This window comes from Pseudomonas sp. 44 R 15 (assembly GCF_900004965.1).
Lineage (GTDB): Bacteria > Pseudomonadota > Gammaproteobacteria > Pseudomonadales > Pseudomonadaceae > Aquipseudomonas > Aquipseudomonas orientalis_A.
This window is the reverse complement of record NZ_CVTU01000089.1, coordinates 1-52,319: the sequence shown is the minus strand read 5'-3', so window position 1 is coordinate 52,319 and position 52,319 is coordinate 1. Positions and strand designations below refer to the sequence as shown.

The 52,319-nt window shown below is 61.4% G+C and carries 41 protein-coding genes and 1 pseudogene; 25 read left to right on the top strand and 17 right to left on the bottom strand.

Annotated elements, in window-relative coordinates; genetic code table 11:
• Positions 1 to 328 precede the first annotated feature (328 nt).
• The 4 genes from BFP93_RS12160 to BFP93_RS29240 form a co-directional block, all read right to left on the bottom strand.
• Complete coding sequence (locus BFP93_RS12160) at positions 329 to 2,680, bottom strand: TonB-dependent receptor (RefSeq protein WP_065893310.1); 2,352 nt, start codon at positions 2,678 to 2,680, stop codon at positions 329 to 331.
• A gap of 1 nt (position 2,681) precedes the next feature.
• The gene (locus BFP93_RS12155; RefSeq protein ID WP_083205658.1) at positions 2,682 to 5,084 is read right to left on the bottom strand and encodes a hybrid sensor histidine kinase/response regulator; all 2,403 of its coding nucleotides are present in this window, start codon (positions 5,082 to 5,084) and stop codon (positions 2,682 to 2,684) included.
• Positions 5,084 to 5,887 carry a response regulator transcription factor gene (locus BFP93_RS12150; RefSeq protein WP_065893309.1) on the bottom strand — a complete coding sequence of 268 codons (804 nt, stop codon included), beginning with the start codon at positions 5,885 to 5,887 and terminating at the stop codon, positions 5,084 to 5,086. Before BFP93_RS12150 ends, BFP93_RS12155 begins: the two co-directional genes overlap by 1 nt.
• A gap of 137 nt (positions 5,888 to 6,024) precedes the next feature.
• A complete protein-coding gene (locus tag BFP93_RS29240) occupies positions 6,025 to 6,147 on the bottom strand; it encodes a hypothetical protein (protein WP_256095207.1) in 123 nt (40 codons plus the stop codon).
• Positions 6,148 to 6,246: 99 nt separating this feature from the next.
• Here BFP93_RS29240 and BFP93_RS28400 point away from each other — a divergent pair.
• From BFP93_RS28400 to BFP93_RS12120, 7 genes and pseudogenes are all read left to right on the top strand, one after another.
• Positions 6,247 to 6,576: pseudogene (locus tag BFP93_RS28400) on the top strand (SDR family NAD(P)-dependent oxidoreductase); the annotation flags it as partial.
• 230 nt (positions 6,577 to 6,806) lie between these two features.
• Positions 6,807 to 8,429, top strand: a complete 1,623-nt coding sequence (locus BFP93_RS12140; RefSeq protein WP_065893307.1) for a methyl-accepting chemotaxis protein — start codon at positions 6,807 to 6,809, stop codon at positions 8,427 to 8,429.
• A 61-nt stretch (positions 8,430 to 8,490) separates the two neighbouring features.
• Positions 8,491 to 8,640, top strand: coding sequence for a hypothetical protein (locus BFP93_RS28880; RefSeq protein WP_158254517.1), 150 nt, complete (start codon positions 8,491 to 8,493; stop codon positions 8,638 to 8,640).
• A 239-nt stretch (positions 8,641 to 8,879) separates the two neighbouring features.
• Entirely contained in the window at positions 8,880 to 9,392 is a 513-nt protein-coding gene (fae, locus tag BFP93_RS12135; protein ID WP_017845677.1) for a formaldehyde-activating enzyme, read from the top strand.
• Positions 9,393 to 9,402: 10 nt separating this feature from the next.
• Positions 9,403 to 10,437: an aldo/keto reductase gene (locus BFP93_RS12130; RefSeq protein WP_065893306.1), complete on the top strand. Its 1,035-nt coding sequence runs from the start codon at positions 9,403 to 9,405 to the stop codon at positions 10,435 to 10,437.
• Positions 10,434 to 11,867 (top strand): NAD-dependent succinate-semialdehyde dehydrogenase, encoded by a 1,434-nt coding sequence (locus BFP93_RS12125; protein ID WP_065893305.1) that lies wholly within the window; start codon positions 10,434 to 10,436, stop codon positions 11,865 to 11,867. Before BFP93_RS12130 ends, BFP93_RS12125 begins: the two co-directional genes overlap by 4 nt.
• A gap of 100 nt (positions 11,868 to 11,967) precedes the next feature.
• Entirely contained in the window at positions 11,968 to 13,332 is a 1,365-nt protein-coding gene (locus tag BFP93_RS12120) for an MFS transporter (protein WP_065893304.1), read from the top strand.
• Positions 13,333 to 13,393: 61 nt separating this feature from the next.
• Here BFP93_RS12120 and BFP93_RS12115 read toward each other — a convergent pair whose 3' ends face one another.
• From BFP93_RS12115 to BFP93_RS12080, 8 genes are all read right to left on the bottom strand, one after another.
• Positions 13,394 to 14,269 carry a LysR substrate-binding domain-containing protein gene (locus BFP93_RS12115; protein WP_065893303.1) on the bottom strand — a complete coding sequence of 292 codons (876 nt, stop codon included), beginning with the start codon at positions 14,267 to 14,269 and terminating at the stop codon, positions 13,394 to 13,396.
• 326 nt (positions 14,270 to 14,595) lie between these two features.
• Positions 14,596 to 15,702, bottom strand: coding sequence for a hypothetical protein (locus tag BFP93_RS12110; protein ID WP_256095206.1), 1,107 nt, complete (start codon positions 15,700 to 15,702; stop codon positions 14,596 to 14,598).
• Positions 15,703 to 15,863: 161 nt separating this feature from the next.
• Positions 15,864 to 17,510: a dipeptide ABC transporter ATP-binding protein gene (locus tag BFP93_RS12105; RefSeq protein ID WP_065893301.1), complete on the bottom strand. Its 1,647-nt coding sequence runs from the start codon at positions 17,508 to 17,510 to the stop codon at positions 15,864 to 15,866.
• A 2-nt stretch (positions 17,511 to 17,512) separates the two neighbouring features.
• Positions 17,513 to 18,349 carry an ABC transporter permease gene (locus BFP93_RS12100; protein WP_065893300.1) on the bottom strand — a complete coding sequence of 279 codons (837 nt, stop codon included), beginning with the start codon at positions 18,347 to 18,349 and terminating at the stop codon, positions 17,513 to 17,515.
• The gene (locus BFP93_RS12095) at positions 18,346 to 19,299 is read right to left on the bottom strand and encodes an ABC transporter permease (RefSeq protein ID WP_065893299.1); all 954 of its coding nucleotides are present in this window, start codon (positions 19,297 to 19,299) and stop codon (positions 18,346 to 18,348) included. Before BFP93_RS12095 ends, BFP93_RS12100 begins: the two co-directional genes overlap by 4 nt.
• A 74-nt stretch (positions 19,300 to 19,373) precedes the next feature.
• Positions 19,374 to 21,008, bottom strand: a complete 1,635-nt coding sequence (locus BFP93_RS12090; protein WP_065893298.1) for an ABC transporter substrate-binding protein — start codon at positions 21,006 to 21,008, stop codon at positions 19,374 to 19,376.
• Positions 21,009 to 21,466: 458 nt separating this feature from the next.
• Complete coding sequence (locus tag BFP93_RS12085; protein ID WP_065893297.1) at positions 21,467 to 22,696, bottom strand: M24 family metallopeptidase; 1,230 nt, start codon at positions 22,694 to 22,696, stop codon at positions 21,467 to 21,469.
• A 55-nt stretch (positions 22,697 to 22,751) separates the two neighbouring features.
• Positions 22,752 to 23,633, bottom strand: coding sequence for a HalD/BesD family halogenase (locus BFP93_RS12080; RefSeq protein ID WP_065893296.1), 882 nt, complete (start codon positions 23,631 to 23,633; stop codon positions 22,752 to 22,754).
• A gap of 149 nt (positions 23,634 to 23,782) precedes the next feature.
• Between BFP93_RS12080 and BFP93_RS12075 the strand changes: the two genes are divergently transcribed.
• Positions 23,783 to 24,664, top strand: a complete 882-nt coding sequence (locus BFP93_RS12075) for a LysR family transcriptional regulator (protein WP_256095205.1) — start codon at positions 23,783 to 23,785, stop codon at positions 24,662 to 24,664.
• Here the strand turns inward: BFP93_RS12075 and BFP93_RS12070 are convergent.
• Positions 24,602 to 25,837 carry an MFS transporter gene (locus BFP93_RS12070; protein WP_065893294.1) on the bottom strand — a complete coding sequence of 412 codons (1,236 nt, stop codon included), beginning with the start codon at positions 25,835 to 25,837 and terminating at the stop codon, positions 24,602 to 24,604. The two genes, BFP93_RS12075 and BFP93_RS12070, sit on opposite strands and share 63 nt — an antisense overlap.
• Before the next feature lie 343 nt (positions 25,838 to 26,180).
• On the opposite strand from BFP93_RS12070, the gene BFP93_RS12065 reads away from it, so the two are divergent.
• The 9 genes from BFP93_RS12065 to BFP93_RS12025 all read left to right on the top strand — a co-directional run bounded on the left by BFP93_RS12065 (position 26,181) and on the right by BFP93_RS12025 (position 37,573).
• On the top strand, positions 26,181 to 27,113 hold the full coding sequence (locus tag BFP93_RS12065; protein ID WP_065893293.1) for a LysR substrate-binding domain-containing protein: 933 nt from the start codon (positions 26,181 to 26,183) through the stop codon (positions 27,111 to 27,113).
• Positions 27,114 to 27,258: 145 nt separating this feature from the next.
• The gene (gene aldA / locus BFP93_RS12060) at positions 27,259 to 28,683 is read left to right on the top strand and encodes an aldehyde dehydrogenase (protein ID WP_065893337.1); all 1,425 of its coding nucleotides are present in this window, start codon (positions 27,259 to 27,261) and stop codon (positions 28,681 to 28,683) included.
• Positions 28,684 to 28,766: 83 nt separating this feature from the next.
• A complete protein-coding gene (locus tag BFP93_RS12055; RefSeq protein ID WP_065893292.1) occupies positions 28,767 to 30,086 on the top strand; it encodes an MFS transporter in 1,320 nt (439 codons plus the stop codon).
• Position 30,087: 1 nt separating this feature from the next.
• Positions 30,088 to 31,305: a mandelate racemase/muconate lactonizing enzyme family protein gene (locus BFP93_RS12050; protein WP_065893291.1), complete on the top strand. Its 1,218-nt coding sequence runs from the start codon at positions 30,088 to 30,090 to the stop codon at positions 31,303 to 31,305.
• 68 nt (positions 31,306 to 31,373) lie between these two features.
• Positions 31,374 to 32,981, top strand: a complete 1,608-nt coding sequence (locus BFP93_RS12045; RefSeq protein ID WP_065893290.1) for a GMC family oxidoreductase — start codon at positions 31,374 to 31,376, stop codon at positions 32,979 to 32,981.
• Between the two features lie 208 nt (positions 32,982 to 33,189).
• Positions 33,190 to 34,452, top strand: coding sequence for a serine hydrolase domain-containing protein (locus BFP93_RS12040; RefSeq protein WP_065893289.1), 1,263 nt, complete (start codon positions 33,190 to 33,192; stop codon positions 34,450 to 34,452).
• A gap of 117 nt (positions 34,453 to 34,569) precedes the next feature.
• Positions 34,570 to 35,907 carry a hypothetical protein gene (locus BFP93_RS12035; RefSeq protein WP_065893288.1) on the top strand — a complete coding sequence of 446 codons (1,338 nt, stop codon included), beginning with the start codon at positions 34,570 to 34,572 and terminating at the stop codon, positions 35,905 to 35,907.
• Between the two features lie 40 nt (positions 35,908 to 35,947).
• Positions 35,948 to 37,051 carry a polyamine ABC transporter substrate-binding protein gene (locus tag BFP93_RS12030; protein WP_065893287.1) on the top strand — a complete coding sequence of 368 codons (1,104 nt, stop codon included), beginning with the start codon at positions 35,948 to 35,950 and terminating at the stop codon, positions 37,049 to 37,051.
• Between the two features lie 42 nt (positions 37,052 to 37,093).
• Positions 37,094 to 37,573, top strand: a complete 480-nt coding sequence (locus BFP93_RS12025; RefSeq protein ID WP_017139047.1) for a DUF3237 domain-containing protein — start codon at positions 37,094 to 37,096, stop codon at positions 37,571 to 37,573.
• A gap of 19 nt (positions 37,574 to 37,592) precedes the next feature.
• Here BFP93_RS12025 and BFP93_RS12020 read toward each other — a convergent pair whose 3' ends face one another.
• On the bottom strand, positions 37,593 to 38,204 hold the full coding sequence (locus BFP93_RS12020; RefSeq protein WP_065893286.1) for a TetR/AcrR family transcriptional regulator: 612 nt from the start codon (positions 38,202 to 38,204) through the stop codon (positions 37,593 to 37,595).
• 99 nt (positions 38,205 to 38,303) lie between these two features.
• Positions 38,304 to 40,058 carry a sigma-54-dependent Fis family transcriptional regulator gene (locus BFP93_RS12015; protein ID WP_065893285.1) on the bottom strand — a complete coding sequence of 585 codons (1,755 nt, stop codon included), beginning with the start codon at positions 40,056 to 40,058 and terminating at the stop codon, positions 38,304 to 38,306.
• Positions 40,059 to 40,328: 270 nt separating this feature from the next.
• Here BFP93_RS12015 and BFP93_RS12010 point away from each other — a divergent pair, with 270 nt between their 5' ends.
• The 3 genes from BFP93_RS12010 to BFP93_RS12000 all read left to right on the top strand — a co-directional run bounded on the left by BFP93_RS12010 (position 40,329) and on the right by BFP93_RS12000 (position 43,674).
• Positions 40,329 to 41,804 (top strand): benzaldehyde dehydrogenase, encoded by a 1,476-nt coding sequence (locus BFP93_RS12010; RefSeq protein ID WP_065893284.1) that lies wholly within the window; start codon positions 40,329 to 40,331, stop codon positions 41,802 to 41,804.
• Positions 41,805 to 41,877: 73 nt separating this feature from the next.
• The gene (locus BFP93_RS12005; RefSeq protein ID WP_065893283.1) at positions 41,878 to 42,645 is read left to right on the top strand and encodes a coniferyl-alcohol dehydrogenase; all 768 of its coding nucleotides are present in this window, start codon (positions 41,878 to 41,880) and stop codon (positions 42,643 to 42,645) included.
• A gap of 81 nt (positions 42,646 to 42,726) precedes the next feature.
• Positions 42,727 to 43,674 (top strand): SphA family protein, encoded by a 948-nt coding sequence (locus BFP93_RS12000; RefSeq protein WP_065893282.1) that lies wholly within the window; start codon positions 42,727 to 42,729, stop codon positions 43,672 to 43,674.
• Here BFP93_RS12000 and mhpT read toward each other — a convergent pair.
• Positions 43,652 to 44,860: a 3-(3-hydroxy-phenyl)propionate transporter MhpT gene (mhpT, locus tag BFP93_RS11995; RefSeq protein ID WP_065893281.1), complete on the bottom strand. Its 1,209-nt coding sequence runs from the start codon at positions 44,858 to 44,860 to the stop codon at positions 43,652 to 43,654. The two genes, BFP93_RS12000 and mhpT, sit on opposite strands and share 23 nt — an antisense overlap.
• A gap of 309 nt (positions 44,861 to 45,169) precedes the next feature.
• Between mhpT and BFP93_RS11990 the strand changes: the two genes are divergently transcribed.
• Positions 45,170 to 46,495 (top strand): OprD family porin, encoded by a 1,326-nt coding sequence (locus BFP93_RS11990; protein ID WP_065893280.1) that lies wholly within the window; start codon positions 45,170 to 45,172, stop codon positions 46,493 to 46,495.
• A gap of 5 nt (positions 46,496 to 46,500) precedes the next feature.
• Here the strand turns inward: BFP93_RS11990 and BFP93_RS11985 are convergent, their stop codons facing one another.
• Positions 46,501 to 46,989 (bottom strand): MarR family winged helix-turn-helix transcriptional regulator, encoded by a 489-nt coding sequence (locus BFP93_RS11985; RefSeq protein WP_065893279.1) that lies wholly within the window; start codon positions 46,987 to 46,989, stop codon positions 46,501 to 46,503.
• A 213-nt stretch (positions 46,990 to 47,202) separates the two neighbouring features.
• On the opposite strand from BFP93_RS11985, the gene BFP93_RS11980 reads away from it, so the two are divergent.
• From BFP93_RS11980 to BFP93_RS11965, 4 genes are all read left to right on the top strand, one after another.
• Complete coding sequence (locus BFP93_RS11980) at positions 47,203 to 48,033, top strand: p-hydroxycinnamoyl CoA hydratase/lyase (RefSeq protein WP_010567568.1); 831 nt, start codon at positions 47,203 to 47,205, stop codon at positions 48,031 to 48,033.
• Positions 48,034 to 48,109: 76 nt separating this feature from the next.
• Entirely contained in the window at positions 48,110 to 49,558 is a 1,449-nt protein-coding gene (locus BFP93_RS11975) for an aldehyde dehydrogenase (protein ID WP_065893278.1), read from the top strand.
• A 62-nt stretch (positions 49,559 to 49,620) separates the two neighbouring features.
• Positions 49,621 to 51,495 carry a feruloyl-CoA synthase gene (locus BFP93_RS11970; protein ID WP_065893277.1) on the top strand — a complete coding sequence of 625 codons (1,875 nt, stop codon included), beginning with the start codon at positions 49,621 to 49,623 and terminating at the stop codon, positions 51,493 to 51,495.
• Positions 51,492 to 52,319 (top strand): thiolase family protein (locus tag BFP93_RS11965; RefSeq protein WP_065893276.1); only part of this gene is annotated, 828 nt, incomplete at its 3' end. The genes BFP93_RS11970 and BFP93_RS11965, both read left to right, overlap by 4 nt.

Genomic DNA, 52,319 nt, shown 5'->3' with positions numbered 1-52,319 from the left:
TGGCCCAGTGCGGCTAACCCGGCGTCCTGCCGGGTTGCCCACGGATTCAAGCCTGCGTTCGGCCAGCGTGGTTTAACGGGGCGCCTAAGATCAAAAGCAAAAGCGCCGCGGCCTTAGAGCCGACCGGTATCTTGTGTCGATCCCGGTGCAAATGTGGGAGGGGGCTTGCCCCCGATGGCGGCCTCTGGGCCGACCAGGATGGCGGGGGCATATCCGCTCCTGCGTTCAGCCAGCATGGTTTGACGGGGCGCCGGAGAGCAAGATCAAGAGCGCCTCGCTTCGCATCGTGGTTACGTTTGGCGCTGCAGCGTTGTGTAGATGCCTATGGTCAGTAGCGCAGCCTGACGGTGGTGCCAAGCGTGCGTTCGCTGCCGGTCATGACGCCGTAGTCACCGGCGCCGAGCAATGAGTACACGGCGCTGATGTACTGGCGGTCTAAGACGTTGCGCACCCAGCCTTCCACTTCCCAGGCACGGTCCTGGCTGCGCAACCCAAGGCGCAGGTTGGTCAGGCCGTAGCCGGGTTGATAGCTGCCTTCGCCGCCCTCGAGGGTGCCGTAGTAGCCGGTCCTGAAGCTGTAGTCGATAGCGCTGTAGGCTTGCAGTCCATACGCAAGCGAGTGGACGTGGTCGAGGCCGGCGCTGAAGCTCCATTGCGGCGCGTTGTAGAGACGATCGCCGCTGAGGTCGCAGTTCCACTGGCCCGAGGCCGGGGGACAGGGGGCGTTGGGGAAGCTGCGGTAGCGCGCATCGCTCCAGGCCAGGCCCAGGCGGGCGGTGAGTGGGGTGGCGAGTTGCCAGGAGGAATCCAGTTCGATGCCGCGCAGGCGGACTTTGCCGACGTTGATCAGGTTGTCGCGCAGCGGTGGCGCGAACGGCGAGGTCGGCGGGCTGTAGGTGAGCGCCTGGTAGTTGTCGACGTCGGTCTGGTAGACGGCAAGGTCGAGCATCGCGCGCTCTTCCCAGAAGCGCGTCTTCACGCCCAGTTCCAGCGAGGTGGCGCGCTCCGGCTCGAACGTGGGGGCGGCGAACGGGCCGACCACGTCGAAGTTGATCCCGCCGGCCTTGTAGCCCCGCGACCCACTGACATAGCCCATCACCGCATCGTTGAAGCGGTAGCTGGCGCTGAGCAGGCTGGAGAGGCTGTGTTCTTCAATCGAGTCTTCGCGGTAATAACCACCGCCGAGTGCGATGCCATGCAGCAATTGCCCGCCCGCCTGGAAAGCCGGAGGCAATCCATTCAGCGGAGCGAGGTGGCTGACGTCGCGCAAGATCCAGCCGTCCTTGCGTTCCTGGCTGTAGCGCAGGCCGCCGGTGAGTTCCAGCCGATCTATCGGACGCCAGGACACCTGACCGAAAACGGCGCGGCTGTCGCCTTTCTGTTCGCCATCGGAGCGTTGCCGGGCGCCTTCCAGCAGCATGGCCGGGACCTGGTCTGGCGCGGTGAAGGTGATGCCATAGTTTTTTTTCAGCGACGCCAGTTGGTCGCCGACGAACCATGGCGCGGCGTCCTTGCCGAATTCGACGTCGATCCTGCGGTCGAGCCGCTGACGCAGGAAATACAGCCCGGCGACATAATCGATGGACGGGCCGGCCGTGCCGGACACACGCCATTCCTGGCTGAACTGCCGGTGACCCAGCGCGGTTTCGGACTCGGCCACCGACAGCGCCGTGCTGTCGCCGTCGCGGGTCGCGCGGTAATCCCAGTCGCGGTAGGCGGTGATGCTGGTAAAACGCGTGACCGCGTCCAGGTCCCGGTTCAATTCCAATGAGACACCGTTCTGCACGGTCTGCGGACGGCCCGGTGCGTCGACGCGTGTCTCGCGTTGGTAAGGGGAGGGTTCTGCCAGCGCATAGCCAAGGAACCTGGCGCGCTGGCGCGTCTGGGCGCTGTAGTGGTTGGCCAACAGCACATTGCCGGCCTCCTTTTGCTCGGTATGGTCGGCGATCAGGCGCGCGCTGAACTCCGGGTTCGGCGTCCACAGCAATTGCCCGCGCAGGCCCTGGCTGTCGGTGTCGCCGAGGCGCGTGCCATCCTGCAGGTTGCGCACTGAGCCATCAGCCGAACGGTTGAACACGTTGAGTCGCCCGGCCAGTACGTCATCCTGCAGCGGCCCGGAAACCACGCCGCGGTATTCGCGCAAACCGTGCTCGCCCTGGCTGGCTTCAAGGCTGGCTTCAGGTTCAAAGGTGGGTGGGCGGGTAATGATGCTCAGCGCGCCGGCGCTGGTGTTCTTGCCGAACAAGGTGCCTTGCGGCCCGCGCAGGACTTCGATGCGCTCGATGTCCATCAACTCGGTGAAGGCCATGCCCTGGCGCGCCTGGTAAACACCATCGACGTAGGTGCCGACGCTGCCTTCCAGGCCATCGTTGTAGGGGGTGGCGCCCAAGCCGCGCAGTCCTAACCCGGCGAAGCGGGCGTCATGACCGGACACCACCAGGCCAGGTACTCGCTGCTGGATGTCCTGAAGCCGATGCAGGCCGGCCTCGTCCAGTTGATCACCATAGAGCACGCTGATTGGCATCGGTACGTCTTGCACCGCTTCCTCGCGGCGCCTGGCGGTGACGGTTGATTCATCCAGCGTGAGCAGGCCGGGTGCTTCTGGTGCGGCATGTGCCGGCGCCCAGGGCAGTGCCACAACACAGCCGAGCCAGAGCAGCCGATAACCCGGATCCGGCATGCTAAACCTCCCTGGCCATCTCGCGACGCACCGTGTCCGGGCAGGCCAGCGCCTTGACCCAGGCCAGCAATTCTCGGCTGTCGGCGGGCTTGAGCAGTACCGCGTCGAACGCCAGGGCATCCGGATAATCCTGCGGCCTGCGTGGCGGGACCGCCGAATACAGCATCACGGGCAGAGGCCCGCAGTGATTGCGCACCTGCCGCAGCAGCTCCCAGCCGTCCATGCCGGGCATCATCTGGTCGCTGATCAGCAGATCGACCGTTTGTGCAGCCAGGCAAGCCAGGGCGGCTTCGCCGTCCGCCGCCAGGCTCACGTCAAACCCATAGCCGGCCAGCAGGTCGTACAGCCATTCGCTGTTCTGCAAGGCGTCATCCACCAGCAGAATATGTTTGCCCCGGCCGTCGAGCGGCGCGGCGTTATTGTCGACGATGCCCAGTTCCAGATCCTGTTCCCCGGCGCAGTTGAGTCGCAGACTAAAACTGAAGTGGCTGCCGCCCCGTTCACTGGCCTGTGGTTCGAGCCGGCTGTCCATGCGCGCGAGCAACTGCGTGACAATCGACAAGCCCAGCCCGCTGCCGTCATAGCGCTGTGCATTGCGGCCGCGGCGGAACGGTTGCAGCAGGTGTTCGAACTCATGTGGGTCGATGCCGATACCGGTGTCGATCACGCTGAAGCGCAGCGCCACGCTCTCAGCCGTCGCGCCCGGGTCAGCGCTGACTTCAAAACGGATCTGGCCGTTGCGTGTGAACTTTGCCGCGTTCGCCAGCAGGTTCATGAGGATTTGCCGAAGACGTGTGAAGTCAGCCTCGACCAGTGGCGGCAGGTCATCGGCCAGCCGCGCTTCGAAGGTGTTGCCCTGGCGCGCGGCGAGAAAGCCGGCCTCATCAATGATCTCCTTGAGGAAGCCGTACAGGTAACCCGGCGCGAGGGTCAGTTCCATGTGCTCCAGCTCGCCACGGGAAAATTCGAGCATCTCATCGATCAGTTCCAGTTGCTGGCGCGCATTGCGTTCGATCGTGGCTGGATAATCGCGATTCGGCCCGGCGTGCAGCAGGCGCGCATAGTCGATGATGCGTACCAGCGGCGAGCGCAGGTCGTGACTGATCCGTGCCATCAAGGCGCTGCGCGCCGCCAGGGATTCGCGCAACTGCGCGGTGCGCAGCGCCACCGTGGTTTCCAGGCGTTCGTGCTCGGCCTGGCGTTGTTGTTCAAGGCTGGACAGCGCGTGCCTTTCACGGTCGCGGCTGCGCACGACTTCCATGATCAGGGTGCACACCAGCAACGCCACGCCCGCCAACGTGGACGATAAGCTGTATTTGCTGGCCGGCGACTGCCAGGGCAACTGTTCCTGCGGGAAGAACATCCGCATCAGCAATTGGCCCAGCAAGAGCCCCGGCACCAGCCAGGCCATCCAGCTGTAACCCAGGCGTCGGCGCCAGGCCATGCATAACGTGGCGAGCAGCACGACATAAAAGCTGATCAGCGACCATTGGACCAGTTGTGCGCCCTGGACCGGATCGACATTCAGCCACCAGAGTCGGCCCAGAATGCAGCCCGACAGGGGCAACCCATAGCTCCAGCCAATGGCTTTGGGCAGGCGCGATACCTGCAGCAGCACGCGCATGTAGGCCACAAACAGGATGAACGAGATTACGCTGGCGCAGGTCAGCCACTCGCGCGTCCAGCCCAGCGCAGCGGGCCAGTAGACCAGGTAGCCGTTGAGGATGCCGGTCAGCAGGATGTAGCTGAGCACCGCGCCCGCATTCACGGTCAGCAACCGGGAGCGCAGGATCCAGCCGACGATCAGGCCGAACGGCACGACCAGCAGGACGATGCCAAGGGTGAGTCCGTCGCTCAGGTAGGTCTGTTGCTGACTGCGCAGCAGCGCCGGTTCCGACCACAGTTGCGGCTCCAGCAGCAGTTGGAAATGGCTGGTCACGCGGATGAGCACCGTGACGTGTTCCCCGGCGGCCAGCGAGATCGGGAACGCGGGCTGACGCGTGGGGGGCTGCGGCCAATCGGCCAAGGGATGGGCGCTGCCGGCACGTGCATCGCTCCAGTGTCCATCGGCGCGCTGGTAGACGCGAATGTCCTCCAGGCGCGGCGCCCCGACCACCAGCAGGCGCGAACATGTCACGTCGCTCGCGTTGGTGAGCTGCACGCGCAACCAGAACGCCGAGCGGCTATAGCCTTGGGTCGGCCAGCCTGGGCGTGGGGTGGCGAAACGCGCTTCGGGCAGTCGAGCAACATCGTCCACGCCCAAGCGGGCCTGGGTATCCTCGAACACATGCAGCGTGGGCATCAGGTCCAGGTGCTCGGCCCGGCACATATCCACGGGGGCGGCGCGCAGCAGGCCCGCGAACAGCAATGCCATTGTCAGCAACAGGCACTGTAGAAATCGCATCAGGTCTGCTCGTTGCCCAGGGAGTGCTGGCGGAACTGGCTGGGCGTCATGCCGATGCGCTGGCGGAATGCGGTGGTGAAGTTGCACGCATTGCGAAAGCCCACCAGTTCGGCGACGTCCTGCACGCTCATGGCGCTTTCGCAGAGCAGTGCCTGGCCCCGACGCAGCCTTGCATCGCGAATGTAGGCGAACACGGTCAGCCCCAGGTGCTCACGGAAAATCGCCGAGAGGCGTTTTTCATGGGTGCCGACTTTTTGTGCCAGGCAGGGCAGGGAGGGTATGTCGTCCAGTTGATGTTCAATCACTCGCATGGCCGCCCTCAACACGATTTCATCGCCTTGCGGTGCTGGCTCGGCCAGGCTGGCCTGAACGGGTGGCGGCGCTCGCCAGGTCAATTGCAGATGAATCCGGATGCGCGCCAGCACTTCCTCGGGAGCGTAGGATTTGGGGATGTAGTCCACCGCGCCCACAGCCAGCCCTTCGAGGCGTTCCAGTGAGGTATTTGCCGATGACAGGAACAGGATCGGCGTATGCCGGGTGGCCGGCGCTTCGCGTAACAGCCTGCACAGGCTGAAGCCGTCCATGTGTGGCATGTGAACATCCAGCACGATCAGGTCCGGACGCAGGGCAAGTGCCCGTTGATAGCCCTGATGGGCATCGCTGGCAACCGAGACGCGCCAGGACTGGGTCTTGAGCAGAATGAGCGTGGCACGGATATCTTCAGGGGCGTCGTCGATCAGCAGAATATGCGGCACCGCGTCCTTCGCAGTCGCTGCCTGCCTTTCGTGGTGGCCATTGTTCATTCGCCAGGTTCTCTTATCTGTTTTGTTGCCGCGACATCGTCAGCGAACCCGGGGGGATTCGTCGGCAGGCCTTCGCTCGGGGGTTGTCTGCCTGCCGGATTGCCGCACTTTAGAGCGTTTTGCAACGATAAGTCACGTCACGCCTTCTTGTGGAAATGCAGCTCTTCAGCCACGGCGATGAACTGGCGCAGCAGGCGGGTTTCGATCATTTCCTCTGTTCCTTCATTGAACTGATCAGCAGGCTTACATGGACTCGACATTAACTTGATATTAATCAGGCATCGACTTTGGCTGCCGTTAGTATTAAACAGGTCCGACAGACATTGTTAGGGTGAAGGGCACTCCAGAGGAAATAGCCAATGAACTTTACCGGAAGAACTGCGATTGTAACGGGCGCCGGTCGGGGGCTCGGCTTTAGTTATGCGCGCCGGTTAGCCACCTTGGGCGCCAACGTCGTGATCAGTGATGTCGGGGCCGATAAGCTGGGCGCAGGGGGCGATGGTTCGATTGTCATGCACGCGGTGCAAACCCTCAATGCGTTGAGCATGGAAGGTGCACCCGTGGGCATCCTGGTCAACACGGTATCGCCGGTGGCCAAAACGCGTATGTGCGGCCCCGTCGATCTGGCCCGCGTCAAAGCCGCCAGTGCCGAGCAGGTTGCCCAACGTTGGAACGAAATCAAGGAGTGTTGAGTATTTCTGCTCAGCAAGCGGTGACTTTTCCGAGGTCGAGTTCTCTGCTCTTTGGTGATGGGATCTTTCGACGTACGTTTTCGTACAACACGTGCTAAAGAAAGAAAAAGCGCGCCGATACAGTCTTTGAGGTTTGAGTAAACCAGGTGTTCTGCGGGTTTGCCTTCGTAGTGTGCATTTACACGCCTCTATACGGCCAGGGAAAGGCCCATCTCGGGACTTACACAATGCTCAACAAACTCAGCATTTCGCAAAAGCTCTATGTCAGCTTCTTCATTATTGTGTTGTTGATTGGACTGTTGGTAATAAGCGCTTACCGGGGCTTTGGGCAGGTTGAAGAGGCGACCAGGAGTAACGTTCACAGCTATGAGGTTCTCAGTGGCATTCAGGTAGCGCTTGAACAATTGATCAATATTGAAACCGGCATGCGCGGTTTTGTCATATCGTCAAAAGATGCTTTTCTGGAACCGACGATAGCGGGAGAAAAACGCTTTGGCGAAGTGTTGGCCCTACTGAAAAACCTGACGGCCGATAATGCGCAGCAACAGCAACGCCTCGCTGCATTGGGCGACACCCAGAAGCGTTGGATCGACGAAGATGTCCACCCGATCATTGCCCAGCGCCGAGATTTGACCCAGCGCAATGCACCTGACGAAGAGCTGGACCAGCGCATTGCATCGGGCGCTGACAAGACCAAGATGGACAGCATGCGCGCTGTGTTATCGCAGATTGCTGACGCCGAGAACAAACTCCTGGATACCAGAACTCAGCAAATGACCGACGCCAAGCATTTTGCGTTGCTGGTCCTGTTTTGCGGCGGCGTTGCAGCGGCGATTCTGTCCGTGATTCTGGCCACGTCTTTGGGCCGAAGCACCACCGCGCGCCTGCAACTGGCGATTGACGCCGCCACGGCGATTGCCAACGGCAGACTCGACACCGTGATCGACACAAGCAGCCATGACGAGTTGCCCAAAGCCTTTGACCGTATGCAGAACCGCCTGCGTGAAATGATTCAACAGATCAGTCAGGCCGCCAGTCAACTGGTCGTGGCTGTGCAGCAAATATCCGGTGCATCCGAGCAGCTTTCCGGCGCCATTCAAGAACAATCAACGTCGGCGTCGATGATGGCGGCCACCGTCGAAGAACTGACGGTCAGTATTCATCACGTCTCCGAAAACGCGGATGAAGCCCACAAGTTGGCGACCCGTTCAGGCCAGCAGTCGAACGACGGTGCACAGGTCATTGAAAATACCCTGTCCAGCATGATGGGGATTGCCAAGACGGTGCAGCTTTCCTCCACGCAGGTCGCGGGGTTGGGTCAACACTCGGAGCAAATTTCCTCGATCGTCAGTGTCATCCAGGGCATCGCTGATCAGACCAATCTACTGGCACTCAACGCCGCGATTGAGGCGGCCCGCGCGGGTGAGCAAGGTCGTGGGTTCGCGGTGGTAGCCGATGAGGTGCGGCTGCTGGCGCAGAACACTGGCAAGTCGACCAAGGAAATCGCGAGCATGATCGAGAAAATTCAGCTTGGCGTACGCGACACCGTTGAAAGCATGCGCAGCGGCGTTCAGGAAGTGGATCATGGCGTGGAAATGGCGGGTACTGCCGGTCACGCCATTGTCGAGATCCGCGACAGCTCGGACAAAGTCCTGAAAGTGGTCGATCAAATCTCGTTTGCCTTGCGTGAACAAACGGCTGCAAGCCAGGATGTTGCGCGTAATGTCGAGCGCTCAGCGCAGATGGCTGAGCAAAATAATATGTCCGTCCAGGAGTTGCTTAAAACCAGCGGCGGATTAAAAAGCCTTGCCACCAGCCTGCAACTTGAAGTGAGCAAGTTTCAGCTCTAGCGTTCTGGTTGTTGGAGCAAGAGGCAAATACGCCAGCCGGAAAACAGACAGGTGTGTGGACGTGACGCCATTGTCCGGCGAACACACCTGTCTGCTGCCATCACCTGAGGTGAAGGTGTCGCAACTCATCGGGCAGGCGATCTGCCCCACCAGAACGCTGGTTGGCGAACAGCTCGTCTTCCAGTTCCGCGCGGGACTTTGCTGGGTATGAGGAGAACTCATATCCCCATGACTTTTAATGGTTACAGCCCCTTCGACCCCCGATGTTAAAAAATCGCAAACACAGCTCATCAATAACAAAAAGAGCGTTTGCAATCATGACTAAGCCCCTCTGCCGCGTCCTCGCCAGCCTCGTGTTGCGCTCTTCTTACCCCGATGTTTACCACGCGATCTTCAAGACCTGCGTGCGCTTCTGATCACCCAAAATAAATCCAAAAAGAGTAATGACTCATGAAAGAACTCGACCTGTACATCGGTGAAGGTTTTGAAGGACCAGGCGTGAACGCCGCACACATCAACATTCTGATCGGCCCGCGTAACGGTCCGGCGGGGCAGGCGTTTGCCAACAGCCTGGCGTCGCCGAGCCAGGGGCATTGCCCGTTCATGGTGATCGCCCAGCCGAACATCCCGGTCAAGCCGATGACGCTTTACGTCAACAAAGCTGCGATCAGCAGCGACTTGCATGGCAACGCCACCTGGGGCGCGTCCCAGGCCGGGATCGCCAAGGCTGTGTTGGAAGCGCTGCTGGACGGCACCTTGCCGCCGGAAGCCGAAGACGAGTGGGCGATTGTCACGGCCAACTGGGTCAACCCGGCCTGCGATGACCTCGATGCGGTGTACCTGAACAACTACAACGCCTGCCGCACCGCGATCCGCGCCGCCCTGACCGGTAAACCGGAAACCGCGCAACTGGCGGATGTGGTCGCTCACATCAGCAACCCTTTCTACACCCCAAAAGCCTGAGGTCTGCGCCATGCAATACATCCGTTTGGGCAACTCCGGCCTGCAAGTCTCCCGCCTGTGCCTGGGCACCATGAACATGGGCACCCCGGACTGGAAACCGTGGATCTTCGATGAAAAGCAAAGTGAGCCGATCGTCGCCCATGCCCTCGACAACGGGGTGAACTTCATTGACCTGGCAGACTTCTATTCCGCCGGTGTCGGCGAGGAAGTGGTGGGGCGCATCGTCAAGCGCCTGGCTCGCCGCGAAGACCTGGTGATCACCACCAAGGTGGGCTACGGCACCCGCAACGGTATCAATGCCAGCGGCCATTCGCGCAAGCACATCATGGACAGCATCGACGCCTCGCTGAAGCGCCTGAACATGGATTACGTCGATGTGTTCATGCTGCATTACTTCGACCTGAATACCCCGGTCGAAGAAACCATGAGCGCCATGAATGACATCGTGCGCTCCGGCAAAGCCCGCTATATCGGTGTCTCGACCATGCTCACCGGACAACTGGCAAAAATCCTCATGGCCTGTGAGCGCAATGGTTGGGTCAAGCCGATCAACATGCAGCTGCAATTGAACTGCGCCTACCGCGAAGAAGAGCGCGAGATGATTCCGTTCTGCCGCGACCAAGGCCTCGGCGTCTCGGTGTTCAGCCCGCTGGCTCGCGGCTTGTTGACCGGCGATGTGCAATCGACCCGCAACCAGACCGACTTTTTCACCCAGCAGATGTACAGCGATGAAGCCTCGTTCGAGATCGCTCATTCGGTGCAGCGCGTGGCGCGGGCCCGTGGTGTCTCGAACGCGCAGATCGCTCAAGCCTGGGTTGCCAATCATCCGGGCGTCGATTGCATGCTGGTCGGCGCCGACACCACCGCGCAGTTCGACAGTGCCTTGGCAGCCCTGGAAACCAGGCTCGACGCCGAAGAACTGCATGAGTTGGAACGCAACTACACCCCGTGCGACGTGATCAACGATTACACCGCCGGCAAACGCATCCTGCGCTCGGCTCGCCCGGCTCTGGAACGCTTTACTCTGACCGAGGCTGTGGCATGAGCACGCTGATCCGTAACGGCAATTTTATCGACGGCCAATGGTCGAGCGGTGGTGCGACCTATCCGGTGTTGAACCCGGCCAATGGCGAAGTGATCACTGACGTGCAAAAGGCCGGCGCCGAGGAAACCAACCTCGCCATCGCCGCAGCCAACCGTGCCTTGCCGGCCTGGCGAAAATTGACCGCCAAAGAACGCAGCCAGCGCCTCAAGCGCTGGGGCGAACTGATGTTGAGCAACCAGAAAGACCTGGCCACGTTGCTCAGCCGCGAACAGGGCAAACCGCTCGCTGAAGCCATGGGTGAAGTGGTCTACGCTGCAAGTTTTCTGGAATGGTTCGCCGAAGAAGCCAAGCGCGCTTACGGCGACGTAATCCCGAGCCATAAGGCTGATGCGCGAATCATTGTGGTCAAGGAGGCCATCGGCGTGGTTGCGGCGATCACCCCTTGGAACTTCCCGCTGGCGATGGTCACGCGCAAGGTCGGTCCGGCGCTCGCGGCGGGTTGCACAATGATTCTCAAACCATCGGAAGAGACGCCTTTGTCAGCTTTCGCCTTGGCGGTGTTGGCCGAGCAGGCGGGGATTCCGGCCGGCGTGTTCAACGTCATCTCGGGTGATGCAGTGGCGATTGGCGGCGCGCTGCAAGCGAGCGGCATCGTGCGCAAACTGTCGTTCACCGGCTCGACCCGCACCGGCAAGCTGCTGATGCGCCAAGCGGCGGATACGCTGAAAAAAGTCTCGCTGGAATTGGGCGGCAACGCGCCGTTCATTGTGTTCGACGACGCCGATCTGGATGCTGCCGTCAAAGGCGCGATGGCCTCGAAATTCCGCAACACCGGGCAGACCTGCGTCTGCGTGAACCGCTTCTTTATCCAGGACGGCGTGTACGAAGCGTTCACCGGCAAACTCGCCGAAGCGGTCGCCGCGATGCGCGTCGGCAGTGCACTGGACGGTGAAACCGAGCAAGGTCCACTGATCAACGCGGCGGCGTTGGCCAAGGTTGAGTTGCACGTGAGTGACGCCTTGAAGAAGGGCGCCACGTTGTTGTGCGGCGGTCGTCGTCATGCGCTGGGCGGCACCTTCTACGAGCCGACCATCCTCTGCGACGCCAACAGCGACATGCTGATCGCTCAGGATGAAACCTTCGGCCCGGTAGCGGCGTGCTTCCGCTTCAAGGACGAAGCCGAAGTATTGCAACGGGCGAATGACACACCCTACGGATTGTCGGCGTACTTCTACAGCCGCGACATTGGCCGCGTCTGGCGCATGGCCGAAGGTTTGGAGGCCGGCATGGTCGGGATCAACGAAGGCATCATCTCCACGGAAGTCGCGCCGTTCGGCGGCATCAAGGAGTCGGGGCTGGGTCGCGAAGGCTCCAGGTACGGTCTGGAAGACTATCTGGAAATCAAATACCTGTTGATGGGCGGCCTCTGACCCCCAACCGTAATCCTTGTGGGGGCGAGCGAACTCACTCCCACAGGTTCAAGCGCTGTCGATTTCATTTCTCCGTCAATAACAACAATTGGAGACGAACATGTCCGCTCAATCGATAAAGATCGATGACCTGCCCATCGGGCGCTTTCATATCAAAATTGCCGGTCTCACGTTCGGCGCGCACTTCACCGACGGCTACATCCTCGGCCTGATCGGTATTGCTTTCACGTTGCTCAGCCCGCAGATGCAGCTCGATGCCTTCTGGCAAGGCCTGATCGGCGCTTCGGCACTGATTGGCCTGTTTCTTGGCAGCCTGTTCTTCGGCTGGATTTCCGACAAGGTCGGTCGGCAGAAAATCTTCCTGGTCAGTTTTGTCCTGATCACCATTGCTTCGGTCATGCAGTTCTACGCCGAAACGGCGATGCAGCTATTCCTCTGCAGGGTAATAATCGGCATTGGCCTGGGCGGCGACTTCAGCGTCGGCCATGCGATGCTCGCGGAGTTTTCGCCGAAAAAACACCGGGGCGTGTTGCTCGGTTCATTCAGCGTTATCTGGACGTTCGGCTACGTCGCCGCGACCTTCGTCGGCACCGCGATGCTCAGCCTGGGGGATGACGCCTGGCGCTGGATGCTGGCTTCATCGGCAATTCCGGCGGCGCTCATCCTGATCGCGCGAATCGGCACACCCGAGTCACCGCGCTGGCTGGTCAATCAGGGGCGGATCGCCGAAGCACGGGCGATTGTCAAAAAACACCTGGGTGATAATGTCGAACTCGATGAAACCCGCTCCACCGAAACCCGTTCCGGCTACGCGGTGCTGTTCAGTCGTGAATACCGTAAACGCACTGCTTTCAACTGCCTGTTCTTCGTCTGCATCGTCATGCCGTACTTCGCTATCTACACCTTCCTGCCGTCGATCCTGCAGAAGATGGGCTTGGCGGAGGGCTTTGGCACCGAGTTGATGCTCAACATGCTGCTGATCCTCGGCGCATTGATCGGCATCTGGTGCACGGTGAAGTTCTCGCGCCGAGGCTTCCTGATCAACTCGTTCATCCTCCTCGCGGTAGCCTTGTTCCTGCTGGCGGTATTGCCGGGCAGTGCGGCGTTCCTGATGGTGCTGGTGTTCGGCGTGTTCACGCTGGTGTTGTCGGCGGTGAGCAATCTGGTGGGCGTGTTCCCGGCCGAGAGCTTTCCGACCGAAGTGCGGGCCAGCGGTATTGGCCTTGCTACGGCGGTGAGTCGTTTGGGCTCGGCGGTCAGCACGTTCCTGTTACCGGTGAGCGTGGCCGGTATCGGCTTGAGTCCGACCATGGGCATATTGGCGGCTATTCTGGCGTTGGGGGCGATCATTTCCTGGGCTTGGGCGCCGGAGACCAAATCCCTGACGCTGAGCCAGGCGTGCAAGGCGCAGAGTCCGGTGGAGAGCGGGGCGCCCGTTGCGGTGAAAGTCGTCGCGCCCATCTAAAACCTACCACCAGCCCAATGTGGGAGCGGGCAAGCCCGATCCCACAGGGGACGTCGGTGTTTCATGGATTGCTGACCAACCCCAACCAGTCCGTAAACAGCCGCACTTTCGACAACCCCTGTTTATCATTCGCCACATCCAGCCAATACCCATAGGGCCCAAGCACTTCCACAGCAGTGATCGGCAACAGGCTGCCATTGGCCAGTTCCTTTTCAATCATCTGTCGGTCAATCACCGCCAGCCCACCGCCGGCCAGTGCCGTGTGGATCACCTGGTCCAGCGTGCTGAACTCCAGTCCTTGCGTAGCATCGACATCCTCGCGGCCCATCGCCGCCAACCAGTTCTCCCACACCTTCAAGCGTTTGCCATCATGCAGGATGTGCAGCAGTGGAAACTGGCGCAGATCCGGCGGCTGGCCGTTGACGAACAACTCCGGGCTGGCCACTGCCATATGCCGTTCCATCACCAGCAACTGACTGCTGCAATGGTTGGCCGCTCCGAGGCCGAAGCGGATGTGGCAGTCGATTTCCGCGAGGCTGTCGTTACCGTTCTGTTGGGTCACGCTGAGGCTGATGTCCGGGTAGCGTTGGCAGAATGCGCGCAAGTGCGACGACAACCAGCGCGTGGCCCAAGTCGGTGGCGCAACGATGCGCAGGCGTTGGCGCAGGTTGGGCACGCGCACCGCTTGCAGGGCGCGCTCGATGTGGTCGAAGGCGTCGCTCAGTTGCGGGGAGAGGGCCCGGCCGGTCTCGGTCAACGACAGGCCTTGGGGCGTGCGGATGAATAGCGTCACACCGAGATAGTCTTCAAGCTGCTTGATCTGACGGCTGACCGCGCCTTGGGTAACGTTCAACCCCAAAGCCGCCTTACTGAAACTGCGGTGCCGAGCAACTTCTTCAAAGACGCGCAGCATGTTGAGCGAGGGCAGTTGACGCATGAAAGGGTGACTCCATACCTGCCTTCGACGCGGTAGTGCGCGGGCAGGTTTATTGTTTTTGGTGAGTATTGTGTATGGCGTATCTGACTCCTGTCTGAGGGTTGGCTGCAAGTGGTGTTTGGGCAAAAGTCTTCGCGGGCAAGCCTTAATGCCGTGTAGGAGCGAGCTTGCTCGCGAAAAACGTCAACGATAACGTGTGCTTCCTGGATAAATGTGGCGCCTGTGGGTTCTTCGCGAGCAAGCTCGCTCCTACAAGGGATTGCGTGTTCCTTGCAGGAACGAGGTTTGCGCGCGAAGGCGTGCTCAAGAACGCCAAAAATCATGGATCAGAAGTAATACCCAATGTTCATGTACAGCTGATTCTCCCATTGGTTACTCCCACCAGCCGCCAGACTCTGGGTGTAGCTGCTGCCACCAATGTACGGATCATTTTTTCCGTACAACCATTCCGTCGCGATCCACAGTTTGCTGAAGGAAAACGAGGTCCCCAGAATCAATCGTTGCGACGTCTTGAACGCGTCGGCGGACTTGTCGAAGGCGCTGTAGTTGGCGTACAGCTTCACACCGCTTATCTGGTCGAACAGGTATTTGCCGGCGACGTCGTAGCTCAGGTCGGCGACGTACAAGTTGCCGCGACTGGCGACGTTGTAGGTGCCGTCGTATCCGCCGAGCGTAACCACTTCATCGCTGCCACGGTTGCGCGGCGACATCTGTTGCCGCGCCGCTTGCAATTGCACGCCCCATGGGCCGTTCTTGCCGAGGTAGTGCACGGCCACCGCGTTGCGGCGGCCATCGTTATCGGTGTCCTTGTTTTCCAGGGTCGAGGTCAGGCCGGAGAGGCCGATTTCGGATTTCCACCCGCCCAGGTCCAGGGCTTTGGCCACGCGCAGCACCACGGTATTGCGCTCCTGGTTGTCGCTGCCGTCGCCTACGTAGCTGTCGGCCCCGGACACCACGCTGGAATACGTCACCCCTTTGCTCGTGCCCTTGCCTTGCCACGCCGGGCGCAGGTAGTAGCCGGCCTGGATGTTCCAGTCGCCACTTTGCTGGATGTACTTGGCGCCGACTTGTTGCACATCTTCCAGGCCGATGACGTTGCCCAGGGTTTCGTAAAAGGTGCTGCCGAAGTAAGGCTGCAACCCGAACGGCACGGTATTCAGGCCTACCTGCACTTGTTGGTCGGGATTGAACTTGTAGCCGACCCAGGCGAACTTGGCGAACTGGATATCGCCGTAATTCTTGGTGTACTGGTAGGGATAGGAGCGACCGTAGAAGCGGTATTGGGCCTCGCCGATCCAGCTGTCAGAGTTGTACTTGGCGCTGAGGAACACCGTGTCCAGTCCGAACTTCTGGATGTCACGGTCCGGATCGTAATCCCAGCGCGCCCGGATGGCGCCGCCGAGGTCGAGGTTGTCGGTGACCTGTACTGCCATGGCCGGGGCCGCGAAGGCGCCGAGCAGCGGAATGAGGACGATGGAACGGACCGCAATCTGGGTGGTAGTGCGCACAGTGATACTCCTGATTTTTTAGTTATGGTTGGCAACAGCAGCCCACGCCGCAGCGAACGCTGCGACTTGGTAAAAGGGTTATTGACTCAGTGGGTATGCGGTCGTATCAGCCTCAGCGCAGGTTCTGTGACAGGCACCACGGGGATCGCCGAAGCGCCGGGGGCCGCGGCGAGCAAGGTCTGTGTGTAGGTGTTTTGCGGACGCAGCAACACCTGTTCGGCCGTTCCATATTCCACCACTTCGCCCTGGCGCATCACCGCGATGTAGTCACTGATCTGCGCCGCCACGCGCAGGTCGTGGGTGATGAACAAGATGCTCAGGTTGAGGCGCTGTTGCAGCTCGGCGAGCAGCTCCAGCACCTGCTTTTGCACCGAGACATCCAGCGCCGAGACGCTTTCATCGGCGATCAACACTTCCGGGCGCATCGCCAGGGCACGCGCGATGCCGATGCGCTGGCGCTGACCGCCGGAGAACTGCCGGGGTTTGCGCTTGAGGGCGTCACGCTTGAGCCCGACCTGTTCCAGCAAATCACCGGCCTCGGTCCACGCATCCCTGGCCGACAAACCGCGCAATTGCGCCGCGCGGGCGATGATGTCGCCGACCCGATGGCGTGGATTGAGCGAGCCGTACGGGTCCTGGAAAATCATCTGGATCCTTCGCCGATTGGCCGCCAGCGCGGAACCGCGCAACGCGAGAAAATCCGTGTCACCCACCCAGACGTGGCCGCTGTCGCTTTCCACCAGCCGAATCGCCGCTTTCACCAGGGTGCTTTTGCCCGAGCCTGACTCGCCGACAATCGCCAGCGTCTTGCCCCGTGGCAGTTGCAGCGAGACATCCTTGAGCGCCGGAATCAACCGGCCACCGACGTTATAGGTCTTGGTCAGGTGCTCGATGCGCAGCGCCAGCTCACCGTCGGCGCACGGCGCGTGCAGCTCTGGGTGCAGGGCCGGCACAGCGGCGATCAACTTGCGGGTGTACGGGTGTCTTGGCGAGTTGAGCACTTGATCGCGTTCACCGATTTCCACCAGCACGCCGCCCTCCATCACCGCGATGCGGTCAGCGATTTCCGCCACCACGCCGAAGTCGTGGGTGATGAACAGGATGCCGTGTTGACCACGACCGCGCAGGTCGCGGACCAGTTTCAGCACTTGGGCCTGTGTGGTCACATCCAGCGCCGTCGTCGGTTCGTCGGCAATCAGCAAATCCGGGTTCATCGCCAGCGCCATGGCTATCACCACCCGCTGGCATTGGCCGCCCGAGAGTTGATGCGGGAAGCTGTTGGCAATCCGTGGCGGGTCGGGCAATTGAGTCGAGTCGAGGAGGGCGAGCATGCGTTCGCGGCGCTCCGTGGCGGGCATCTGCGGCGCATGAATATCGAAGATTTCTTCGACCTGCTGACCAATGCGAATCGCCGGGTTCAGCGCCGCCATCGGCTCCTGGAAAATCATCGCAATGCGGTTGCCGCGCAGCGTGCGCAGGGCGTTTTCATCCATGCGGCAGATATCGTCGCCGAGGAAATCAATCACGCCTTCACTGTGTCGCAGGCCTTTGGCGTAATCGCCCATGATCGCGGCCGAGAGTACCGATTTGCCGGAGCCCGACTCGCCGATCACACAGAGAATTTCGCCTTTGCGTACGTCCAGGTTGATGCCCTTGACGGCGTGGCTACGATCGGCGCCGGCGGGCAGTTCGATGGAGAGGTTTTCCACGCTCAATACTTGTTGATGACTCATGCTCAGCTCCTTGCGCCTTTCTGGGCGTGCTCGTCCAGACCGTCCGCCAACAGGCTCAGGCCCAGCATCAGGGTGGAGATGGCAATGCACGGGAAGATCACCAAATGGGGGAAGGCGATGGCCATGCTGCGGCCTTCGTTGATCATGCCGCCCCAGTCAGGGGTCGGCGGCGGCAAGCCGAGGCCGAGGAAGCCAAGGGCGCCGATCATGATCGCGGTGTAGCCGATGCGCAGGCAGAAATCGACGATCAACGGGCCGCCGCAATTGGGCAGGATTTCCACCAGCATGATCCGCAGCGCTCCTTCGCCCTGGGTGATGGCGCTGAGCACGTAATCCCGCGAGCGTATGTCGATGGTCAGTGCGCGCATGATCCGGAAGATCGCCGGAGCGCTGGTGAAGGTCACCGCAATCAGAATGTTCAGCGCCGACGCGCCGAGGGCGATGATGATCACGATGTACAGCACCAGCACCGGGAACGACAACACAGTGTCGGCGACATAGGACAGCAGCGCATCGACCCAGCCATTGAAGTAGCCGGCGCACAGGCCCATGGCGATGCCGACGGCAAATGCGGTCAGCGTTGCCAGAATCGACCAGAACAACACGGTGCGCGTGCCCCAGATCAGCCGAGAGAGAATGTCCCGGCCGATCATGTCGGTACCGAGCAGAAAGTGCATCCCGTCGCCATCCGGCGTCATCGGCGTCAGCAGCGGGGTGAAGCTTTCCAGCGGATCATGGGGCGCCAACCACGGCGCGAACAGCGCCATCAGCACCCAGCCGCCGACCAGCAGCAAACCGAGTAGCGCCAAAGGATGTTTGAACGAACTGAGGAAGTTCATTGACCACCTCCGCCAAGACTGCGCAACGTTATGCGCGGGTTGAGCCAGGTATAGGCCAGGTCAGAGAAGATTTTGGTCGCGCCGACTACGATGCCGCTGATCATTGCGCAGGCTTCGATCAGGTAGACGTCATGGTTAAGCGACGCGGTGTAGAGCAGCGAGCCGAAGCCTTTGTAGGCGAAGAACACCTCGACCACGATCACGTTCGACAGCAGCCACGGGATGTACAGCATGATCACGGTGATGGGGGCGATCAGCACGTTGCGCAGGGCATGGCGCAACACGATACGCGAGGTCGACGCGCCTTTGAGGCGGGCGGTGCGGATGTAGGGTGCCTGCATCACTTCGACCATCGAGGCCCGCGTGATCCGCGCCAGATAACCGATGCCGAACAGGCACAGCACCATCAGTGGCAGCGCCAGTTCCACTGGGTTGAAGCCGTCGCTCATGCTGCTCACGCCCGGCAGCCAGTTAAGCCAGAACACGAAAATCGCCGAGACAAACACCGCACTGGCGAAGTCTGGAATCGAGGTGGTGACGATCGCCAGGAATGACACCAGCCGATCCACCGCCGAGCCCTGGCGAATCCCGGCCAGAATGCCCAGGGTCAACGCCACCGGCACCATCACCGCCAACGCCAGACCCGCAAGGGTCAAGGTTTGTGCGAGGTTCGGCAGCAGCAGGTCGATCACCGGCTCACGAAAGTGCACCGAAGTGCCCCAGTCGCCGCTGAGAAAATCCTTTAGCCACACCAGGTAGCGCCAGACGAAAGGTTGGTTGTAACCGTGTTCCACCAGCCATGCGGCGCGTTGGTCGGCGGCAGAGTAGGGGCCGAGGACGTTGATTGCAACGTCCTCAATGTTCAGTTCCAGGGCCAGGAACACGATCACCGACACCGACAGCAAGGTTGCCGCCAGCGCCAATAACTTGCGCAATAGAAATTCAGCCATGCTGCACGCTCCGGCTAATCAAGGGATGGCGGCCCGCCGCAACTGAGTGGGCGGACGCGTTCGGGGCGCCTGAATCAGGCGCTCAACCAGACTTGATCCATTGGGTAGAAGTCCGAGGGGTGAACCTCAAAGCCCTGGACCTTCTTGCTCGCGGCAGTGAACTTGTCGCCCCAGAACGGCTGGACCATGACGCAGGCCTCTTGCAGGATCTGCTCGACGCTTTGCATCGCTGCGGCCCGCTGTTTCGGGTCGATGACGCCCATGGCGTTGTCCAGCGCTGCGTCGAACGCCGGATCGCTGTAGTGGCTTTCATTCCAGGCCGCGCCGCTGCGGTAGGCCAGTTCCAGCGACATCACCCCAAGCGGGCGGTGTGCCCAGTAGGTGAGGCTGAACGCGGCCTTGTCCCAGATCGGCCAGTATTGCGTGGCGGGGATCACTTTGAGGTTGATGCGGATGCCGGCCTCGGCGCAGTTCTGCTGGAGGATCTGCGCGCAGTCCTGTTCGTAGCGGCCCTGGGTGTTGCCGACGATCAGGTCGATGTCGATGCCGTTCGGGTGGCCGGCTTCGGCGAGCAGTTTCTTCGCCGCCGCCACGTCCCGCGCACGTTTGGGCAGCGGGAAGTATTCCGGGTGCGACGGCGCGACGTGATGATCTTCGCCCAATGTACCCATGCCGCGATAGGCGATTTTCAGCATCTGCGCGTTGTCGGCACAGAGCACCACGGCTTTGCGAATGCGCAGGTCGTCGAACGGCTTCTGATCGCAGGCCATGCGCATGACGATGGTTTGCGCCGACTTGCAAGTGAGCAATTGCGCGCCCGGCAAACGTTTCGCCAGGTCCAGTTCGGCCACCGTCACCCGGTACAACACGTCCACTTGCCCAGCCTGCAGCGCCGCGAGATGGGTGGAAATGTCGGTGCCCATGTCGACGTAGCGCAATTCGTCGAGGTTGGCCGGTTTGCGCCAGTAATCGGCACGCTTGGCAAAGGTCGCCTGTTTGTTGACCGCGAACGACACCAGTTTGAACGGCCCTGTGCCCAGTGGGTTTTTCGCCCAGTCGTCACCGGCCTTGAAGCTGCGGTGGACGATGGCGCAGGTGAAGGCGTTGAGCATTTCCGGGATCGCCAGCATCGGTCGCTTGAGCACCAGGCGGAACTGGAAGTCACTGACTTTTTCGAACGCTGTAATGTCCTGGAACGCGGTGCGGTTGACCGACTTGGAATCGGCGGCAATCCAGCGTTCGATATTGTGCTGCACGTCCTCGACGTTAAAGGTGTCGCCGTTGCTCCACTTCACGTCCTGGCGCAGGTTGAAGGTCCAGGTTTTCAAGTCCTCGGACGGGCTCCAGCTCTCGGCCAGGTACGGGTGAGTGATGTTGTCGGCATCGACCCAGGTCAGGAATTCGAGGCTGTTGCGCAGCAGGTTCGAGGCTTCGATCCAGGTGATCAGCATCGGGTCCTGGATTTCCTGGATGGCGCAGGCAAACCGAAGGCTGCCGCCCTGGCGCGGCGTTACTGCGTCAGCGGCATGGGCCGAATTACCGAGCAGCGCGGAACCGAGGAAAGTGCTGGCGCTGGCGGCGGTGACGCCCAGCAGCGCGGCGGTGCGCAGGAATTGGCGACGATTGATTTCGCCACGTTTGACTTGGGTGCACAGGTCGTTCACCGCTGGATGCGGCAGAGTGCCGTCCAGTGTTATTAAGTCTTTCATATGCCTCTCCGATAACGTGCAAAAGTGCGTTTTTCGACTGGCCGCAAGTGGGGCGAGCGGCAGACGCAGTCGGTTCGATGAACCGAGACTGTCAGTGGCCGGCAGCGCAAAGGCGCAGGCGTGACAGGCGTGAAGCCGGCAGTAGAGCAAGGCGCAACGAGATCAGAAGGACGGAGGCTGGGTATGACATAGGGCTGCTCTTATGTTGTTTTTATTAGAGATGTCCGCAGTTTTGTCATCTGGGCAACGATCGACAAACGATAAATTCAACGCTGAAACGTTCGATAAATGCATGTTACTGACCGTAAGGAAGGCTGCCGCTTGAGCTAGACAGGCCGGACGGAGGAGCGCGCGGGTACGAAACACTGCGCGGTGGCCGCAAACGCCCCTTGTTCCGGGTGGGAACAAGGGGAAAACCGGACGATGTCGAAGGAGGTTACGGCGCCGTCCGAGGCAACTCAGCGCGGCATCAGGCGCGGATCGAACGGGTAGTCCGAGAGCAATTCGATGCCGTTTTCGTGGATGTAGATCTGCTCTTCGAGCTTGACCCCTTCGCCGCCCGCATCGTGACCGATGTAGCTTTCCACGCAGATGGTCATGCCGGCTTCGAACACCCCGTCGTAACCCAGTGCATCAATATCTTCGCGGTGCACCACGTACGGGTATTCACCGGTCATGCCAACGCCGTGGGCCAGGGCGAAATAGCGGTTGGCCTTGTAGTTATCCGGGATTCTCCAGGCCAGCTCGGCGTATTCCTTGAAGCTGCGGCCGGCCTTGAGCATCTCCACGTTGGTCTGCACTTGTTCGTAAGCCAGTTTGTAGAGCTCTTGTTGCTTGGCGGTGGCGGCTTGCTCGCCGCACAGGAAGGTCCGCGAAAAGTCCGCGTAGTAGCCGAAACGCCCGACCACGTCTGTGTCCAGCGCCACCAGGTCACCGGCTTCGATGGGCCGGGTGCTGCATTCCTGGAACCATGGATTGGTGCGCGGCCCGGAAGACAGCAGGCGGGTTTCGACGTAGTCGCCGTCGGTGGCGATCACGTGTTGGTGCAAGTGCGACCACAGTTCGTTTTCGCTGATGCCCGGCACCAGTTTGCTTTCCATCAAGCGCACGCCAGCCTCGGTGGCACGCAGGCTGGCGCGGATCATCTTCAGCTCGTTCGGCACTTTGATGCAGCGCGCGCGCTCCAGCGGTTCCTGGGCGTCGAAGATCTGGTAGCCGAGTTTTTGCAGTTCGAACGCAGCGGCTGAAGTGGCGCTTTCGATGGCGACGCGTTTGTTGCCGCCGCCGTGCTTGCGTACCAGTTCACCGATTTCGGCGGCCCATTGCGCAGTGACGTTATTCAGGAAGCTGTCGCAGAAGTAATAGGAAATGGCTTTGGCCGGGCGCACTTCATCGACAGTGTTGAGCTGTTCGGCCAGGTGCAGGCAGCCGCCGAATTCGAACACCACCACCGGGCCTTCTGCCGGGATGAAGGCATAACGTGCCGGGTTGCGCGCCGAGTACACCTGCATGTTGCGCGAACCGGTGGCGTAGCGCATGTGGGTCGGGTCGAACAGCACGCACGCGGCGTAGTCGCGTTTTTTCAGTTCGTTGCGCACCCGTTGCAAACGGTCGAGCTGGATCTGCTGGATCTCGGCGTACGTCGGTTCGCAGTCGGCGGGGTTGCGGTTAGGGCCGGACAGACTCATAGGTGTTCCTCGCAGGGCAAATACGGTTAGTTTTTTCTAGGAGTTTTTGGGTGAGTCAGTCGAGCAACTGGTCGCTGCGCACCAGGTTGCGTTCGGCTTGCAGATGGGCTTCGGACAGGCGTCCGTAAAGCTGCTTGGTGCGCTGGGCGCGGCCGATGATTCCGGGTTTTTCGGAGTAGGCGAAGATCGCGGTATTGCGTTCAGTGGCGCCCTCGACGCGGGTGACCCGGTGCACCGAAAAGCGCCCCTTGAAGATCTGCAAGTCGCCGGGGTTGAGTTGCAGTTCCTGTACGCGGCTGCGGTCGTCGCCGCGCACCACGTTGCCGACGGCGCCAAGGTTTTCCTGGGTGCGCGAGCGGATCATCGGTGCGTACTCGAACAGACCGCCAGCCTCTGGCTTCTGGGTCATCATGCTGACGATGAATTCGTTGGTGTCGAAGTGCCAGGGCTGCTCGGTGCCTTCGGGCATCACGTTGATCACCAGCCCGGCGAACGGGTCGGCGTATTCGAAAATCTCCGGTTCGTCGAGGCAGGCACCGATAAAGCGTTTCATCATCGGCGAGACATACAGGCGATGAATGATCGCGTCCGGGGCAATCATGTCCCGGGTGACAAAACCGCTGGTGCGCTCCATGAATGTGCGGCGCGGGTCATCCTGGGGCAGGGTAGGGTCGTCTTCAGTGAAATAGGCGTTGACCTTGCGCACCGAGTAAAAGGTCTTGCCCGACAGTGCCTGACCTTCAGTACGGGCCCGTTCCAGCGCCTCGGGCCGCAGGAAATTCTTCAGCAGGCAGCAACCGTCCTTGGCGAGTTCGGCACGGGCGTGCTCGATCAGCGCCTGCAACCGGACATGGCCCGAATCATGTATGGGGTACAACTCGGTATTAATAATGTCGCTGATATCGCCCACTTCGGCGTCGGCAAGTTGAAGGCTCATGCAAGTCTCCTGGAACTATCAATTAACAGTGTTTGGCGTTGAATCGATAGTTGCTTAAAGAGGTGCGAAGTGGAAATTACAAGTTGTGATCGAATCCATCGGCAGGGGCGATAGTTATGTCAGGCGAACTGGATGGAAGCTTACTGAAAGTGTTTGTCGCGATAATCGAGTGCCAGGGATTTTCTGCGGCGGCCGAGCGTTTGCACAAAACCCAGTCGACCATCAGCCAGAATTTGCAGCGCCTGGAAGAGATTGTCGGCACGCCGTTGGTCCAGCGCACCAGTCGCTCGGTGAGCCTGACACCCTGTGGCGAGACATTTCTGATCTATGCGCGGCAAATCCTCAAGCTGCACGCTGATGCGATCAACGCCGTGCAACTGCCGGATGAGCAGGCGTGCATTCACGTCGGCATGCCCGAGGACTACGCCCAGTTTTGCCTGGCCGGGGTGTTGCGCGACTTTCAGGCGCAGTTCCCCCAGGTGCGGCCGGACGTCTGTTGCGAGATGTCGACCGCGCTGGTCAGCCGTTTGCAGCGCGGTGAGCTGGACCTGGTGCTCGGCGTGCAACACGCCAATCTGCACGCGGGTGAATACCTCTGCGACGAACCGTTGGTGTGGGTGGCGGCTGAGGGGTGGTGCGCCGGTGCGGATGCTTCTGTGCCGCTGGCGGTGTATGCCGAGGGCTGCGCCTTTAGAGCCAACGCCGTGCGGGCGCTGGCCGAGGCCGGACGGGCGTGGCATGTGGTTTACACCAGCCAGAGCCCGCGTGGGATTGGGATTGCCATCGAACAGGGCCAGTCGGTCGGTGTCACGGCGCGACGCCTGGTGCCGTCGGGTTGGCAGGTGCTGGACGAGGCTCAGGGCTTTCCGCCGATTGAGCCTGCGCGGTTGATGTTCTGGCGTTCTGCACAGTGCCAGGCGCTGGCGGTGGAGGCTTTGGTGGACATTGTGGCGCGCCGGTTAGGCCGTTCAAAGTGGCTGGCCGAGCGCCGGTTCACAGCGTTGACGGCGGGCCATCAGCCCCAGCAATAACAGGCTGGCAGTGACCCAGCAGACGATCCAGCCATGCACCAGGCCAAACTGTCCGGTGGCTTGCAGCAGCCAGCCGCACAGCCAATTGGCGGTGGCGCTGCCCAAGCCATAACCGACCATGCTCAGGCTCACCACTTGCAGGCTTTGTACGGGGCTCAAGCGTGCGCTGAGGTAGGCGGCCATCAAGCCCCAGACCGGGAAATAGAACAGCGCGAACAGCCCGGCCGCCAGCCAGGTCAGATTCAAGCTTGGTTGCCAGAGTAGTGCGAGCATCGCCAGGCCGAAGGCGCCGATACTCAACGCCATTACTCTCAATGCCCCCCAGCGATCCGCCAGCGAACCCAACAACAATCCGCCGACAACCCCGCCAATCCCGATCAGTGTCCACAACGAGCCGGTGATCTGTGCGTTGGCGCCCAATCGTTCACTGGCAAACGCCGAGAGGAAATTCAGGAACGGGCCGCTGATCCCGCCAATAAAGGCACTGAGCAGCAGTATGTGCAGCGCCACCGGGTATTCCACACACAGCTTCAACCATTGCCTGAGTATCCGGCGCAGCGACGGCGCGCTGCTTTGCTTGATGCGCTGGGCTGTCGCCAGCGGTGCCAGGACCCAAAAGGTCAGTAGGGTGACCATCAGTGTCAGCCCGGCGCAAACCAGCCAGAAGTGCCGCAGCGAGATGCCCTGCAACAAGGCGATCAGCACCCCGTTAAGGCAGATCGCAAACGCCGCACCTGACGACGCCAGGCCCAGCACGCGGCTGCGGTGGGAGGCGGGGATCACTTCGCCGACCAGTGCGGCGATGGCGTTCCAGTTCGCCACGGCGCAGGCCGAGACCAACGCCAGGCACAGCGCATACGGCAGCACCCACGGGGTGGCGACCGCCAAGGCCAGCAGTGCCGGGCTCAAGGCCATCGTCAGTTTTACCATGTTGCGTGGGCTGATCCACGCCGCGGCGATACCGCTGACAATCGACGCGCCCATGTAGAACAGTTGCAGCAGCGCCGCGATAAACGCGGCCTGGCTGTAGCTCAGCTCGAACACCTGGCGGATCTGGGGTAATAAGGCCGAATAGAGGAAAATACTGAAGCCGTGGGTGGTGGCGTTACACGCCGTAAAGATAAGCGCCAATAAAACAATACTTCTTGTGGGTGAGTGTGGGTTGATTGGCATGGAGTTGGCTCGGTCATTAATTGCTATGGAATGGGGCGTAAGTGCGAGGACTGCCCTAGGTAAGTGCGTTGACTGGGTCGGGCATTTAATTCAAATAAGACTAGCGTCTCTATAAATAAAACAGCCAGTGCTTAATAGTCATGAGTGTGCTGCGAAATACTCATGCTATTTATACGTCGGCGACAGCGGCAGGGCTGAAAGCGACGTCATTGAATCGTGCCGATTACCTGTGGCGAGGGAGCAGGGAGTCGCCCACCACAACACAAAAATGCATGTTACTCGGGAAATTTCCCGCAAGCCGTGGGATGCTTGGGGCTCGTCAGCCCCAGCGCGAGTCCTGTTCATGAAACGCAAAATGCCCGCACTCAATGCGCTCAAAGCCTTCGAAGTGGCCGGCAGTACCGGCAGTTTTACCCGGGCGGCGGAGCTGCTCAATGTCACTCAAAGTGCCGTCAGCCGCCAGGTGCGCCAGCTCGAAGAACAGCTCGGTGAGAATCTGCTGGAACGCCGGCACCACCACCTTGAACTGACCAGCGCCGGCCGGGTTCTGCTGCGGGCACTGCATCAATCCTTCGACAAAATCGAGCTGACAGTGCGCAGCATCCAGCAGAAGTCCCACGCTAATCGCCTGCACATCAACGCGCCGCCAACCTTCACCAGCCGCTGGTTGATGCCGCGCCTGGGACGGCTGCGGGAAAAACACCCCGAATTGGAGCTGAGCATTACCACGCGCTTGCAGGACAGCCTGGCGGAAACCAGCACCCTGGACTGCGCGATCCGCTTTGGCGATGGCGAATGGGATGGGCTGGACAGCTCGCTGCTGCTTCAGGAACGGCACATTGCGGTGTGCGCGTCGTCGTTGTATGCGCGGGAAGCGAGCGAGGGCGAAATCGACCTTAATCGCCTGACCTTGCTGCACGTGTTGGCCAGGGAAGATCAGCGTTATCTGACCTGGAAACACTGGCTCGACGCGGCGAAAATCAGCGGCGTGGATACCCAGGGCGGTTATGAATTCGACCTGCTGGACCTGGCGATTCGTGCGGCCACCGACGGCCTGGGTATCACCATTGCCGACTGGCACATGGTTGCCCCGGAGCTGGCCAGCGGGCAGTTGACCCAGGTACTGAACGTGCATGTGGAAGGGCATCAATCCTACTGGTTGGTGACCCGGCCGGAGCAAACCTTGATGCCGCAACTGCAGGTGTTCGCCCAGTGGTTGCAGGAAGAAATCTGGTTGGCGCAAAGGCAGCTCGAACCCTCCACCGCCGCCAGTTGACCCACCCAACCTTCAGGGGACATTTGATTCCTTCTCGGGGAACATGCATTTTTTGAATGTTACGCCGCTCGATAAATCGTTTGTTCAACCCCCTCAGGATGCCAAGACTGCGGGAACTGGATAAAAACAACGATGGGCGATGCACATGCGACTTGAGCGAAACTTTGTAAACGGTCACTTCATTGAGCCTGCCAGCGATGCGCTGATTGCAGTCTACAACCCGGCGACTGAAGCGTTGGTCGGTCAGGTTTCGGCCGCCACCCGTGCTGAAGCCACGGCAGCTGTCGAGGCTGCCGCCGCCGCCCAGAAGCGCTGGGGCAAACTCACCAGCATTGAACGCGCCGAGCATCTGCGTTCATTCGCCGACGCCCTGGAGGCCTGCGCCGAGAGCATCGGTGCTGCACTGGCCGCCGAGTCCGGCAAAAGTGTCAGCGACGCCAGCAACGAAGCCCGTTACGCCGCGCAAGTCACCCGATACCACGCCGAGTGGGCACGGCGGATCGAAGGCGAGATCATCCCCAGCGACACCCCGAACGAAAACCTCTTCCTGCATCGCGAGCCGATTGGTGTGGTCGCCTGCCTGATTCCGTTCAACTACCCGGTCTACACGTTGCTGCGCAAAATCGCCCCGGCACTGATTGCCGGTAATACCGTGGTGGTGCGCCCGAGTAACAACACCCCGACCTCGGCGTTTGAAATCGCCAAGGCGGTGCAGCAATCCGGTCTGCCCGCTGGGGTGGTCAACATACTGACCATGGACCATGCCACCGCCGCAACGGTCTGCACCCACAACGCCGTCGGCTTGATCACCCTGACCGGCAGTGTCAACGCCGGACGCATGGTGCTTGATTATTGCAAGACCAACATCGCCAAACCGTCCCTGGAACTGGGCGGTAAAACCCCGGCAATCATTGAGGCCGACGCTGACCTTGAAGCCGCCGCCAGCGCTATCGTCGCGTCCAAGACCACTCACTGCGGTCAGGTATGCACGGCGGTGGAGCGGGTTTATGTGCAGGAAAGTGTCTACGAACAATTTCTCGCGTTGCTCAAAGCCAAAATCAGCGCCGTGAAGTTTGGCGACCGCGCCACCGACGCCAGCCTGATGGGTCCATTGGTCAACGCAAGCTCGCAGCAAAACATCCACGCCATGGTCGAGCGCGCCGTCGCCGACGGTGCTGTACTGGAAACAGGCGGTTTTTTGCCTGAGGGCAACGGCCATTTCTACCCGCCGACGCTGTTGAGCAATTGTCGCCAGGACATGGAAATCATCCAGGAAGAAATCTTCGGCCCGGTGCTGCCAGTGCTCAAGTACCGCGACATCGACGAAGCGCTGGCCATGGCCAACGATCACCAGTTCGGCCTGTCGTCGGTGCTGTACACCGAGAACTATCGCACCACCCTGAAAGTCGCCAACACCATCGAGGCCGGCGAGTTGTACATCAACCGGACCCCGGCCGACCCCTACCAGGGCTTCCACGCCGGATGGAAACGTTCGGGCCTGGGCGGTGATGACGGCAAGCACGGCATGCTCGAATTCACCCAGACCCGACTTGTGGTGATGAAGTACTGAACCACCCGCACTACGCCTCACGCCACACCTATAAAAACAATTATTGGGGCGCCCGGACCACCGGGCTGCCCGAGGTCTCACAGATGTCCAAGTCTGCAACCACTGTTGCCGCTGTTCAGGGTTCGAGCGCGGGTGCAAAAAGCCGCAGTGACACGGGAAGTCGCTACATCCAGCTAATGCTGTTGGTGCTGGCCGCCGGGGCGATCTATCCGATCCTCTACCTGCGCCAGGTTTACCAGACCACCATGCTCGAGGTGTTCCAGATTAACCACAGCGAGCTGGGTTATCTGTACTCGATGCTCGGGACGATTTTCCTGCTCAGCTATTTGCCGAGCGGTTGGCTGGCCGACCGGATCGCGCCACGGTTTTTGATTTTCTTTTCGCTGGTGGCCACCGGAGCCTTGGGGCTTTGGTACTCCACGGCACCCTCGATGACCGGTTTGATGATCATCTTCGGTTGCTGGGGCCTGACCACCGGCCTGACGTTCTGGGCCTCTGTGCTCAAGCGGGTGAAGATGATTGCTCATCACACTGAACAGGGCCGGTTCTTCGGCATCCTCGACGGCGGTCGCGGCCTGGTCGAGGCGTTGCTCGCAACGGTCGCCCTGGGGCTGTTCGCCTTCGCCACTGAAACCCGTGGCGAGTCCGCCGCTGAAGGTTTCAAGCACGTGGTCTACCTGTACGCCTGCACCTGTATCGCCATCGGTTGTGTGCTGGTGCTGATCAAGGACCCGAAGTCGATGGAGGACACCGCGCCAGTGGAAAAGGGCAAATACAACCTGCTCAGCGACCTGACCACACTGGTGAAAATCCCCGAGCTGTGGTTGGTGACGGCCATCGTGTTCTGCGGTTACCACATCTTCTGGGCGACCTACAGCTTCTCCGATTATTTGCAGGGCGGCGGCATGACCGCCGTCATGGCCGGCACCATCACCACCATCAAGCTGTGGATGCGCCCGATTGGCGGTATCGGTGGCGGCTGGCTCGGTGACAAGTTCTCGAACATTTCGGTGCTGATCGTGGCGCTGTTCCTCGCGACGTTGGCGATGGTCGGCCTGATCGTGTTCCCGGCGCTCAACAGCATGGGCCTGCTGGTCGGTACGGTGATCTTCATCGGCCTGATGACGTATGCGATTCGCGGTTTGTATTGGGCGATCCTCGACACCTGCAACATTCCGCTGCGTATCACCGGTCTGGCCATCGGCATTGTCTCGGTGGTCGGTTACCTGCCGGACGCCTTCATTCCATTAATCAACGGCTACCTCACCGAGCACTTCCCCGGCGCCCTTGGTTACAAGCTGTATTTCGGCTACATCGCCTCCGTCGGCCTGGTCGGGACCCTCGCGGCCCTGACCTTGCGCGCGCGTATCAATCGTCAATCTTCGAATAAAACAGGTGCCTGAGATGAAAATCGTCGCCCTTGAAACCCATATTGTTGCCGTACCGCCACCGCACATCGGCGGCATGTACTGGCTGTTCGTCAAGCTCAAGACCGATTGCGGCATTGAAGGTGTCGGCGAAATCTACGCTGCGACCTTCGGCCCCAAAGCCATGCTGCCGATCATCGAAGACGTGTTTGAACGCTACTTGCTCAACCACGACCCGCATCACATCGAGCGTTTTTTCCGTCAGGCCTATTCGAGCGGTTTCACCCAGCGTCCCGACCTGACCATGATGGGCGTGGTCAGCGGCCTGGAAATGGCCTGCTGGGACATTATCGGCAAAGCGGCGAACAAGCCGGTCTATGAATTGCTTGGCGGCAAGGTCAATGAGCGCCTGCGTTCCTACACCTACCTGTACCCGGTCAACAGCCAGGGTGAGTACGACTACGACGACCCGGACCTGGCTGCCGAATGCGCCGTCGAGAACATGAATAAAGGCTTCACCGCCGTGAAGTTCGACCCGGCGGGGCCGTACACCGCGTACTCCGGGCACCAGATTTCGCTGCAAGTGCTGGAGCGCTGCGAAACCTTCTGCCGCAAGATCCGCGAAGCGGTGGGCGACAAGTGCGACCTGCTGTTCGGCACCCACGGGCAAATGGTCCCGTCCTCGGCGATTCGCCTGGCCAAGCGCCTGGAGAAGTACGACCCGTTGTGGTTTGAAGAACCGGTGCCACCGGGCCAGGAGGAGGCGATGGCGCAAGTCGCGGCCAAGACCACCATTCCGATTGCTACGGGCGAGCGGCTGACCACCAAGTACGAATTTTTCAAGCTGTTGCAGGCTGGCGGCGCGTCGATTCTGCAAATGAACGTCGCCCGCTGCGGCGGGCTCCTGGAAGCCAAGAAGATCGCGAGCATGGCCGAGGCCTATTACGCGCAGATCGCACCGCACCTTTATAACGGGCCGATTGGCGCGGCGGCGAGTTTCCAGTTGGCAACCTGCACCCCGAATTTTCTGATCCAGGAAAGCATCATGACCTGGGGCGGTTTCCACGCCGAGGTACTGACCAAGCCGCTGCAATGGGAGGACGGCTACATCATCCCGTCCACCGAGCCGGGCCTTGGGGTGGAGCTGAACATGGACGTGGTGCGCAGGCATTCGCCCTATACCGGTGAGCGTTTGCACCTGCAAATGGCGCCGGCCCCGGCAGACGTCAAAGACACATCGCCGGCCAGAGGCTGACGGGATTTCCCGTCGTTCAGTTGCGGGAATGGGTGTTTTTTAAATAACGACTTACGCGGTAACCGTGCATGACATACGACTACATCATCGCTGGCGCAGGCGCGGCCGGCTGCATCCTCGCCAACCGGCTATCGGCCTGCGGCCAATACACGGTGCTGCTGCTGGAAGCGGGCGGCAAGGACAGTTCGCTGTGGTTCAAGATCCCGGTTGGCTTCGCCAAGATGTATTACAACCCAACCTTCAACTGGATGTACTACAGCCAGCCGCAAAAGCAGCTCAACAACCGTGAAATTTATGCCCCGCGCGGCAAGGTCCAGGGCGGTTCCGGCTCGATCAATGCAATGGTCTACGTTCGTGGTCAGGCCCATGACTTCGATGACTGGGCCGCCAACGGCAACGATGGCTGGGGTTTCAAGGACGTGTTGCCGTATTTTCGCAAACTGGAAAACCACCCGTTGGGCGAAAGCGAATACCACGGCGGCAGCGGCCCGATCAGCATCACTCCGATGAAGGGAGAGACCCATCCAATCTGCGATGTGTTCCTCAAGGGTTGCGATGAACTCGGTTACCCGCAGAGTGACGACTTCAACGGGCCGAACTTCGAAGGCTCGGGCATCTACGATGTCAACACCAAGGACGGCCAGCGCAGTTCCAGTAGTTTTGCGCATCTGCATCCCGCACTCAGCCGCCCGAATCTGACGGTCGAGCATTACGCACTGGTGGATCGGGTAGTGTTCGAGAACGAGCGGGCCAGCGGTATTTGCGTGACCCAACACGGCGTGGTCCGCACCTTCCAGGCGCGCAAAGAGGTGATCCTCTGCGCCGGTGCCGTTGACACACCGAAGATTCTGCAACTGTCCGGTGTCGCCGATCAGGCGTTGCTGGCCAGGCACCAGATCCCGCTGGTCAAACACCTGCCGGCGGTGGGGCAGAACCTTCAGGATCACTTGTGCGTCAGCTACTACTACAAGGCCAACATTGCGACGCTTAATGACCAGCTCAGCTCGCTGTTCGGGCAGTTCAAGCTCGGCCTCAAATACCTGCTGACCCGCAAGGGTGCCTTGGCGATGAGCGTCAACCAGGCCGGTGGTTTCTTCCGTGGCAACGAGGCGCAGGCCAACCCGAACCTTCAGCTGTACTTCAATCCGCTGTCGTACCAGATCCCGAAAAACAACAAGGCCAGCCTCAAGCCAGAGCCGTACTCCGGCTTCCTGTTGTGTTTCAACCCCTGCCGTCCGACGAGTCGTGGGCATATCGAGATCCGGTCGAATAACCCCCGAGATGCGGCGCTGATCGATCCCAATTACTTGAGCACACAAAAGGACATCGACGAAGTAATCCAGGGCAGTCGGCTGATGCGCAAAATCATGCAGGCGCCGGCCTTGAAAAGCATCACGGTTGCCGAAGTCCTCCCGGGGCCGATGGTCGAAAGTGATGAACAGATGCTGCAGTACTTTCGCGAAAACAGCGGTTCGATCTATCACCTGTGCGGCTCGTGCGCGATGGGGGCGGATGTACAGACGTCAGTGGTCGATAAACGGCTTAAAGTCCATGGTCTCGACGGTCTGCGCATTGTTGATGCGTCGATTTTTCCCAATGTGACGAGCGGCAATACCCACGCCGCAGTGCTGATGGTGGCGGAGAAGGGCGCCGACCTGATTTTGCAGGACGCCTGATTCGTTGCCATCGTGATTGAAAGCCCGCCGTTTGTTTTTGCTCGAAGCGAACCTCAGGTCTGTTGCTGGAGAATGGGCAGGGTGGACTCGCGCGCTACGTGCAAGCAAATCTATTTTCATGATAAAAAGTTTTATTGACTAAAATATTGTATGGGGTAATTATTTCTCTGCATCTGCTTCATGCAGAGTTATCTTCAGGGTTATCCCGATGAGTCATAAAGCTCAATTCTCCCTCGCGACTTCTTACGTCTTGGCCAATGAATCCTCATTGGCCACTCGCGTGGCGCCGCTGCTGATGCAGGGTTTTCCCGCCGCGCCGGAACACCGGGTAACGTGGAACAACTGGATGCGCGCGCCCTTCAATCAATGGGGGTTCCGTCATCTGTCTCGACTGCGCCCCAGCATTGATGTGTCGGCGGGGCCAGGGCCTGCCGGTCAGCTCCAGGAGGCCCCGCGCGCGCTGGATCAGCTGTGTTTCGACAGTGAGAGTGGGCTGGGCATCCGTGTGATCGAGCACCTCGTCGCCAGCCAGACGGACGCCTTTTTGGTGATGCAGGGTGACAGGGTGTTGTACGAGCGCTACTTCAACGGTCAGCGCGCCTGTGACCGGCACATCATGTTCTCGGTGACCAAGTCGTTGATCGGTACCTTGGGTGAACAGTTGGTGACGCGCGGCGCGCTCAACCCCGAGCGGCCGGCCGCTTACTACGTGCCTGAACTGGCGGGCAGCGCATTTGGCGATGCGACGGTGCGCCAATTGTTCGATATGGCGGTGGGCATCGACTACAGCGAAGTGTATGACGACCCCAATTCAGAAAGCTCGCAGTACGGCTATGCCTGCGGCTTTCAACCCGCACCGGCGCAGTACGCGCAGTTCGAATCGTTGTACCAGTACTTGCCATCCCTCAAGAAACGCGGCAGCCACGGCGGCTTTTTCCACTATGTGACGGCCACCACCGAAGCCTTGGCGTGGGTCATGGAACGTGCCTCGGGCAAGGCCTGCAGTCAGATGCTGGAGGAGGTCTGGGGGCGCCTGGGGTGCGAGCGCGACGGCTATTTCATGGCCGATCCGTGGGGCCGTAACGTAGCCGGGGCGGGGTTCAGCGCCACTTTGAGAGACATGGCGCGCTTCGGTCGCCTGCTGGCCAACAACGGTCGCCACGACGGTGCTGAGCTGCTGTCGCCCGAGACCGTGGCCCGTATCGCCGCCGGTGCGGATCCGGCGATCTACGCGCAAAATGCCGAGTTCTCCAGCTGGACCCCGGGGGCGTCCTATCGAAGCCAGTGGTACGTGTTCAACGACCACAGCCAGGCCCTGATGGCCGGGGGCATTCACGGCCAGTACCTGTTCATCGACAAGCCGTCCGGCGTAGTGATCGTCAAGCAATCGTCGCTCACCGATGCGGTCAGCCCGTTCGATACGGACAGCGTGCGCATGCTGCGCGCGATCGCCGCCCACCTGAGTCACTGACCCACGCCTAAAAAATAAGAGTCTTGCGTTCTATTCACCTGGCTTGCCCAGGTGCTGGCGGCGCCCTGCGTCGCCATTGACTGCCCTGTAACAACAATAATTCCACAGGAGCTTCTTATGGTATTCACCAAGCGTTTCTCTCGAGCGCTGTTGGCGGTCGGCTTACCTTTGACTACCCACGTTGCGTTGGCGGGCTACACCTTTGAGGACGGCGATCTCAAGGGCGAAGTCAATCTGACCGCAGGCGGGGCGACGTTGTTTACCCGTGGTGTCAACTTCGGCAGCGGCCAGGTCGATGCGCGCAACGGTAAAAACGGCGGCGCCCGGATCAACTGGCAAGAGGTCTACGTAAAACCGGGGGTCAAACTGGAGTATGCGTTGCAACCGGATTTCAGCCTGCTCGCGGGCGGCTCCCTGGTGGCGGCGAGCACCTTCGGCGACGGCGACGCGGGTGGCTTGACCCGCAGCTCCGATGGCAAGGCCGCAGCCGAAGAACTCTACGGCGGTTTTCGCGCCGGCGAGTGGAAGCTCACCGCCGGCCGCCAGAATTATATGATCGGTACGGGGTTCATCGTCATGGATGGCAACCTCGACCAGTTCAAGGATGGCGCCTACTGGCTCGGCCCGCGAACCGCGTTCAAGGATTCGGCGATCCTCGCCTGGGACCATGGCGCACTGAAGTCCCAGGCCTTCACCTTGCGCACCGATGATGACTTGGGCGACTTCCGCATGACCGGCGTCAACCTCGATTACAACCTCGATGACCAGGTGACGCTCGGCGCCATGGCCATGAAGGTCAATGCCCTTGGCCCCCGAGGCAGCACGCTCCCGCGCCGCCGGGACGGGATGCAGGTGTACAACCTGCGGGCGCTCAACGCCAAGGTACCCGGCGTACAGGCGCTGACGCTGAATGCCGAGTACGCGCTGGAGCGTGGCAGCGGCGAGGGCGTCGACTACGCTGCCAACGCGTGGTACGCCCAGGCCGACTATGCCTTCAGCACCGTGCCGCTGACGCCGATTCTCGGCTACCGCTACGCGAGCTTTTCCGGTGACGACAACCTCACCGACAACCGGCAAAAAGCCTGGGACCCACTGAGCAAAGGTTTCGTCGACTGGAGCACCTGGCTGGTCGGGGACGTGGTCGGCAACTACCTGCTGTTCAACAGCAACGAAAACGTCCAGCAGTTCTCCCTCAAGACCCACCTCAACGAAACCCTGACCCTGGGCGCGATTCACTACCAGTTCTGGCTGGACGAGAAAAACTACCTGGGCGCACCGGTCAGCGAGCGGCGCTTTGCTGACGAAAGTGTGGTTTTCCTCGACTGGACACCCACGCCGTCGTTCTATACGTCGCTGTCCTACAACTGGGTCAAGCCACTGGCCGCCGCCAAACAGGTGTTCGGCAACGACCAGATGTTCAGTGCGCTGGAACTGTATTTCACCTACCGCTATTAAGTGCTGCGAGCCATCGCGGCCGCGCTGGAGTGTTTTGATCATGAACAGATTTTTGCGTAACACCGTGCTGGGCGCTGTCGCCTCGTTGCTCATCAGTGGAGTTTGCCTGGCTGAAGAACGCACCGTACGGATCTACAACTGGATCGAATACCTGCCACCCGAAGTGCTCAAGAGTTTTCAGGAGGAAACCGGCATTCGCCCGATTTACGATGTGTTCGACAGCGTCGAAACCATGGAGTCCAAGCTGTTGACGGGCAACTCCGGATATGACGTGGTGTTTCCCGGTTCCGCCAACCTGGGACGCTTGATCACGGCCGGTGCCGTGCAGCCGCTGGATCGCAAGCAGTTGCCAAACTGGCAGCACCTGGACCCGCAATTCATGCAAACCCTGGAAACCGCAGGTGACTCCGGCAATCGCTACGCCGTGCCTTACCTGTGGGGCACCACGCTGATCGGCTACAACGTCGACAAGGTGCGCAAAGCTCTCGGCCCTGACGTGCAGATGAACAGCTGGGACATCATCTTCAAGGAAGAAAACCTCGCCAAGCTCGCCAGTTGTGGCGTGGGTTTTCTCGACGCCGCCAACGAGATCCTGCCGATTGCCTTGCACTACAAGGGCCTCGACCCCAATAGCCAGAAGCGCGAGGACTATGTACAAGCCCAGGCCCTGATGATGAAGATTCGCCCTTACGTCAGTTACTTCAACTCGTCGCGCTACGGCATGGACCTGGCCAACGGTGATATCTGTGTGGGCGTGGGCTGGTCCGGCGGTGTCGCACTGGCCACACGACTGGCAGATGCCGCTGGCAAGGGCGTCAAGGTCGAAATGGCACTGCCCAAGGAAGGCGCGCCGATGTGGTCGGACGTGATGACGATCCCGGCCAAGGCCCCCGATCTGGCGGAGGCCCATGCGTTCATCAATTACATCCTGCGCCCGGACGTGATTGCGCGCATCAGCAACAAGATCGGCTACCCCAACCCGAACAAGGACGCCACTGCGCTGGTGGACGCCAGCATCCGCAACGACCCGAACATGTATGTGCCGGACGAAGCGCGCAAGACCCTGTTCGCCCTGGAGCCGATCCCGGCTGCCGCGGAGCGCATCCGCACCCGCACCTGGACCGCCATCAAGAGCAACCGCTGATCAGTGTGGCCCGGTGCGTGCGCGCCGGGCTTGGAGCTTGCCATGACTGAACGGATGGACATTGCCCCCAACTTGCAGCGGGTGCTGACCCTTCGCGTCGCGATAGGGCCGGGCGTGATGCTGGGCGACAGCGTTGAAGGCCTGCGCTGCAATTACCCGATTGTGGGCGGGGATTTCGATGGGGTCGGCATCAGCGGCCAGGTCCTGGCGGGTGGAGAAGATTGCTTTCTTTTGCGCCCCGATGGCATCGGTCAACTGGATGCCCGCTACAGCGTAAGGACCGACGAAGGCGAGGTGATCAACATCCGTAACCGGGGTGTGCTGAGCATGACTGAGTACGGACGCCAACTGGAGCGCGACGGCCAATGGCCGATTCCTGAGACGGAGTACCGCTGCACCTGTACGCCGGTGTTCCAGGTGCCCAAGGGGCGGCTGGACTGGCTCACCCGTTCAAGTTTTATCGGCTTGGTGCATTACCCGTGCGCCGACCAGGTGGTGATTCGTTGCTATCGCTTTTACTGAGGCCCGACCCTGGAAGCTCTCAGGCCTGCATGCCGTAGAACAGCAACTCGGTGATACGCCTGACCTGCATCGAGTGTGCGTCGATATCCGGGTGTTCCTGGTTCACCAGCCGGAACAGTTGCAGGTGCGAATAATCGTTCAACAGGAACGCGGCCAATTCCACATCGAGTTGCGGGCGCAGCTTGCCGGCCTGTTGCAATTCCCGCAGCAATTCGCTGATCTCGGCCCTCAGTGCATCGTTCATGGCCCGATAGCCTTCGGGCAGTCCATTGCTGCCGCCGAACAGGATCAGCGGCAGCAGTTCACGCCACAGGCTGGGGTGCATGACTTCCAGTGCATAGCCGGTAAGAAGACGTTCCAGGTGGCAGAGCGCTTCGACCGGGTCGTCGATTTCGTGGATCCGGCTGCGGGTGTCGATGATCGCGCGTCGATCGGCGTGGTGCAGAATTTCCAGGATGATTTCCTGCTTGTTGCCGAAGTACTTGAACACCGTCGGCGGCGACACTCCGGCCTGGCTGGCGATCTGTTCGATGGTGGTGTTCTGGAAACCCTGGCGCTCAAACAGTTCGACCGCGGCTTTACTGATAGCTTGCCGGCGCTCGGCTTTCTGACGTTCACGCAGTCCACTCACAGGAGATCCTTGTCACGAATAAAAAGAGGGGCGCGTGTCGGCCCCATACCCCCTGCAAAATACTTAATTGGGTAAAGCTTTTAAAGCACTAATTGCCATTCAAGGGGTTTGCCGCTGGTGCTTCTTCATACGGTAGGCAAATTGAGCACGGCTGAGCCCCACGAGTCTGGCGGCCGCAGCCAGGTTGCCGGCGCTTTGTTGCAACGCTTCAGTGATCAGGCGCGATTCAAGGCCTTCGATGGAAACCCCCTGGTCCAACGGGTCGAGGGTACCCAGCAGCGTCGCGCGCGGCGCCTGCGCGGTATTTGACAGGCCGCCCTGGTCGTCGAGGCCATAGGGCTCGGCGGGCATCGGTTCGTTGCGAAACAGATGCACCAGGTCAATGGCCTGGCCTTCATCGCTTGCAATCAGGCCGCGTTCGATGAGGTTTTGCAGCTCGCGCACATTGCCCGCGAAGTCGTAGCGCAGCAACGTCTTCAGGGCGCGCATGGTCAGGCCTGCCGGGGTCCGGGCGTAGTCCTGGCAGAAGCGCGTCAGGAACGCATTGATCAGCAGCGGGATGTCGTCCCGGCGTTCACGCAGCGGGGGCAGGGCGATGGGGTATACATTCAGCCGGTAGAACAGGTCTTCGCGAAAGCTTCCGTCTGCCACCGCTTTACGCAGGTCGATATTGGTGGCGGCCACCACGCGCACATCCACCTTGATCCCGCGCACCCCGCCGACCCGTTCGATTTCCCGTTCCTGCAAGGCTCGCAGCAACTTGCTCTGCCCGGGCAGGCTGAGGCTGGTGATTTCATCCAGGAACAGGGTGCCACCCTGGGCCCGTTCGAACCGCCCGGGGCGTGAGTGCGTCGCGCCGGTGTAGGCGCCGCGTTCGACACCGAAGAGTTCGGCCTCCACCAGGTTATCCGGGATGGCGGCGCAATTGAGTGCCACAAACGGGCTGTCATGGCGACGACTGAGCTGGTGCAACTGGCGCGCAAACATCTCCTTGCCCACGCCGGACTCACCGCTGATCAACACCGTTGCCGGGGTCAGCGCGACCCGTTGCAGCGCTTGCATCGCCGCGTTGAACGCGGCACTGGCGCCCACCAACGGTTGCGGCTGGCGGGTTCCGCCACTGCTGGCGACGGGGCCTGCGAGCGTGGGGGTAGCAGGGCCAGTGACGGCCTGGGACACATTCAGGTAGCGTAGGTCCTGCTCGACATCACCCCATTGCTCGGCGGTCTTGCCAATCACGCGGCAACGGTGATGGCCCATGCCACGGCATTCCACTTCGCGGAAAATCACCATTTGCCCGAAGAGACCACTGACGAAGCCGATGGCATAGCCGGTTTCGGTCCAGCACACCGGGTCCTGGCCGATGCCGTAGGCCCCTACATGTTCATCGGCTTCGCACGAGTGGTGCCAGAGAAATTCCCCTTCATAGAACCCCGAATCGGCATCGAACTTGAAGTGCAGCGGTTCGACCTTGGTCATGCCTTCCAGGGTGTGCAGGTGAGTCCCGGCGCGAAACACCGCGGCGGCATCGGCCTGTGGCCAGCGCTCGCGGATCAAGCGCGCATCCCGTGCACCGGAGGCATAACCGGCGCGGGTGAACAGGCCCCGGGCCTGGTCCAGTCCCAGGCGCTCGATGACCTCGGCGCGCAAGGCGCCGAACGACGAACTGTGCAGCAACAACATACGTTGATCGTTGAGCCAGATGCGCCCGTCTTCGGGGGAAAAGAACAGGCAGTCGGCCAGTTCCGCGGTGGTGGGCGAGCTGCTGTCACTGAGTTGGCGACTGTCGCCGCGCGGAGGGTAGGGCGCGGTGGCCACCCGGTCGTCGGGCAGCGCGCTGTGGGGATTAGTCATTGTTATGCCCCTGCAAAGCGAGTGATCGATATGAGCAACTGCTCAGATAGTTATAAAACATAACCTTATCAATTGAACAAGTGGCAGAGCCCGGGTTTTTTGCCGGTGAACGCCCCATGCGTGTGAGCGCTGCGTGGCAGGCCTCGACCCAGAGCCCTCGCCGGTTTATGTACGCGCCGTTGCGTGCAAGCGGCACAGCCTTTGCTCAAGACCTGATGCGGCGTTTGCACCCTGTGCAGACGATGACAATTACAAGAACCGGAGTTGCCAATGCCAGTGTCTGAGACCACCCCCTTTCTACAGCGGGCCATCGCGTCCGAATGCCTGTTCAACGGCGACTGGATTCCCGTTTCGGGATCTGTGATTGACGTGATTGAACCCGCCACCGGCGAACCCCTGATGCGCTGCGCCATGGCCAACGCGGCCGACATTGCCATCGCCTGCCGCAGTGCGGCTCTGGCGCAGCCTGCCTGGGCTGCGTTGGGCCCACGGGAGCGCGCCGAGGTATTTCGCAGAGCGGCGGACCTGGCCCAGCGGTCCTTCGCCGAGCTGGCGCTGTACGTCGCCCGGGAAACCGGCGGCGCGTTGTACAAGGGCGAGCACGAAGTGCGTGAAGCGATTGTGCTGCTGCATCAGGCGGCGGGGCTGTTGTCCCAACCTCACGGGGTGGTGCTGCCCAGTGCTGCCGGCCGACTGTCCTATGCACGGCGCCAGCCCCACGGTGTGGTCGGGGTGATTTCACCGTTCAACTTCCCGCTGGTGCTGTCACTGCGTTCAGTGGCTCCGGCGCTGGCGGCGGGCAATGCCGTGGTGCTCAAACCCGACCCACAGACTCCGGTCAGCGGGGGTTTTCTCATTGCCCGGCTGTTCGAAGAGGCGGGCTTGCCCAAGGGCCTGCTGCAGGTGTTGCCCGGCGCGGCGCCGGCGGGGGAAGCGCTGTGCCGCGATCCGAACGTGCGGATGATTGCGTTCACCGGGTCCACGGCGGCGGGGCGCAAAGTCGCTGAAGTGGCCGGTCGACACCTGAAAAAGGTTGCACTGGAGCTGGGCGGGAAAAACCCGCTGATCATTCTCGAAGACGCCGACCTCGACCTGGCCGCGAGCAATGCAGCCTGGGGCGCCTGGCTGCATCAGGGGCAAATCTGCATGGCGACCGGGCTGATTCTCGTGCATCAATCCATCGCCGAAAGCCTCACCCGCAAGCTGGTGGACAAGGCGCGGGCGCTCACTGTGGGCAATGCCGCCCAGGGTGAAGCGGCGCTCGGCCCGTTGATCAACCAACGGCAACTGCAGCGCGTGCATGAAATCGTCAGTGACAGTGTACAGGCCGGCGCACGGCTGGAGGCGGGCGGCGACTATGACCGGTTGTTCTACCAGCCCACCGTGCTCAGTGGCGTACGTCCGGGCATGCGCGCCTTTGAGGAAGAGCTGTTCGGCCCGGTGGCCACGGTGGTCAGTTTCTCCACCGACGAGGAAGCGATCGAACTGGCCAACCGCACGGAGTACGGCCTTTCGGCCGCCATCATCTCGCCGTCGGTCGGGCGCGCCATGGCCATCGGTGAGCGGCTGGACTGCGGCCTGCTGCACATCAACGACCAGACCGTGGCCGACGAATGCATCAACCCGTTCGGCGGGCGCGGTGCCTCCGGCAACGGCGGCAGCGTCGGCGGGCCGGCCGACTGGGACGAGTACAGCCAGTGGCAGTGGGTCACGGTAAAAAATACGCCGCCTGTCTATCCATTCTGAGCCGTGGCCGTTCCGGGCCCTGGCTCATCGCTTTGATACACCCATGCCTATACAAAAATAAGAGGGCTTGAACATGAACCTGCACAACAAAACCCTGATTGTCACCGGCGTCGCTTCCGGTATTGGCGCCGAACTGGCACGGCTCGCGCGTTTCCAGGGCGCGACGGTGATCGGTGTGGATCGCCATGAACCGCAACTGACCCTGGATGGCTTCTTCCAGGCTGACCTGGGCGACCCGGCCAGCATTGATGCCCTGGTGGCGCGCCTGCCCGCGCGGGTCGACGGGCTGTGCAACATTGCCGGGGTGCCCGGTACGGCGCCCACGCAAGCGGTGGCCACGGTCAATTATCTGGGGCTGCGGCACCTGACTCAAGCGCTGCTGCCACGCATGCCGGCGGGCGGCAGCATCGTCAATGTCGCCTCGGTGCTTGGCGCGCAATGGCCGCAACGGCTGGAGCTGCACAAGGCGCTGGCCGCGACGTCCAGCTTCGAGGCGGGGCAGCAGTGGCTGGCGGCCAATCCGGTGGAGCAGGCCAGCTGTTATCAGTACTTCAAGGAAGCGCTGATCGTGTGGAGCTTCCAGCAATCCCAGGGCTGGTTTCGCGATCACTCGGTGCGTATCAACTGCGTGGCGCCGGGGCCGGTGTTTACCCCGATTCTCGGCGATTTCGTCAGCATGCTCGGGCCGCAGCGGGTGGCCGAGGACAGCCGGCGCATGACCCGCCCAGCCCTGGCCGATGAGGTGGCGGCGGTGATTGCCTTCCTCTGCTCGGACGCTTCGCGCTGGGTCAACGGGGTCAACCTGCCGGTGGATGGCGGGTTGGCCGCCACCTACGTGTAGGGCCTGCCACAGCGATAAATCCCGGTGCGGCCCCTCCGTGCCGGGAGTCTTGAACAACAACAAAAATACAGGACATACAAGATGCTCAAGCCTATCTTGCGGACGGTTGCGGCCACCACGTTTGTCGCACTGTCACCGATTGCACATGCTTATGACCTGCCCGGACTCAACCTGGGTACCACCAGTTTCTACGACGGCTCACCGGCCCCGGCTGGGCCCGGCTGGTACCTGGAGGAATACCTGACGTACTCCCGAGCGAGCCGTTTCAACGATGCCCACGGCAACAAGCTGGCGTTGCCCAGGCAGGATGTGGAAGTGGTGGCGCCCACCACGCAGATCATCTACGTCGGCCAGCCCCTGGCCAATGGCGCGATGCCCGGATTCACCCTGATCAACACCTCCCTGGCCCACGTGAATGTCGACGATGGGTTGAACAATGCGGCGCTGAGTTCCCGTGCCGGCTTTGGTGATCTGACGGTCGGTGCCTTCCTGCAACTGCCGACCCTGAGCCGCGCCGATGGCAGCCCGCTGCTGACCCAGCGTGTGGAGGCTGATGTGTCGATCCCGGTGGGCGCCTATGACCGCAATCGTTCGATCAACCCCGGCAGCAACTTCTGGTCATTCAACCCGTATTACGCGGCGACGTACTGGTTCAGCCCGAAATGGTCGGCGAGCGGGCGTTTCATGTACCTGTGGAATGGCAAGAATGATGATCCGCAGGCAGGCTTCGGGGATGTTTCCGATACCCAGGCCGGCCAGGCATTGCATGCCAATCTGACGCTGCAATATGCCTTGAACCAGCAACTGAGCGTGGGGGTCAACGGCTATTGGTTGAAGCAAATCACCGACACCCGGGTCGATGGACGCGCCGTGAGCGGGCGCCGGGAGAAGGTCTGGGCCATTGGCCCAGGCCTGGTCTATGCGTTCAGCAAGGAAGATGTGCTATCGGTAAACGCCTACTTTGAACAGCAGGCTGAGAACCGCACTGAGGGCAACAAACTGGTGCTCAATTGGCTGCATAAGTTCTAGTGGGCGCCGTACGCACCATCACGCTGATGATGGTCAGTGCGGCAATCACCACCCCGGGGGACGTCGCCAGCAGTACCCCGGCGGTGCCGGCGCCGGCGGCAAGCAGTTGCCCGGCCGCCAGGGGCCCGGCCACTGAACCCAGGCGGCCGACAGCCACGGCGGCACCGACGCCGGTGGCACGCACCGAGGTCGGATACGAGGGCGGTGCAGAGGCGTACAGCACCAACTGCGCAGCCATCACGAACAAGCCGGCGGCAAAACCAGCGATGGCCATGGGCACGATGCCCACCGACAACCCGACCCCGGCCAATGCCGCCAGCAACCCGGCATACACCGACAACACCACGTTGACGGCATTGCAGCGGTCCAGCAGCACGCCGCCGAGCAGCGAACCCAAGGCGCCGCCGATATTGAAGAGCATCTGCACCATGCCCGCCTGGGGTTTGCTGAAACCCTGTTCCAGCAACAGCGACGGCAGCCAGTTCAGCAGCATGTACATCACGGTCAAGGTGAAGAAGTAGCTGAGCCACAAGGCCAGTGTGGTGCGGGCGCGACCCTCGCCGAACAGTGCCTGGCCGGTGGAGGGGCGGGCGCCGTGGGGGGTGTCGCGCTGTTGGCGAAAGGCGCTGGACTCAGGCAGCAGCAGGATCATCAACGGTACGGCCAGCAAGGGCGCCAGGCCGCCAATGATAAACGTGGTCTGCCAGTGCTCACTGGAAAACATCGCCACCACTGCGGCCAATGCACCCCCCAGCGGCACCCCGCAGTACATCACGCTGATGGCCGTGCCACGGTTGCGCTCGCTCACCGCTTCGGCGCACAGCGCGATCAGGTTGGGCAGCGCGGCGCCCAGGCCCAGGCCGGTAAGAAAACGCACCAGCAACAAGCTTGAGTAGCTCTCGACAAATGCGGTGCTCAGGGAAAACAGCCCGAACAGCAGCACGGCGCTGACCAGGATTTTCTTGCGCCCGATCCGGTCGGCAACCCAGCCGCCGAAGAACGCCCCCGGCAGCAAGCCGATGATGCCGACGCTGAACACCCAGCCGAGCATCTTCGGGTCCAGGGCGAAGGTTTGACGCAACCCGGCGGCGGCGGTGCCGGCGGCTTGCAGATCGAACCCTTCGATCAGCGCAACGATAAAGCACAACGCAATAGTCAGCGTCGAACGACGCGATGAACTGTCCATGGCAAACCTCATTGTTGTTGTTTTTGTTGGGGGGGCGAGCTTGAGTGGCTGCTGAGGATTAAGATAACAAATATAACTAAAAAATGAATGGTGGAATAAATCACTCAAAAAACAAGAATAAAACAATAAAATTCAATGTATTGAGATATTGATCCATGGGTGGCTAAAAAATAGATAGCTTTATTAATGTTCGATTATCGGTCGGTTACGGTTGACGAGTCACCTCGGCTGTTTCCATTCTTGGCTCGCGAGGCTGACAGGGCCGAGCGTGTGCCAACCCAAAAACAACAACAAAAATGGACATCGAACATGCCAGAACTCCCTATAGAGGACGCCGTTGCCGCGGCGTCCGTCTCCTGTGCGTCGAACACCACTCCACGCCGGCTGCTGGCCTTGCTGGCCTTGAGCGTGTTGCCCGGTTCGCTGTGGGCTGCAGGCTTTATCGACGACAGCCACGGCACCCTGACCTTGCGCAATTACTACCTGGACCGTGACTACAAGGACGACGGTGCGAAGACCGCCGCGCGGGAATGGGCCCAGGCGTTCATCCTCAACCTGGAATCGGGTTACACCCCTGGCCCGGTAGGCTTTGGCCTGGATGTACGCGGGTTGATGGGGGTCAAGCTCGACTCTTCGCCGGACCGCAGCGGTACCGAGTTGTTGCCGGTGTCGGCCAGCGACAAGCGCGCCGCCGACGAGTACTCGCGCCTGGCCCCAACCGCCAAGCTGCGGTTCGCCCAAACCACGGTCAAGGCCGGCGATGTGTCGATCTTCCTGCCGTTTGCCTTTGCCAGTCCGTCGCGGCTGCTGCCGCAAACCTTTCGCGGCACCACCTTGAGCTCCAAGGACATCAATGGCCTGACCCTCAACACGGGCTATATCGACCGCATCAACAAACGCGACTCCACCGACTACCAGGCGATGACGATCGCCTCGCCCAACCGGCGCTTCAACGCCACCGCCACCACCTCGCACCTGGCTTACGTCGGCGGTGATTACCAGGTCAACAAAGACCTCAGCCTGCGGGTCTATCACTCGCAGATCGCGGACCTCTACCAGCAGGACACCCTGGCGCTGCTGCATAACTTGCCGGTGGGTGATGGCGTGCTCACCAGCGACCTGCGCAGTTTTTTCAGCCGTGAGGATGGCAGTGCCAAGGCGGGCAGGGTGGATAACCGCAACCTCTCGGCGTTGTTTGGCTATCGCCTGGGCGGCCATCGCGTCAGCCTTGGCTACATGCACTCAAGCGGGGAGACGGCCACGCCCTATATCTCGGGAACGGAGTTGATGGGCATGAGCGAACTGACCATGAGTTCGGACTTTCTCAACGCCAAGGAGCGCACCTGGCAAGCCATCTACGACTATGACTTCGCGGCATCGGGAGTGCCTGGGCTGAAGACGCGGCTGCGCTACGTGCGTGGCGACCACATCGAACTGGCCGCTTTCAACGCCGAGGATCGCAAGGAGCGCGAGTTCCAGATGGAACTGGGGTATGTGATCCAGAGCGGCCCGCTGAAGAACGTCGGGTTCATGGCGCGAAAGTCGATCTACCGCAATGACTTCCCGAGCGGCGCGGCCTTTCGCGATGAAAACCAGACCCGTTTTCTGGTGCTCTACACCGTGGCGCTCTGGTAGGCCGATCAGTCCTGGTAGACCTTCTTCAGCAAGCGCAGCAGCTCTTCACGCTCCTGGCCGTCGAGGGCGGCGGTGGCGTCGAGGTCACTCTGTGCGGCGATTGCCTTGAGTTCCTTGAGCAGGGTTTCGCCGGTCTTGCTGAGGAAGATCCCGTAGGAGCGTTTGTCCGGCTTGCAGCGTACCCGCACGGCCAGCGCGCGGCTTTCCAGCTTGTTCAGCAACGGCACCACCTGGGGCGGCTCAATGGCCAGGGCGCGCGCCAGGTCGGCCTGCATCAGCCCGGGGTTCTGCTCGATGATCGCCAGGGCCGAGAATTGCGCCGGGCGCAGGTCGTGGTCCGACAACCGGCCGATCAGGTTCTGGAACAGCTTGAGCTGGGCGCGGCGCATGGCGTAGCCGATCAGATCGTCCAGGGCTGAATCCAGCGGCGGCCGTACCTCGTCGTTGTCGGGCAGGGCCTGGCTGGCGGCGGCGATGTTGGAAGGCTTGGCCATTGGCAGTGCAATCCTCAAAAGGTGCAGGTTAATAAGACTATCTAGTTTGCCGGTGTTGGCGCGCTATGGCTACGCCGGGTTTTCACAGCGTCAGCTACGCGTGGGTTTTAAGCAGAAAAAATATTGGTTATTAAGATTAATAGTTAATTGACATAACTATATTTGCGGTTTAATTTCGAATCATCTTCACACCCAGAACAAGAGCGTACCGCCATGAGCAATTACGAAGGCCGTTGGACCACAGTCAAGGTTGAGATCGAAGAAGGCATCGCCTGGGTCATTCTTAATCGTCCGGAAAAACGCAACGCCATGAGCCCCACCCTGAACCGGGAAATGATCGACGTGCTGGAAACCCTCGAGCAGGACCCTGCCGCCGGCGTGCTGGTTCTCACCGGTGCGGGCGAAGCCTGGACGGCGGGCATGGACCTCAAGGAATACTTTCGCGAGGTGGATGCCGGCCCGGAAATCCTCCAGGAAAAAATCCGCCGCGAAGCCTCGCAATGGCAGTGGAAACTGCTGCGCATGTACGCCAAGCCGACCATCGCTATGGTCAATGGCTGGTGCTTCGGCGGTGGCTTCAGCCCGTTGGTGGCGTGCGACTTGGCGATCTGCGCCGACGAAGCGACCTTCGGCCTCTCGGAAATCAACTGGGGCATCCCGCCAGGCAACCTGGTGAGCAAGGCCATGGCCGACACCGTGGGCCATCGCCAATCGCTGTACTACATCATGACCGGCAAGACCTTCGGCGGGCAGAAAGCCGCCGAAATGGGCCTGGTCAACGAAAGCGTGCCCCTGGCTCAACTGCGCGAAGTGACCATCGAACTGGCGCGTAACCTGCTGGAGAAAAACCCGGTGGTGCTGCGTGCCGCCAAGCATGGCTTCAAGCGCTGCCGCGAGCTGACCTGGGAGCAGAACGAGGATTACCTCTACGCCAAGCTCGATCAGTCGCGCCTGCTCGACACCGAAGGCGGTCGCGAGCAGGGCATGAAACAGTTCCTCGACGACAAGAGCATCAAGCCTGGCCTGCAGGCGTATAAACGCTGAAGGGCGCGGCCGCCTGGCCGCGCCGTTGTACCCTGCTTGAACGTATTCCCGATAAAGACAATAAAGAGGAATCACCATGCTGGACGTGCCCCTGTTGATCGGCGGCCAGTCGTGCCCCGCCCGTGACGGTCGAACCTTCGAGCGTCGCAACCCGGTGACCGGTGAAGTGGTCTCCCGAGTGGCCGCCGCGACCCTGGAAGATGCCGACGCCGCGGTCGCCGCCGCCCACGCCGCGTTCCCCGCGTGGGCGGCGCTGGCGCCCAACGAGCGCCGCACCCGCTTGCTCAACGCTGCCGAGCAATTGCAGGCGCGCAGCAGCGAATTCATCGCCGCCGCCGGCGAGACCGGCGCCATGGCCAACTGGTATGGCTTCAATGTGCGCCTGGCGGCCAATATGCTGCGCGAAGCAGCGTCGATGACCACCCAGATCACGGGGGAGGTGATCCCCTCCGATGTCCCCGGCAGTTTCGCCATGGCCTTGCGTCAACCGTGCGGTGTGGTGCTGGGCATCGCGCCGTGGAACGCCCCGGTCATCCTCGCCACACGCGCCATCGCCATGCCGCTGGCCTGCGGTAATACCGTGGTGCTCAAGGCCTCGGAATTAAGCCCGGCGGTGCACCGCCTGATCGGCCAGGTGTTGCAGGATGCCGGCCTTGGCGATGGCGTGGTCAACGTCATCAGCAATGCTCCGGCCGATGCCGCCGCGATTGTCGAGCGGCTGATCGCCAACCCGGCCGTGCGGCGGGTCAACTTCACCGGCTCGACCCATGTCGGGCGGATTGTAGGCGAACTCTCGGCGCGTCATCTCAAGCCGGCATTGCTTGAACTGGGCGGCAAGGCACCGTTGCTGGTGCTCGACGATGCCGATCTTGACGCCGCTGTGGCGGCGGCGGCCTTTGGCGCCTATTTCAACCAGGGCCAGATTTGCATGTCCACCGAACGCCTGATCGTCGATGCCAGGGTCGCCGATGCGTTCACCGCCAAGCTGGCGGCCAAGGTCGCGACCTTGCGTGCGGGTGACCCCGCTGCGGCGGATTCGGTGCTGGGCTCCCTGGTGGATGCCAGCGCCGGCACACGCATCAAGGCCCTGATCGACGATGCCCTGGCCAAGGGCGCGCGGCTGGTGGTGGGCGGCCAACTGGAGGGCAGCATCCTGCAGCCGACCCTGATCGAGGGTGTCACCGAACACATGCGCTTGTACCGCGAAGAGTCCTTTGGCCCGGTGGCCGTCCTGCTGCGTGGTGAGGGTGATGAAGCCTTGTTGCGCCTGGCCAACGATTCCGAGTTCGGCCTGTCGGCGGCGATCTTCAGTCGCGACACCGGGCGCGCGCTGGCACTGGCCCAGCGGCTCGAGTCGGGTATTTGCCATATCAACGGCCCAACCGTGCATGACGAGGCGCAGATGCCGTTTGGCGGGGTCAAGTCCAGTGGGTACGGCAGCTTTGGTGGCAAGGCGTCCATTGAGCACTTCACGCAATTGCGTTGGGTGACCTTGCAGAACGGGCCACGGCATTACCCGATCTGAGCAGTTGCTGCGACCTAACAATAACAAGGCGGCTGTGATCCGCTTTGCTGGAGGACATCCTTGTGAGTTCCGAATCCCGACCGCAACCCCAACCCGCACCGCGATACCGCGAGGTCTCCATCGGCCACGCGCCGGTGGCGGTCACTGAAGAACACGGCGTGTTGCACATGCGCTCCCTGGAGCCCCTGGCCGAGTTGCCGGCGCGCCTGCTCGATCGCCTGGTGCATTGGGCTCGGGTACGGCCCGAGCAGACGTTTATCGCGGCCCGCCAGGCCGGTGGGGATTGGCGCCGTGTCAGCTACCGCGAGATGCTCGACAGTGTGCGCGCGATTGCCCAGGGCCTGCTGAATTACGGGCTGTCGGCGGACAAGCCGCTGGCATTGCTGTCGGGCAACGACATCGAGCATTTGCAGGTCGCCCTCGGCGCCATGTACGCCGGTATTCCTTACTGCCCGGTCTCGCCGGCGTACGCGTTGTTGTCCCAGGATTTCGCCAAGCTGCGGCATGTCTGTGACCTGCTGCAACCCGGGCTGGTATTCGTCAGCGATGCGGCGGCCTACCAGCGTGCGATCGAGGCCGTATTGCCGGCCGAAACTCCGTTGATTTGCGTGCGCGGCCACGTCCCCGGGCGTACTCAGGCCAGCTTTGCGAGCCTGCTGCAAACGCCGGGCGGCGCCGAGGCCGATGCGGCGTTCCAGGCCACCGGTCCTGACAGCATCGCCAAGTTTCTCTTCACCTCGGGCTCGACCAAATTGCCCAAGGCCGTGATCACCACGCAGCGCATGCTCTGCGCCAACCAGCAGATGCTGTTGCAGACGTTTCCGGTGTTCGGTGAGGAGCCTCCGGTGCTGGTGGACTGGCTGCCGTGGAATCACACCTTTGGCGGCAGCCACAACGTCGGCATCGTGCTCTACAACGGCGGCACCTTTTATCTGGACGACGGCAAGCCGACGGTCCAGGGTTTTGCCCAGACCTTGCGCAACCTCAAGGAGATTTCGCCCACGGCTTACCTCACGGTGCCCAAGGGCTGGGAAGAACTGGTCAACGCCCTGGAACAGGACGCCGAGTTGCGCGAATGTTTTTTTGCGCGGATGAAACTGTTCTTCTTCGCCGCCGCCGGCCTGTCCCAAAGTATCTGGGATCGCCTCGATCGCGTAGCCGAACAGCACTGCGGTGAACGCATCCGCATGATGGCCGGGCTAGGCATGACCGAAGCCGCACCGTCCTGCACCTTCACCACCGGGCCGTTGTCCATGGCCGGCTATATCGGCTTGCCCGCGCCGGGCTGCGAGGTGCGCCTGGTGCCGGTGGACGGCAAGTTCGAAGGGCGCTTTCGCGGGCCGCATATCATGCCGGGATACTGGCGAGCCCCCCAGCAAACCGCCGAGGTGTTCGATGAACAAGGGTTCTACTGTTCAGGAGACGCGATCAAGCTCGCCGACCCTCAGCAGCCGCAACTGGGCCTAATGTTCGATGGGCGAATTGCCGAGGATTTCAAGCTCTCTTCCGGGGTGTTTGTCAGCGTTGGTCCGTTGCGCAATCGCGCGGTGCTCGACGGCTCGCCCTATGTGCAGGACCTGGTGATTACCGCGCCCGATCGCGAGTGCCTCGGAGCACTGGTGTTCCCCAGGCTCTACGAATGCCGTCGGCTGGCGGGCCTGGACGCCGACGCCAGCGACGCCGACGTGCTCGGCAGCGCGCCGGTGCGCCAGTGGTTCGGCGATTGGTTGCAACGCCTCAATCGCGGGGTGACCGGCAATGCCAGTCGCCTGGAATGGATTGCCCTGCTCGACGAGCCGGCGTCCATTGATCGTGGGGAAATCACCGACAAAGGTTCGATCAACCAGCGCGCCGTGCTGCAATGGCGCGCGGCCAAGGTCGAGGCGTTGTATCGCGGCGAAGAGGCCACGATCCTGCGCGCCGAGCCCAAGCCTTGAACGGGCAGTATTCGGCATTTGCCGATGTGGCGATTCTCGAGGCCGTGCGCACCCCCTGGATTGACCTGGGTGGCGCACTGTCTCAGGTCTCACCCATCGACTTGGGGATCAAGGTGGGCCGTGAGGTACTGGCCCGTGCGGGTATTGAACCGCAGGCAGTGGACAGCGTTCTGGCCGGCTCCATGGCCCAGGCCAGTTTCGATGCCTACTTGCTGCCACGGCATATCGGCTTGTACAGCGGGGTGGCGCAAGCGGTCCCGGCATTGGGGGTGCAGCGCATCTGCGCCACCGGTTTCGAACTGTTGCGCCAGGCTGCCGGGCAACTGCGCGACGGCGGGCAACTGGCCTTGTGTGTGGCCAGTGAATCCATGTCGCGCAACCCCATCGCGGCTTACACCCACAGGGGCGGGTTTCGTCTTGGCGGCGAGGTCCAGTTCAAGGATTTTCTGTGGGAAGCCTTGTATGACCCGGCCCCGGGTCTGGACATGATCGCCACGGCCGACAACCTGGCGCGCCGTTATGGCCTGGGCCGCGAGGCAGTGGATCGCTACGCCTGCGCCAGCCACCAGCGAGCGTTGCAGGCGCAGCATGACGGCGCTTGGGTTGACGAGGTGGTGACGGTCGATAACCAGGTATTCGAACTTGAGGGATACCAGCCCAGAGGCATCAGCCTGGCGCGTGGGACCGGTGCCGTCAGCGCGGACAGCCACCCTCGGCCCACCGACCTTGCGAGCTTGAAACGCTTGCGCGCCGTGCATCCCGGCGGGGTGCAAACCGCCGGCAACAGTTGCGCCGTGGTGGATGGCGCGGCGGCGGCCTTGGTG

Excerpts from the sequence above, each read along its gene's own strand:
- BFP93_RS12160 (WP_065893310.1), bottom strand. The coding sequence starts at position 2,680 with ATGCCGGATCCGGGTTATCGGCTGCTCTGGCTCGGCTGTGTTGTGGCA.
- BFP93_RS12155 (WP_083205658.1), bottom strand. The coding sequence starts at position 5,084 with ATGCGATTTCTACAGTGCCTGTTGCTGACAATGGCATTGCTGTTCGCG.
- BFP93_RS12150 (WP_065893309.1), bottom strand. The coding sequence starts at position 5,887 with ATGAACAATGGCCACCACGAAAGGCAGGCAGCGACTGCGAAGGACGCG.
- BFP93_RS29240 (WP_256095207.1), bottom strand. The coding sequence starts at position 6,147 with ATGTCGAGTCCATGTAAGCCTGCTGATCAGTTCAATGAAGGAACAGAG.
- BFP93_RS12140 (WP_065893307.1), top strand. The coding sequence starts at position 6,807 with ATGCTCAACAAACTCAGCATTTCGCAAAAGCTCTATGTCAGCTTCTTC.
- fae (WP_017845677.1), top strand. The coding sequence starts at position 8,880 with ATGAAAGAACTCGACCTGTACATCGGTGAAGGTTTTGAAGGACCAGGC.
- BFP93_RS12130 (WP_065893306.1), top strand. The coding sequence starts at position 9,403 with ATGCAATACATCCGTTTGGGCAACTCCGGCCTGCAAGTCTCCCGCCTG.
- BFP93_RS12125 (WP_065893305.1), top strand. The coding sequence starts at position 10,434 with ATGAGCACGCTGATCCGTAACGGCAATTTTATCGACGGCCAATGGTCG.
- BFP93_RS12120 (WP_065893304.1), top strand. The coding sequence starts at position 11,968 with ATGTCCGCTCAATCGATAAAGATCGATGACCTGCCCATCGGGCGCTTT.
- BFP93_RS12115 (WP_065893303.1), bottom strand. The coding sequence starts at position 14,269 with ATGCGTCAACTGCCCTCGCTCAACATGCTGCGCGTCTTTGAAGAAGTT.
- BFP93_RS12110 (WP_256095206.1), bottom strand. The coding sequence starts at position 15,702 with ATGGCAGTACAGGTCACCGACAACCTCGACCTCGGCGGCGCCATCCGG.
- BFP93_RS12105 (WP_065893301.1), bottom strand. The coding sequence starts at position 17,510 with ATGAGTCATCAACAAGTATTGAGCGTGGAAAACCTCTCCATCGAACTG.
- BFP93_RS12100 (WP_065893300.1), bottom strand. The coding sequence starts at position 18,349 with ATGAACTTCCTCAGTTCGTTCAAACATCCTTTGGCGCTACTCGGTTTG.
- BFP93_RS12095 (WP_065893299.1), bottom strand. The coding sequence starts at position 19,299 with ATGGCTGAATTTCTATTGCGCAAGTTATTGGCGCTGGCGGCAACCTTG.
- BFP93_RS12090 (WP_065893298.1), bottom strand. The coding sequence starts at position 21,008 with ATGAAAGACTTAATAACACTGGACGGCACTCTGCCGCATCCAGCGGTG.
- BFP93_RS12085 (WP_065893297.1), bottom strand. The coding sequence starts at position 22,696 with ATGAGTCTGTCCGGCCCTAACCGCAACCCCGCCGACTGCGAACCGACG.
- BFP93_RS12080 (WP_065893296.1), bottom strand. The coding sequence starts at position 23,633 with ATGAGCCTTCAACTTGCCGACGCCGAAGTGGGCGATATCAGCGACATT.
- BFP93_RS12070 (WP_065893294.1), bottom strand. The coding sequence starts at position 25,837 with ATGCCAATCAACCCACACTCACCCACAAGAAGTATTGTTTTATTGGCG.
- BFP93_RS12065 (WP_065893293.1), top strand. The coding sequence starts at position 26,181 with ATGAAACGCAAAATGCCCGCACTCAATGCGCTCAAAGCCTTCGAAGTG.
- aldA (WP_065893337.1), top strand. The coding sequence starts at position 27,259 with ATGCGACTTGAGCGAAACTTTGTAAACGGTCACTTCATTGAGCCTGCC.
- BFP93_RS12055 (WP_065893292.1), top strand. The coding sequence starts at position 28,767 with ATGTCCAAGTCTGCAACCACTGTTGCCGCTGTTCAGGGTTCGAGCGCG.
- BFP93_RS12050 (WP_065893291.1), top strand. The coding sequence starts at position 30,088 with ATGAAAATCGTCGCCCTTGAAACCCATATTGTTGCCGTACCGCCACCG.
- BFP93_RS12045 (WP_065893290.1), top strand. The coding sequence starts at position 31,374 with ATGACATACGACTACATCATCGCTGGCGCAGGCGCGGCCGGCTGCATC.
- BFP93_RS12040 (WP_065893289.1), top strand. The coding sequence starts at position 33,190 with ATGAGTCATAAAGCTCAATTCTCCCTCGCGACTTCTTACGTCTTGGCC.
- BFP93_RS12035 (WP_065893288.1), top strand. The coding sequence starts at position 34,570 with ATGGTATTCACCAAGCGTTTCTCTCGAGCGCTGTTGGCGGTCGGCTTA.
- BFP93_RS12030 (WP_065893287.1), top strand. The coding sequence starts at position 35,948 with ATGAACAGATTTTTGCGTAACACCGTGCTGGGCGCTGTCGCCTCGTTG.
- BFP93_RS12025 (WP_017139047.1), top strand. The coding sequence starts at position 37,094 with ATGACTGAACGGATGGACATTGCCCCCAACTTGCAGCGGGTGCTGACC.
- BFP93_RS12015 (WP_065893285.1), bottom strand. The coding sequence starts at position 40,058 with ATGACTAATCCCCACAGCGCGCTGCCCGACGACCGGGTGGCCACCGCG.
- BFP93_RS12010 (WP_065893284.1), top strand. The coding sequence starts at position 40,329 with ATGCCAGTGTCTGAGACCACCCCCTTTCTACAGCGGGCCATCGCGTCC.
- BFP93_RS12005 (WP_065893283.1), top strand. The coding sequence starts at position 41,878 with ATGAACCTGCACAACAAAACCCTGATTGTCACCGGCGTCGCTTCCGGT.
- BFP93_RS12000 (WP_065893282.1), top strand. The coding sequence starts at position 42,727 with ATGCTCAAGCCTATCTTGCGGACGGTTGCGGCCACCACGTTTGTCGCA.
- mhpT (WP_065893281.1), bottom strand. The coding sequence starts at position 44,860 with ATGGACAGTTCATCGCGTCGTTCGACGCTGACTATTGCGTTGTGCTTT.
- BFP93_RS11990 (WP_065893280.1), top strand. The coding sequence starts at position 45,170 with ATGCCAGAACTCCCTATAGAGGACGCCGTTGCCGCGGCGTCCGTCTCC.
- BFP93_RS11985 (WP_065893279.1), bottom strand. The coding sequence starts at position 46,989 with ATGGCCAAGCCTTCCAACATCGCCGCCGCCAGCCAGGCCCTGCCCGAC.
- BFP93_RS11980 (WP_010567568.1), top strand. The coding sequence starts at position 47,203 with ATGAGCAATTACGAAGGCCGTTGGACCACAGTCAAGGTTGAGATCGAA.
- BFP93_RS11975 (WP_065893278.1), top strand. The coding sequence starts at position 48,110 with ATGCTGGACGTGCCCCTGTTGATCGGCGGCCAGTCGTGCCCCGCCCGT.